51 protein-coding genes, 1 tRNA gene and 1 pseudogene (1 of these 53 running past the window's edge) are annotated in these 57,671 nt (G+C 66.5%); 39 read left to right on the plus strand and 14 right to left on the minus strand.

The genetic code is table 11. The features are described from left to right. Positions 1-232: 232 nt before the first annotated feature. The gene (gene eccE / locus ABZ827_RS25470) at positions 233-1,927 is read right to left on the minus strand and encodes a type VII secretion protein EccE (protein ID WP_357241456.1); all 1,695 of its coding nucleotides are present in this window, start codon (positions 1,925-1,927) and stop codon (positions 233-235) included. A 111-nt stretch (positions 1,928-2,038) separates the two neighbouring features. Here eccE and eccB point away from each other — a divergent pair, with 111 nt between their 5' ends. After that, complete coding sequence (gene eccB / locus ABZ827_RS25475; RefSeq protein ID WP_357241459.1) at positions 2,039-3,505, plus strand: type VII secretion protein EccB; 1,467 nt, start codon at positions 2,039-2,041, stop codon at positions 3,503-3,505. 100 nt (positions 3,506-3,605) lie between these two features. Here the strand turns inward: eccB and ABZ827_RS25480 are convergent, their stop codons facing one another. Both ABZ827_RS25480 and ABZ827_RS25485 read right to left on the minus strand, forming a co-directional pair. After that, complete coding sequence (locus ABZ827_RS25480; protein ID WP_357241462.1) at positions 3,606-4,181, minus strand: hypothetical protein; 576 nt, start codon at positions 4,179-4,181, stop codon at positions 3,606-3,608. Further along, entirely contained in the window at positions 4,178-4,576 is a 399-nt protein-coding gene (locus ABZ827_RS25485) for a hypothetical protein (RefSeq protein WP_357241465.1), read from the minus strand. Before ABZ827_RS25485 ends, ABZ827_RS25480 begins: the two co-directional genes overlap by 4 nt. 160 nt (positions 4,577-4,736) lie before the next feature. Between ABZ827_RS25485 and ABZ827_RS25490 the strand changes: the two genes are divergently transcribed. The 6 genes from ABZ827_RS25490 to ABZ827_RS25515 all read left to right on the plus strand — a co-directional run bounded on the left by ABZ827_RS25490 (position 4,737) and on the right by ABZ827_RS25515 (position 9,186). Continuing rightward, the gene (locus tag ABZ827_RS25490) at positions 4,737-5,627 is read left to right on the plus strand and encodes a helix-turn-helix transcriptional regulator (RefSeq protein WP_357241468.1); all 891 of its coding nucleotides are present in this window, start codon (positions 4,737-4,739) and stop codon (positions 5,625-5,627) included. Then, positions 5,624-5,830, plus strand: a complete 207-nt coding sequence (locus ABZ827_RS25495) for a DUF397 domain-containing protein (RefSeq protein ID WP_357241471.1) — start codon at positions 5,624-5,626, stop codon at positions 5,828-5,830. Before ABZ827_RS25490 ends, ABZ827_RS25495 begins: the two co-directional genes overlap by 4 nt. A 163-nt stretch (positions 5,831-5,993) precedes the next feature. Beyond that, positions 5,994-6,572: a DUF3558 domain-containing protein gene (locus ABZ827_RS25500; RefSeq protein ID WP_357241474.1), complete on the plus strand. Its 579-nt coding sequence runs from the start codon at positions 5,994-5,996 to the stop codon at positions 6,570-6,572. 63 nt (positions 6,573-6,635) lie between these two features. Then, positions 6,636-7,031, plus strand: coding sequence for a hypothetical protein (locus ABZ827_RS25505; RefSeq protein WP_357241477.1), 396 nt, complete (start codon positions 6,636-6,638; stop codon positions 7,029-7,031). Between the two features lie 2 nt (positions 7,032-7,033). Then, the gene (locus ABZ827_RS25510) at positions 7,034-8,266 is read left to right on the plus strand and encodes a hypothetical protein (RefSeq protein WP_357241480.1); all 1,233 of its coding nucleotides are present in this window, start codon (positions 7,034-7,036) and stop codon (positions 8,264-8,266) included. Further along, positions 8,263-9,186, plus strand: coding sequence for an ESX secretion-associated protein EspG (locus ABZ827_RS25515; RefSeq protein WP_357241483.1), 924 nt, complete (start codon positions 8,263-8,265; stop codon positions 9,184-9,186). Before ABZ827_RS25510 ends, ABZ827_RS25515 begins: the two co-directional genes overlap by 4 nt. An 18-nt stretch (positions 9,187-9,204) precedes the next feature. Here the strand turns inward: ABZ827_RS25515 and mycP are convergent, their stop codons facing one another. Together mycP and eccD are read right to left on the minus strand one after the other, a co-directional pair. Beyond that, the gene (gene mycP, locus ABZ827_RS25520; protein WP_357241486.1) at positions 9,205-10,611 is read right to left on the minus strand and encodes a type VII secretion-associated serine protease mycosin; all 1,407 of its coding nucleotides are present in this window, start codon (positions 10,609-10,611) and stop codon (positions 9,205-9,207) included. Continuing rightward, positions 10,608-12,074 (minus strand): type VII secretion integral membrane protein EccD, encoded by a 1,467-nt coding sequence (gene eccD / locus ABZ827_RS25525; protein WP_357241489.1) that lies wholly within the window; start codon positions 12,072-12,074, stop codon positions 10,608-10,610. The genes mycP and eccD overlap by 4 nt, the downstream gene beginning before the upstream one ends. A 173-nt stretch (positions 12,075-12,247) precedes the next feature. Between eccD and eccCa the strand changes: the two genes are divergently transcribed. The 4 genes from eccCa (at position 12,248) to ABZ827_RS25545 (ending at position 18,509) form a co-directional block, all read left to right on the plus strand. Continuing rightward, positions 12,248-16,279, plus strand: a complete 4,032-nt coding sequence (gene eccCa / locus ABZ827_RS25530; RefSeq protein WP_357241492.1) for a type VII secretion protein EccCa — start codon at positions 12,248-12,250, stop codon at positions 16,277-16,279. Further along, positions 16,261-17,712, plus strand: a complete 1,452-nt coding sequence (locus ABZ827_RS25535; RefSeq protein ID WP_357241495.1) for a type VII secretion-associated protein — start codon at positions 16,261-16,263, stop codon at positions 17,710-17,712. Before eccCa ends, ABZ827_RS25535 begins: the two co-directional genes overlap by 19 nt. 133 nt (positions 17,713-17,845) lie before the next feature. Then, entirely contained in the window at positions 17,846-18,178 is a 333-nt protein-coding gene (locus ABZ827_RS25540) for a WXG100 family type VII secretion target (protein WP_357241498.1), read from the plus strand. Between the two features lie 40 nt (positions 18,179-18,218). Then, on the plus strand, positions 18,219-18,509 hold the full coding sequence (locus ABZ827_RS25545) for a WXG100 family type VII secretion target (protein WP_357241501.1): 291 nt from the start codon (positions 18,219-18,221) through the stop codon (positions 18,507-18,509). 84 nt (positions 18,510-18,593) lie between these two features. Here the strand turns inward: ABZ827_RS25545 and ABZ827_RS25550 are convergent, their stop codons facing one another. Genes ABZ827_RS25550 through ABZ827_RS25565 form a run of 4 tightly spaced genes read right to left on the minus strand, consistent with a single transcriptional unit; the run spans position 18,594 to position 23,500 of the window. Then, positions 18,594-19,754, minus strand: coding sequence for a hypothetical protein (locus tag ABZ827_RS25550; RefSeq protein WP_357241505.1), 1,161 nt, complete (start codon positions 19,752-19,754; stop codon positions 18,594-18,596). A gap of 22 nt (positions 19,755-19,776) precedes the next feature. Further along, the gene (locus ABZ827_RS25555) at positions 19,777-21,345 is read right to left on the minus strand and encodes a serine/threonine-protein kinase (RefSeq protein WP_357241508.1); all 1,569 of its coding nucleotides are present in this window, start codon (positions 21,343-21,345) and stop codon (positions 19,777-19,779) included. Between the two features lie 19 nt (positions 21,346-21,364). Next, entirely contained in the window at positions 21,365-22,579 is a 1,215-nt protein-coding gene (locus ABZ827_RS25560; protein ID WP_357241511.1) for a hypothetical protein, read from the minus strand. Between the two features lie 9 nt (positions 22,580-22,588). Next, positions 22,589-23,500 carry a hypothetical protein gene (locus ABZ827_RS25565; RefSeq protein ID WP_357241514.1) on the minus strand — a complete coding sequence of 304 codons (912 nt, stop codon included), beginning with the start codon at positions 23,498-23,500 and terminating at the stop codon, positions 22,589-22,591. A 454-nt stretch (positions 23,501-23,954) separates the two neighbouring features. Here ABZ827_RS25565 and ABZ827_RS25570 point away from each other — a divergent pair, with 454 nt between their 5' ends. The 13 genes from ABZ827_RS25570 to ABZ827_RS25630 all read left to right on the plus strand — a co-directional run bounded on the left by ABZ827_RS25570 (position 23,955) and on the right by ABZ827_RS25630 (position 36,283). Further along, positions 23,955-24,689 carry a lytic murein transglycosylase gene (locus tag ABZ827_RS25570; RefSeq protein WP_357241517.1) on the plus strand — a complete coding sequence of 245 codons (735 nt, stop codon included), beginning with the start codon at positions 23,955-23,957 and terminating at the stop codon, positions 24,687-24,689. Positions 24,690-24,872: 183 nt separating this feature from the next. Further along, a complete protein-coding gene (eno, locus tag ABZ827_RS25575; RefSeq protein WP_357241520.1) occupies positions 24,873-26,156 on the plus strand; it encodes a phosphopyruvate hydratase in 1,284 nt (427 codons plus the stop codon). Between the two features lie 7 nt (positions 26,157-26,163). After that, positions 26,164-26,748, plus strand: a complete 585-nt coding sequence (locus tag ABZ827_RS25580) for a septum formation initiator family protein (RefSeq protein ID WP_357241523.1) — start codon at positions 26,164-26,166, stop codon at positions 26,746-26,748. Next, the gene (locus ABZ827_RS25585; RefSeq protein ID WP_357241526.1) at positions 26,745-27,266 is read left to right on the plus strand and encodes a DUF501 domain-containing protein; all 522 of its coding nucleotides are present in this window, start codon (positions 26,745-26,747) and stop codon (positions 27,264-27,266) included. The genes ABZ827_RS25580 and ABZ827_RS25585 overlap by 4 nt, the downstream gene beginning before the upstream one ends. Beyond that, positions 27,263-28,210: a Ppx/GppA phosphatase family protein gene (locus ABZ827_RS25590; protein WP_357241529.1), complete on the plus strand. Its 948-nt coding sequence runs from the start codon at positions 27,263-27,265 to the stop codon at positions 28,208-28,210. Before ABZ827_RS25585 ends, ABZ827_RS25590 begins: the two co-directional genes overlap by 4 nt. Before the next feature lie 91 nt (positions 28,211-28,301). Next, positions 28,302-29,762 carry a peptide MFS transporter gene (locus tag ABZ827_RS25595; RefSeq protein ID WP_357241531.1) on the plus strand — a complete coding sequence of 487 codons (1,461 nt, stop codon included), beginning with the start codon at positions 28,302-28,304 and terminating at the stop codon, positions 29,760-29,762. A 37-nt stretch (positions 29,763-29,799) separates the two neighbouring features. After that, positions 29,800-31,278: an amino acid permease gene (locus ABZ827_RS25600; protein WP_357241534.1), complete on the plus strand. Its 1,479-nt coding sequence runs from the start codon at positions 29,800-29,802 to the stop codon at positions 31,276-31,278. Then, complete coding sequence (locus ABZ827_RS25605; protein WP_357241537.1) at positions 31,278-31,838, plus strand: hypothetical protein; 561 nt, start codon at positions 31,278-31,280, stop codon at positions 31,836-31,838. Before ABZ827_RS25600 ends, ABZ827_RS25605 begins: the two co-directional genes overlap by 1 nt. Before the next feature lie 58 nt (positions 31,839-31,896). After that, positions 31,897-31,970, plus strand: a tRNA-Leu gene (locus tag ABZ827_RS25610). A gap of 409 nt (positions 31,971-32,379) precedes the next feature. Then, positions 32,380-33,621: an MFS transporter gene (locus ABZ827_RS25615; protein ID WP_357241540.1), complete on the plus strand. Its 1,242-nt coding sequence runs from the start codon at positions 32,380-32,382 to the stop codon at positions 33,619-33,621. 387 nt (positions 33,622-34,008) lie between these two features. Continuing rightward, positions 34,009-34,530 (plus strand): gluconokinase, encoded by a 522-nt coding sequence (locus tag ABZ827_RS25620; RefSeq protein ID WP_357241543.1) that lies wholly within the window; start codon positions 34,009-34,011, stop codon positions 34,528-34,530. Beyond that, positions 34,527-35,300, plus strand: coding sequence for a glucose 1-dehydrogenase (locus tag ABZ827_RS25625; RefSeq protein ID WP_357241546.1), 774 nt, complete (start codon positions 34,527-34,529; stop codon positions 35,298-35,300). Before ABZ827_RS25620 ends, ABZ827_RS25625 begins: the two co-directional genes overlap by 4 nt. A 56-nt stretch (positions 35,301-35,356) precedes the next feature. Then, a complete protein-coding gene (locus tag ABZ827_RS25630; RefSeq protein WP_357241548.1) occupies positions 35,357-36,283 on the plus strand; it encodes a D-isomer specific 2-hydroxyacid dehydrogenase family protein in 927 nt (308 codons plus the stop codon). Positions 36,284-36,314: 31 nt separating this feature from the next. Here ABZ827_RS25630 and nac read toward each other — a convergent pair whose 3' ends face one another. Next, positions 36,315-37,223 (minus strand): nitrogen assimilation transcriptional regulator NAC, encoded by a 909-nt coding sequence (nac, locus tag ABZ827_RS25635; RefSeq protein WP_357241787.1) that lies wholly within the window; start codon positions 37,221-37,223, stop codon positions 36,315-36,317. A gap of 273 nt (positions 37,224-37,496) precedes the next feature. Between nac and ABZ827_RS25640 the strand changes: the two genes are divergently transcribed. The 10 genes from ABZ827_RS25640 (at position 37,497) to ABZ827_RS25685 (ending at position 47,252) form a co-directional block, all read left to right on the plus strand. Then, on the plus strand, positions 37,497-38,303 hold the full coding sequence (locus ABZ827_RS25640) for a 5-oxoprolinase subunit PxpA (RefSeq protein ID WP_357241551.1): 807 nt from the start codon (positions 37,497-37,499) through the stop codon (positions 38,301-38,303). Beyond that, the gene (locus ABZ827_RS25645) at positions 38,291-38,995 is read left to right on the plus strand and encodes a carboxyltransferase domain-containing protein (RefSeq protein WP_357241554.1); all 705 of its coding nucleotides are present in this window, start codon (positions 38,291-38,293) and stop codon (positions 38,993-38,995) included. Before ABZ827_RS25640 ends, ABZ827_RS25645 begins: the two co-directional genes overlap by 13 nt. 10 nt (positions 38,996-39,005) lie before the next feature. Continuing rightward, positions 39,006-40,004 (plus strand): allophanate hydrolase, encoded by a 999-nt coding sequence (locus tag ABZ827_RS25650; protein WP_357241557.1) that lies wholly within the window; start codon positions 39,006-39,008, stop codon positions 40,002-40,004. A 39-nt stretch (positions 40,005-40,043) separates the two neighbouring features. Then, positions 40,044-41,408, plus strand: a complete 1,365-nt coding sequence (locus ABZ827_RS25655) for an MFS transporter (protein WP_357241560.1) — start codon at positions 40,044-40,046, stop codon at positions 41,406-41,408. A gap of 24 nt (positions 41,409-41,432) precedes the next feature. Continuing rightward, positions 41,433-42,188 (plus strand): SDR family oxidoreductase, encoded by a 756-nt coding sequence (locus tag ABZ827_RS25660; protein WP_357241563.1) that lies wholly within the window; start codon positions 41,433-41,435, stop codon positions 42,186-42,188. After that, complete coding sequence (locus tag ABZ827_RS25665; RefSeq protein WP_357241565.1) at positions 42,188-43,240, plus strand: L-idonate 5-dehydrogenase; 1,053 nt, start codon at positions 42,188-42,190, stop codon at positions 43,238-43,240. Before ABZ827_RS25660 ends, ABZ827_RS25665 begins: the two co-directional genes overlap by 1 nt. 34 nt (positions 43,241-43,274) lie before the next feature. Then, positions 43,275-44,483, plus strand: coding sequence for an aspartate transaminase (locus tag ABZ827_RS25670; protein ID WP_357241567.1), 1,209 nt, complete (start codon positions 43,275-43,277; stop codon positions 44,481-44,483). A gap of 26 nt (positions 44,484-44,509) precedes the next feature. After that, positions 44,510-45,181 carry a 4-carboxy-4-hydroxy-2-oxoadipate aldolase/oxaloacetate decarboxylase gene (locus tag ABZ827_RS25675; protein ID WP_357241570.1) on the plus strand — a complete coding sequence of 224 codons (672 nt, stop codon included), beginning with the start codon at positions 44,510-44,512 and terminating at the stop codon, positions 45,179-45,181. Between the two features lie 170 nt (positions 45,182-45,351). Then, positions 45,352-45,900 carry a DUF6069 family protein gene (locus ABZ827_RS25680; protein WP_357241573.1) on the plus strand — a complete coding sequence of 183 codons (549 nt, stop codon included), beginning with the start codon at positions 45,352-45,354 and terminating at the stop codon, positions 45,898-45,900. A 365-nt stretch (positions 45,901-46,265) separates the two neighbouring features. Continuing rightward, a complete protein-coding gene (locus ABZ827_RS25685) occupies positions 46,266-47,252 on the plus strand; it encodes a sulfite exporter TauE/SafE family protein (protein ID WP_357241576.1) in 987 nt (328 codons plus the stop codon). A 112-nt stretch (positions 47,253-47,364) separates the two neighbouring features. Here the strand turns inward: ABZ827_RS25685 and ABZ827_RS25690 are convergent, their stop codons facing one another. Both ABZ827_RS25690 and ABZ827_RS25695 read right to left on the minus strand, forming a co-directional pair. Continuing rightward, positions 47,365-47,727, minus strand: a complete 363-nt coding sequence (locus ABZ827_RS25690) for a VOC family protein (RefSeq protein ID WP_357241579.1) — start codon at positions 47,725-47,727, stop codon at positions 47,365-47,367. Positions 47,728-47,818: 91 nt separating this feature from the next. Next, positions 47,819-49,366, minus strand: a complete 1,548-nt coding sequence (locus ABZ827_RS25695) for an MFS transporter (protein ID WP_357241582.1) — start codon at positions 49,364-49,366, stop codon at positions 47,819-47,821. Between the two features lie 209 nt (positions 49,367-49,575). On the opposite strand from ABZ827_RS25695, the gene ABZ827_RS25700 reads away from it, so the two are divergent. After that, entirely contained in the window at positions 49,576-50,832 is a 1,257-nt protein-coding gene (locus ABZ827_RS25700; protein ID WP_357241585.1) for a serine hydrolase, read from the plus strand. Between the two features lie 193 nt (positions 50,833-51,025). On the opposite strand, the pseudogene ABZ827_RS25705 reads toward ABZ827_RS25700, so the two are convergent. Next, positions 51,026-52,003, minus strand: a pseudogene (locus ABZ827_RS25705) (SDR family NAD(P)-dependent oxidoreductase); the annotation flags it as partial. 169 nt (positions 52,004-52,172) lie between these two features. On the opposite strand from ABZ827_RS25705, the gene ABZ827_RS25710 reads away from it, so the two are divergent. From ABZ827_RS25710 to ABZ827_RS25725, 4 genes are read left to right on the plus strand one after another with little or no spacing between them, the layout of a single operon-like run. Beyond that, positions 52,173-52,625, plus strand: coding sequence for a hypothetical protein (locus tag ABZ827_RS25710; RefSeq protein ID WP_357241588.1), 453 nt, complete (start codon positions 52,173-52,175; stop codon positions 52,623-52,625). Positions 52,626-52,633: 8 nt separating this feature from the next. Further along, positions 52,634-55,975 carry an error-prone DNA polymerase gene (locus tag ABZ827_RS25715; RefSeq protein ID WP_357241591.1) on the plus strand — a complete coding sequence of 1,114 codons (3,342 nt, stop codon included), beginning with the start codon at positions 52,634-52,636 and terminating at the stop codon, positions 55,973-55,975. A gap of 47 nt (positions 55,976-56,022) precedes the next feature. Next, complete coding sequence (locus ABZ827_RS25720; protein ID WP_357241593.1) at positions 56,023-57,048, plus strand: DUF4349 domain-containing protein; 1,026 nt, start codon at positions 56,023-56,025, stop codon at positions 57,046-57,048. Between the two features lie 9 nt (positions 57,049-57,057). Continuing rightward, positions 57,058-57,285, plus strand: coding sequence for a DUF167 domain-containing protein (locus tag ABZ827_RS25725; protein ID WP_357241596.1), 228 nt, complete (start codon positions 57,058-57,060; stop codon positions 57,283-57,285). A gap of 59 nt (positions 57,286-57,344) precedes the next feature. Here ABZ827_RS25725 and ABZ827_RS25730 read toward each other — a convergent pair whose 3' ends face one another. Continuing rightward, positions 57,345-57,671 carry the 3' portion of a tRNA (cytidine(34)-2'-O)-methyltransferase gene (locus ABZ827_RS25730; RefSeq protein WP_357241599.1) on the minus strand. Its footprint extends 138 nt past the window's final position, so the window shows 327 of its 465 coding nt (coding positions 139-465); its start codon lies off the right edge, out of view — the gene reads right to left on this strand; the stop codon is at positions 57,345-57,347.

Here is a 57,671-nt window from a genome sequence, read left to right on the forward strand (position 1 = left end):
GCGACAGAGCGGGGGAGCGAAGCGGAGGAGCGGCGGAGTGAAGAACGAGACCAAGGGGGCCCCGAACCCCGCGACGCCGGAGGCGGCGCCAAAAACACAGAACCTTGGCGAATTGCCCGCCTTCTCACCTTCGCGAACCAGCCCGCAAAATCACAGCCCAACCATGGTCAGCGCACCATGACCCACGCAACCCGAGACAATGCCCCCGGCCCCCGGGCTCCCGAGACCCCAGCTACCGCCGCTGCCGGACCGGCTGAGGCTGCCGCGCCGGCGCGGGCCGACCCTGAGGGGCCGGTTGCCGAGTGCGGGGCTCCCCGATGTACGTGTGTTCCCGCGGAATCGACACCAGGTTGAGCGGTATCTGAGTAGTCGCCGTACGCAGCACCACCCGGTTGCCGATCGCCCCCGGCTGCTGGATCGACAGATCCGGTTTGGTGGCCGGCCACCCCATCGGGTCGCCGGTTACGTAGATCGTGGTGATACCCGCGTGCGGCGCCGGTGCCAGTACCCCGTCCACCACCGTCGCCGTGAACCCGGCATCCGACTGGTGGGTTTCCACCGCCAGCATCAGGCGTTCCGCGTTCCCGATCGTCTCGATCAGCTGGTACCAGGCCTGCGGCCGGTCCGTGCGCACCAGGATGCGCTCACCGACAGCCAGAGCCCGGAAAACCAGCTGCTGAGCCAGATACAGTTCGCCGGCCACATAGACCGCGGAGATACCGGCGCCGACGATGCGCAGCGCCACCCCGTTGCCCTCGTCGTCCGATCCGATCAACTGCCCGCAGCCCGACGACGGCAGCGCCAGCGCGTCCAGCACTTCGATCGGATATTCGGCCGTCGGCACCACATCCTCCCGGTCCGGGATACCGATCGGCAGGTGGGCCAGCAGGCTGTCGCGGTGCCGGCCGTTCACCGACACCATATTCTTCGTTTTCGTCTTCTCCGGTAGTTCCCGCAGCGTCGATCGCCAGGCCGCCCCGATGTGCACGGTTTCCGCGGTGGTTCCGGGACGCAGCCGGACCGCCACCGTGGTCCCCCGGGATTCCGCCACCCACAGCTGCGAGAGGATCTCCGACCCCAGCTGTTTCGGGTCGATCGCCGCCCCGATGTTGACGCTGTTGCCGAGTTCGGCGTACCGCCACCGATGGGTGAGTTCGCGCGCGTCGGCGCCGTGGATGACCTGGCGGACGGCCGAGCGGATCTCCGAGGCGGTCAGCACGCGGGAGAGGCAGCCCGCGTCCTCCAGCGTGCGCACGATCCGCTGGGTCGCGATGGTCACCGATCGCGCGGCTCCCTCGTCCCCGCCGCCGCGCCGGGCCGCCGCGCCGGGGCAGTTGACCATATCGAAGCCGATCGCCAGCCATACGGTGCGATGCGCCGTCGCCGGTAGCGGGCCCAGCAGTGATTCGTAGATGGCGCCGGCCGGTGTACCGGACCGGCTGCGGTGACCGTGGCTGATGATATCGATACCGCTGAGCAGGATGTCGTGCTGAGCGAGGCAGGTCGCCAGTTCGGCCATCGGCAGCAGATGCGAGGCGTGCACCGCGGTGGTGTCGATCCGGGTGAGCCCGCCGCGCGGCGGCAGCACCTCGACCACCGCGACGACCCGGCTCTCGTCCCAGTACAAACCGAGTGAGCGATCGTCGGGGCCGCGGAAATCGTCGCTGTCGCCGATCCGGTACGCGCGGTGCGCCCGGTAGTTCCACCAGGTGGCGATCCAGTCCAGCAGTACGCGCCGGCCGATCGGGATCAGCGGGATCAGCCCGACCACGATCGCGACTCCCAGCGCGATCAACGGATTCAGCCCGACGACCAGAACCACCGTCGCTGCGACGAGCGCGAGTACCTGTGCGATGAGCAGGTTGGGCATCGAGATACGCCCGAACAGCAGGTTCCGCCTGCTTCCCGTTGTGGCTGGAACGGCCATAATGAGTCCCCCAGGTACCCGGTGTCGGCCGATTATCAGCGGCCGAGCTGAACTACGTCCCCGGGAACTGTACTGTGTTCCGCGAGCCAGAGCACAGTTCGGGGGAATACGATGCCTTCAAAGCCCACTACCCGGTGGCAGATCAGCGGCTACAACTTTTTGGTCCGCCGTATGGAGCATGCGCTTGTGCGGCGGGACGTGCGGATGCTGCACGATCCCATGCGTTCCCAGGTGCGCGCGTATGTGGTCGGCCTGGTTCTCGCCATCGTCGTGCTGGCGGGCTGCGGTGTGCTTGCTCTGCTGCGTCCGCAGGACAAGGTCGGTGACAACAAGATCCTCATCGGCAAGGAATCCGGTTCTGTCTACGTGGTTCTCAACGATGTCGTGCATCCGGCGCTGAATCTGGCGTCGGCCCGGCTGGCCGCCGGTGACGCGCCGAAAGCGGCGATCGTCAAAGAGTCGGAGGTCGGCAAGAAGCCGCGCGGTCCGCTGATCGGTATTCCGGGGGCGCCCAGCGCGATCCATTACGACTCCGAGGGCACGGGGCGCCCGTGGACCGTCTGTGACGTGTTGAAGAACGACGGCAGCCAGGATCGGACGACTTCGGTACTGGCCGGCGGTCTCGAACTCGGCGTGAAGGCCTCGGCTGTCGCTCCCGGTAAGGCGCTGCTGGTGCAGGGGGAGAAGCACACCTACCTCGTCTACGACAACAAACGTGCCCGCGTCGATATGAGCGACCGGCCGGTCACCGACGCCCTGGGTATCACCGGCGCGACACCGCGGCCGGTGAGCGAGGGCCTGATCAACGCGATTCCCGAGGTGCTGCCGATCATCGCCCCGCCGATCGCCGATCCCGGCGGTGTCCCCGATTACGAGATCGGTGATCACCGGATCGGCGAGGTCGTGCAGGTGGGCACATCGCAGGAGTTCTACGCGGTGCTCGCCGACGGTCTGCAGCCGATCTCCCCGCTGACCGCGGATATCGTTCGCAACGCGAACCCGCAGACCTCCAGCGATTACACCATCGACCAGGCTCAGCGCAGCCGGGTGAACATGTCCTCGGCCCTCCAGGTGCAGACCTACCCGGTGGCAGCGCCGAGCGTCCTCGAAGCCATGGACCAGCCGGTGAGTTGCCTGTCGTGGAAACCGATCCCGGCGGCGGGCGAGAACACGGGCACTCGCGCCGAACTGCAGGTGATCACCGGAGTGAGCCTGCCGATGCCGGACAAGGCGAAACTCGTCCCGCTCGCCCAGGCCGACGGCTCGGGCCAGAACGTCGACTCGACCTATATCGCCCCGGGCACCGGCGCCTATGTGCAGACCACCGGTATCGAGCCGGACAGCAGACGCAAGGACAGCGTCTTCTATATCGCCGACACCGGCGTGCGTTTCGGAATCAAGAACGGTGACGCGGTGAAGGCGCTGGGGATGCCGGAGAAAGCCGAACCCGCACCGTGGCCGATCGTCGGACTCCTGGCTTCCGGGCCGACGCTGGGCCGGGAAGAGGCCATGGTCGCCCACGACGGTGTCGCACCGGACCCGTCGCCGGCGGATCAGCCGGTCGCTTCGCCGAAGTAGTTCGCGCCGCCCGAGCACAAGAGTAAGGACGGCTCGAATGGTTTCCGGCTGAGCCGGTTCGGCCCGGCTCGGGTAATCCGGTCCCCGGCGCGCGGCGGAGTCACATTTCGGGCTGCGCACTCCGCAGTCGAAGCAGGTGCGGGTGGTTCGTTTCGTCGAGCGCGAGTGCGGCGGTCCACAGGGAGGCGTCGAGCGTGCCGGGTAGCCGCCATCGGTCCGGCCGCACCGCGGGAATGTGGACGCGGACGGGGTCCAGTTCGGTGAGGTACCGGTCGGCGACGGCCCACCACTGCCGCCCGGCCGCGTCCATCACGACGGCGACGATCAGATCGTCCGCACCAGGCAGTTGCCGGGCCGCCACCCGGACCTGTTCTGGGATGTGCCGGTTCTCCGGCCGGTCGTCGAGCTGATCGGCGAACACCAGGAATACGAACCCGAATCCGAACATTCCGGGGCCGAGGGCGGTGCGCAGGTACGCGGCCCGCAGGTGGATCGGGTTGGGTTCGTATTCGCCGCGGTCACCGGCGAGGTCGACGGCAGCGCATTCGGCGTCGATAGCCTCGCCGTCGAACCGGAATCCGTACAGCATCGGCATCAGACTGGTGGGCGTGGACAGCAGATAGTGGGCGGTGATCTCGTCGATGGATTCGGGGTCGGGGTAGCGGATCGGGCTCATCGGATCGCGTCCTGCGACGCCTGCGCCCAGAACTGATGCCGGATCACATCCCATAGTCCGGACAGTTCCGGAAACCGTTCCCGCATATCGGCGAGATCGGGCGCGGTATCCGGGTCCGTGACCGCCAGCAATGTCCGGTCGCCGGAGATATGGCGTACCCGGATGATCCGGATCCGCTGCTGGTCCCGCCGCCAGACGGCGCGCCATTCACCCAGCACGGCGTCCCGTGTCCCGCCGGTCGGCCCGGCCGGGGAGTCGTGCTGGGTTCGACTCGGAGGAGCGCCTGTCGGGGACTTGATCCGGGCGGTGTCGGGTGGGGAGTGTTCCACCAGGGAACTGCCGCCGTGGAGCTGCCGTAGTCGCCTGGTCAGGGGGCTTCCGTGTGGTTCGGCCATATGGTTATGTTGCTCGCGGCAGGCCGTATTCGAACGGCTCAGCGGGACAGTCCGATTCAAATAGGCCGACACTCCAGAGACCGGAACGTTCCGCCCATCACGAAGGTACGAATCGGACCGGATCCTGGGCCGTTTCGTACCGATAGGGGAAGGGGATTTCGTGGCCAGAGACGATCAGCCCGGTTCAACGCTGCCGCGCCGGCAACTGGGTCGCGCGCTACGCGAAGCCCGGCAGGGTGTGGGGTTCACGCTGGAGCAAGCGGCACGGGAAATGGAGATGAGCAAAACCTCGGTCATCCGAATCGAGAAGGGGCACAACGATAAAGTCAAACTGCGAGACGTGGACGAGTTCGGGCGACTGTACGAACTCGACGACGAGCAGATCGATGATCTCAAAAACCTTGCGCAGCAATCCTCTACGAAATCGTGGTGGGCCGGTACACATCTGATCAAGGCGGGATTCGCTGCCTATCTGGAGCTCGAGTCTGCCGCCTCGGAACTGCACATCTACCACTCCTCGATCGTGCCCGGCCTGCTGCAGAGCCTGGAGTATGCGCGGCACGTGGTGCGGCCCTTCTTTCCGATCGATACTCCGGAAGACGTCGAACAACGGGTGGCTCTGCGGATGCGAAGGGCGGCAATTCTTACCAGGCAGCACCGCCCGATACACGCAGAGTTCCTGATACACGAGAGTGTCCTGCACATCCGAGTGGGATCGGCCGGAACCATGAGCCGCCAACTACGGCATATCGCCGATATGAGCACTCGCCCGAACATCAGCGTGCGCATACTGCCGTTCGCCGCAGGGATCCCCGGAACCTGGTGCCCGGTTCTGCCCTACATCATCCTCGACTTCCCCACCGGCAGCCGGGAGTTCGGCAACGAGCCGCCGGTGGTGCATACCGAAACGACGATGGGAACAATGTTCTTCGAGAGTGACGAGGACTTGAAGATCTACCGCGGCATCCATGAGTCCGTCCGGGAGGCCACACTGGGGGAGTGCCAATCGAGGGATCTGCTGAGGCAGGTAGCAAGGAGATACGAGCAATGACTGCTGGCCTGACCGACACCCGATGGTTCAAATCCTCTCGCAGCGATTCGACCGGAGAATGCGTTGAGGTGGCCTGGCTGAACGATACGAGCGTCGGCGTACGGGATTCGAAGAATCCAGCTGGTCCTGCTTTGACCTTCACTCTCACCGACTGGGCGGCGTTCACGGCCGGACTCCGGAACAGTGGGTCCGCTTCCGCCTGATTCCGCGGCCCATCTCTCAGGGCTCGAAAATCGTGTCCGCCGGGATCACGGGTGGGAGCCGGTGGCGAGTGCGCACCATCCCGTTGCCGTATCTGGCAGGATCGCGAGACTGTATCGTGAGGGCTGATTCGTGTGGATCGTTCACACGCAGGGCAGGAGGGGCATGCGCGCCGCGAGTAAAAAGTACGCAGGGGTCGTGGGGAAAGCCGTGGTCACGACGGCGGCAGTCGGGCTGGTGGCCGGATGTGGCCCAGCCGGTGAGGAACCGGCGGCGGAGGGGGCGAGTACCACCAGCCGGGAACAGCACGTCGAATGGAATCCGTGCTCGGAACTCCCGGATGAAGCCTTGAGAGCCACTGGAGCGGATCCGGCCAGTAAGGACACCGACTTCGATGCGCCCGGAGATAAAGCCGTGTGGCGCATGTGCGCTTGGGACTCAATTGATGGGCCCTACTACATCGGGGTCGGAGCAACCACCTACTCACAGGATGACGTCCGCCAGAACACCACGGTCGAGGGGTTCGAACCGGTTCAGATCAACGACCGCTCCGGTCTGACCTTCTATCCCAGCGGTCAGGCAGACCCTATCCGCCGCTGTTACGTCAGTCTCCCTATGGAAATGGGCATGCTGACCGTGTACGTCGATTGGCGTTACAGCCAGCGTGATTCGCTACCTGAATCGCCACCCTGCGGATTGGCTGTTGAGCACGCGCAGACACTGGCGCCGTTCCTGCCGAAGTGAGCTAGTCGGTGAGCTGGAAATCGAGTCGACTTCATAGGTGCGAAATCAGGGGGGATCTGGGCCATGAGTGAGAACGAACAGCCTGTCCCGCAGGCAACCATGCTGCAACAATGGCAGACATTCAAGACCCAGGCAGAGAATGGCGAGCTTCGTATGGAAGAAGGCATCGGTGGTCAGCTCGTCGCCCGCTGCGATACCTTTCTCGATCGGCTCGACGGTATGCTTCGACGGACCGACAGCCTGAGTTTCGTATCCGGTTTCGGCACACTTCGATCAGCAGAGGCCCTGCGCGGCAAGTTCGCCCGCAAGGCTGTTGAGGATCCAGACTCTGCCGCGAACCGTTTGCAGATGGCAATCGATATCGTGACCCTGATGAAGGAAACGTTCGAGCTGGCCTGCCGCAAGATAGAAGAAACAGATCAGTCGACGTCCAGCGCTTTGGGTAATGCGGGGGTTTGATCATGGTTTGGTGGCGATCCGATGAGGCGGAAAAGAACAAAGCAACCGACCAGCAGGTAATCAACGATCAACACACCAAATGGGAGCAGGATCGGCAGATTGTCGATGGAGAATGGGCGGGGCTGACCAGCGAATTCGGTGGGCAATTCGGACCACCTGCCATCCTGGAGGAAGACGGTTTCCCGGCCATGACGCACCAGCAGATCTGGGACGCGCTTCAAGGGGTGGATGCGGCCCTCATCAACGACAAGGCCGATGCATGGCGGGGTTTGACAACAGAAGCGCGCGAAGCCAACAAGGAATTTCTCGACGGTGTGAACGCAGATCTCGAGGCCGGGTGGAACGGGCAGTCCGGCGCCGCCGCTGTCAGTGGGGTTCGGGAGTTCAGTACCTCGTTCACCTCGCTGGCCGCGGGTTTCCAGATCGTCGCGCACGGCCTCGACCTGATCGAAGGGTATCTCGCCCAGGCCAAGGCGTCGGTGGGTAAACCGGACAATGAGACCTGGCAGGACAGTGTCACCAACTGGCTGCCCACCGATATGTTCAAGACCCCCGAGTACCGGGCCAACGAAGCTCAGGAAACCGCTCGCACGGTGATGACCCAGTATTACGTGCCCGGCGCCAGAGAAGTGGACCGCCAGACCCCGATCCTGCCCGAGCCGGTGAAACCCGTCGACGACGGCAGCAAACCCCCGGGCACCGACTATCCCAAGGGTCCGAACACCAACGGGACCGATACCGATAACGGCACCAGCACCGATACAGGTACGAACCCGGAAGACCCGGGTCAGCAGCCCACGGGTGAGACCCCCACCGAACCGCAGAGCACCAACCCGCAGTCGACAACACCACAGTCGACCACCCCGCAGTCGACCACGCCGACGACACCGTCCACCACCACGGGCACCCCGACCACACCCGGGACACCCCCTGGCACCCCGGCGGGTACACCCGCCGGTACCCCGCAGACCACCGCCCCGCTCATACCCGGGCAGACCGTGCCGGGCGGCCCCGGTAAACCGGCGGCCGGAACACCGGCCACCACCGCCGCCAGTACGAGTAACCGTGCCGGGCGCACCGGAATGCCCGGCATGATGTCGCCCGGCGCGCGCGGCGGCAGGGGTGACGACGATGACGAGCACGAGATCCCCGACTACCTGATCTACGACCGGGGCAGTGAACTGCTCGGCACCCAGCCACCGGCGCTACCACCGGGTGGGGTGATCGGCGGGTGAACGGCCTGCGGTGGCGCCTGGAGGGCGCGACATTCATTCAGGCCGTGGAATCTTTCGAACGCGACAGATTGCCGTATCCGATCCGGGTGTTGCCGCTGGGGCCCACCGAAACACCGCCGACCGCCGAGGAATACGAGCGGGTCCGGGCGGCGGCGGAACAGCGGCTCGAAGCGATCGCGGACGAGGGGCTGTACCTGGCGTTGCGCACCCTGCTGGAACCGCAGGTCCGGATCGAAGTGCACGGGTTCTACGACCGCGGTTTCGAACGCGTGGTGCGGATGCATGCCGGTATCGCCGGTGAGCACGCCACGCTCGCCTTCCAAAATCCCGGCCCCACAAAGGAATACGGCGCCGATATCGACCTGCAAACCCTTGCCCCGCAGGAACTGGCCGCCCGGATCGTCTCGTATCTTCCGCGATGCGCACCGGGCAGGTATCCGGCGGTCCGCGGCGCCCGCGCCGATATCGGAAAGGTCGAATACGCGCAGCATCCGACCAGGGTGTCCCGTACCGAGGCGATCAACCGGATCATGCGCCGCCCACGCTCCGGCGTAGGCGAGATCGGGATATTCGCCGGCCCCGCCATCGATTCCCGCCCCACCGGCAACCCGCACGGCTTCCACTGGATGGATCTGCTCCCGCAGGACGGGCGATACCTGCTGGTCAAACACGGCGGTGAAGAATTCACCCTCGCCCCCGGCACGCCGGACGAGATCGTCCGGCGCCTGCAGCACGGTATCGGCACGGTCCGCCGGGCCGCACCGAAGGCGGCGCCCCGCCCGGAAATACGCCCGTTGTCACCGGGGCCCCGGCAGCAGGCCTCCCCGCCGGCCACCGCCCGGCGCGAGATCTCCCAGGACGATATCGACGCGGACGATCTCTACTTCCAGCAACGCAACCAGCAGGGCTGGCTGAGCTGATCTTGTCCGGAGAACCCGTCAGGCGTCGTCTTCGCCGACTCCGAAGCGGCGCCGAGTGGGGAACGACGCCAGATAGCCGATGATCAGGCTGCCGCCGATGATCCCGCTGCCGATGAGCGCCACGTTGCGTGCGGTGTGGTCCGGTGGCGTGGGTGGCGCGGGTATCGCGAGCTGTTTGTTCACCGCCGGGTTCGGCTTCTTCGGACGCAGCTCGCCGGGAACCTCGTTGGTGAGCGCCGCGACCGGGTCGATCGCGCCGTATCCCACGTACGGATTCCAGCCTTCGGCCGGGGCGTGCGCGGTGGCCTGAATCCGTTTCATAACCTCCACGGCGGACAGTTCGGGGAAACGGGAGCGAACCAGCGCGACAACGCCGGAAACGTAGGGGGCGGCGAAACTGGTGCCGGCGATGGTCTGGTTGCCCTGGGCGCCGACCGTGCCGTTGATGACACCGGTGCCGACTGCGTCGAGCGAAACGATGTTCTCGCCGGGCGCCGCGACACTCAACCAGGGCCCGGGAACAGTGAACTCGGACGGCGCGCCTTCGGCGTTGATGGAGCCCACCGACAGCACGAGATCGTCGTACCGGGAAGGAGTGACATTGACGGTCGTTTTGCTCCACGGATCCGCGGCGGGATCGAGGGGATCCACGATGCTGGTGTTGCCCTTGCAATTGTCATTGTCGGTATTGCCGGCCGACGTGACGACCACAGCATTCTTCGTATGGACCGCGTAGTTCAGTGCCGCGCCGAGTGAGCCGTCCGAGATCGGGCTGGAACTACAGGCGACCTCGGAGATATTGATAACCGTCGCACCCATATCCGCGGCCCGGCGGATGGCCTGGGCCATGGTCGAGACATTGCCGTAGCCCTCTTTGGAGAGGTCCTCCGGCGATTTCGTGGCGTTGCTACCGGCCTTCACGTACTTATCGCTGGTCTGCCGGATCGAGAGAATGGTCGAGGCCGGCGCCACACCGGAAAAGCCCTGACCGGGAACCTGGGTGGCCCCGATGATGCCCGCCACCAGGGTGCCGTGCGCATCGCAATCCTCGGTGCCGTCACCACTGTTGGATACGTAATCCCCACCGGCCCGCAGGCCCGGCAGCCGCGGATGCCGGGCGACACCGGTATCGATCACCGCGACCACCTGGCCCGCGCCTTGGGAGAACTGCCAGGCATGCGGTAGATCCAGTGCCGCCTGCGCGCCGGGTACGGTCGGGCCCTCGCCGCCGGATACCGTGCTGTTGCAGGGGGTATTGGCTTTCCGCTCCGTAGGTTCGGTCGGTTTCGCCGAATCGCCGGACGGCAGCTGGCCCGGGTCGACGGCCGGTGGCCGGTCGGCGAAGGCAGCCGGATGGCCGAACCCCAGCGATGCGCTCATCCCCAGCACCGCGGCGACGGCCGCGGTGCGGATCCCCCGGTTCACAGTCCGCGGACGAGGGAGTAGAAATCCGCCACCCAGAACACGAGCGGCAGCACGGCGGCCACGAACGCGTATTCGATCAGTTCGGCCGCGCGCCGCATCGGCGGGGTCGCCGACTGGTTGGGCACGATGATGCCCAGGATCAGTGCCGCGATCACCATCACCAGGGCCGCCCCGAACGCAGCCAGCGGCAGATCGGACACCAATGCCATAGCCCCCAGCATGACCAGCAGAATCGACGCTCCGGCCACGATCAGGATGACGGCCTGTTCCGCGCCGGCGTAGGTCCGGCTGCGGAACATGAGCACCGCCGCGCAGACGAGCGCGAGGGCGATGCCCTGCCAGTAGACGCCGCCGTAGTCCGGATCGGTGGCCGCCAGCGCGCCGACCACCGTGACCAGCGCCGTCGCCGTGACCAGACCGCTCAGGTAGGTGCGTGCCCGCGCCGATTTCGCATGCAGCGCGTCCAGTGTCGGCAGCGCGCGGTGATCGTCCGGGTCGTCCTCGGTGGGGTCGATCGGGGTGCCGGGGGAGGGCACCGGTGGCAGCGGCAGTTTCGCCAGCATCATGGAGATCCGCGGGGCCAGCGACAGCGCGCCCAGCCCGACGGCTGCCACCACGGCACCGACGGCTTCGAGCCGCTGCGAGGTGAGCAGCCCGACCAGCGCCGAGGGCACCGCGAAAATGGCGACCGTACCGGCGCCGATGAACAGTCCGAGCCCGACGCCAGTCACCCGCCAGGCCAGAATCGCCGTGGCCCCGAACAATGTGGCCCCGAGCAGCAGATTCGGCCAGCCGTAGTGGTCCGGCACGATGAGCATGCCGCCGGTGAAGGAAAGCGGGAGCGCGCAGCCGCCGAGCACCAGCGCGGTCTTCGGATCCCCGTAGACGCGGCTGAGGATCATCGCCGCCACCACCAGCAGCACCGTCACGCCCAGCGCGATCGCCCCGGTGATCCAGCCCGGCAGCGCGTCCGGCGCGGTCAGCAATCCGGTGCAGCCGGCCACCATGGCGAAGGCGGCCAGGACCGATCCGGTGATCCGCGCGGTGTTCGGATTCCAGCCGCGGAAATGTTCGGCGTCGGCGACCGCGACGTTGTACATGATGTCGTCGAACAGCGGCGTGGGCGCCGTATTCGCCGAGTTCTCCAGCATCAGCAACTCACCGTCGCGGATGCCCTGGTCGCCCAGGCTCAGCGAGTTCGACAGCGGCGGCTGGCCGATCCGGGCCAATACCCAATCGGCCGGTTCGAACCGTTCGCCCTGATTGTCGAATTCATTGGTGCGGCTGTGGGCGGCGACCATATCGACGACGCTGGGAATGACCAGAGCCACCGGCACATCGACCGGTATGGCCATATCGACCTGGGTGTGTTTGGCCAGAATGGTGACCCTGGTGAGATCCGGTGCGCGGACTATACCCCGCGAGGAATCTTCCTCCATATGGTCGAGTCGCGCATGCGTCACGCTTCCCCCAAGTTGGTTCGCTACCCTGCTGTTTCCCACATTCCACCGGCCGATCGCGCGGGTTGCGTGCCCACCCCATGGCCAGCAGAATGCAGGTCGAACTGTACGACATGTTCGCGCCTGCCTCTACACTGAGCCCGAACATCGCATTGCCACAAGGGGGATCTCGCTCGATGACCACGGTTCGGTTTCAGCGGCGCGCGCGCCGGGAAGTCCCGCGGACTCCAGGCGGTGAGGTGACGCTGCAGCCGCCGCCCGAAATCCCCCGGGTAACCCCCGGAAATCTGCTGGGCAAGCTCATGCCGGTGGTGATGATCATCGGCATGGTCGGGATGATGGCGCTGATGTTCACCCAGGGTGGCGGTATCGCCTCCAACCCGATGTCGCTGATGTTCCCGATGATGATGATGGTCTCGATGGTCGGCATGTTCGCCGGTCAGGGCAACGGTAAAGGCGCCAAGGCGGCCGAAGCCAATGAGGACCGCAAAGACTACCTGCGCTACCTCGACCAGGTCCGCAAGGATGTCGACGTCACCGCCACCGAGCAGCGCGCCGCGGTCGAATGGAGCCACCCGGAACCGGGCCTGATCTGGATGCTGGCGGGCACCTCGCGGATGTGGGAGCGCCGGCCCAGCGATAAGGACTTCTGTCATGTGCGCATCGGGATCGGCGGCCAGCGCTTGGCCACCCGCCTGGTCGCGCCGGAAACCGGTCCGGTGGAGGAGCTGGAACCGATCGCCGCGGTATCGCTGCGCCGGTTCGTCCGGGCCCACTCCACGGTTCCGGATCTGCCCACCGCTGTCGCGGTGAAGGGTTTCGCCACCATCGCGCTCGACGGCGACCGCGCCGAAGCCCGCGATATGGTGCGCGCGATGCTGGTCCAGCTGGCCATGTTCCACGGCCCCGACCAGGTGCTCCTCGCGGTGGTCTGCGGCCCCGACACCAGCGCGGAGTGGGAGTGGACAAAATGGCTGCCGCATACCCAGCACCCGGACGCGCAGGACGGTGTCGGCACCCAGCGGATGTACTTCGGTTCGATCCGGGAGGCGATGGCCGGGCTCGCGCCCATCCTCGCCAACCGGGTCCGCTACTCCCGCAATCAGCCCACCAACTCCGCCATGGTGCATGTGGTGATCGTCGTCGACGGCGGCCTGCTCGAGGCCGAGGAGGATCAGCTGCGCGAATCCGGATACGAGGGCGTCACCGTTATCGACCTCTGCGGCTACGCGCCCCGGCTGGCGGTCTCCCGCGGTATCGCGCTGACCATCCGCAACGGCGAATGCCTGGGCCGGGGTGCCACCGGTAACCAGGAACGTTTCGCGCTGATCGACCGGCTCAGCCGGGAGCAGGCCCAGCAGGTGGCCCGCCGCCTCGCTCCGTACCGTGCCGCGACACAGCGCAGCAGCGATATCGAGGTGACCGAGGGCGAGACCATCAACACCTGGGCCCAGCTGATGGGGCTGGGCGATCTCGGCTCCTTCAACCCCGAGAGCGCGTGGCGGCCCCGCTACGGCCGCGAGCGTCTCCGGGTGCCGTTCGGTGTCGGCGCCGATGGTTTGCCGGTGGTTCTCGATATCAAGGAAGCCGCCGAATCCGGTATGGGTCCGCACGGTCTGTGCATCGGCGCCACCGGTTCCGGTAAATCGGAGTTCCTGCGCACCCTGGTGCTCAGCCTGCTCGCCACCCATTCGCCGGATCAGCTCAATCTGGTCCTGGTGGACTTCAAGGGCGGCGCGACCTTCCTCGGGCTCGACGGGGTACCGCACGTCGCGGCCGTTATCACCAACCTCGAGGAAGAAGCCGACCTCGTCGACCGTATGCGGGACGCGCTGGCCGGTGAGATGAACCGCCGCCAGGAGGTCCTGCGCCAGGCCGGTAACTTCGCCAATGTCTCCGAGTACGAGAAAGCGCGGGCCGCCGGCGCCGAGCTGGAGCCGTTGCCGGCACTGTTCGTGGTCCTGGACGAGTTCTCCGAGCTGCTCACCCAGCACCCCGATTTCGCGGAATTGTTCGTGATGATCGGCCGCCTGGGCCGCTCACTGCACGTGCATCTACTCCTCGCTTCACAGCGGCTGGAGGAAGGCAAACTCAAGGGCCTGGAATCGCACCTGTCGTACCGGATCGGCCTGAAAACCTTCTCCGCCAACGAATCACGGCAGGTTCTCGGCGTTCCCGACGCCTACAATCTGCCGGGCGTTCCCGGCGGCGGTTATCTGAAATCCGATTCGGGCGAAATCCAGCGCTTCCAGGCCTCCTATGTGTCGGGGCCGTATGTGGGCAGCGGGCCACAGCGCGATATCTCGGTAGCCACCAGCGCCGGTGAAATCGATATCACCGCACGGCCGTTCCTGGCCAAACACGTCGAATTCCGTGCCGCCGACCGGCTTCCGCTCGCCCCCGAGCCGATCGACGAGCCGGAACCCCTGGCCGAGGACGGCGAGCAGATCTCCAACCTGGGCATGATCGCCGCCCGGATCCGAGGGCACGGCCGTCCCGCCCACGCGATCTGGCTGCCGCCGCTGGATGCCGCCCCGCCGCTGGACGAACTCGTCCCGCGTTCGATCCTCACCGGCGAATACAGCGCGGTCGCCAGTCTGCGCGCACCGATCGGTATCGTCGACCGCCCCTACGACCAGCGGCGCGACCCGCTGGTGGTGGACCTGTCCGGCGCCCGCGGCAACGTCGCCGTGGTCGGTGGCCCGCAGTCGGGTAAATCGACCATGCTGCGCTCGCTGATCATGGCGATGTCGCTCACCCACACTGCCGAACAGGTGCAGTTCTACTGCCTGGACTTCGGCGGCGGTACCCTCGCCAGCCTCGAGGGTCTCCCGCATGTCGGCGCGGTGGCCGGCCGCTTGGACCAGGACAAGGTCCGCCGCACGATCGCGGAGATGACCTCCATCGTCCGCACCCGCGAACTGCGGTTCCGCCAGCTCGGCATCGAATCGATGACCGAATTCCGCCGGATGCGGGCCAGCGACCCGGCGAGCAGCCAGGCCGCCGCGGGAGCCCACGAGGACCCGTTCGGCGACGCCTTCCTGGTGATCGACGGTTTCGGCTCCATCCGCCAGGATTTCGAACCGCTCGAACAAGCGATCATGAACCTCGCGGTGCAGGGCCTCTCCTACGGTGTGCACGTGGTGATCGCCCTGTCCCGCTGGATGGAGGCCCGCCCCCAGCTCAAGGACCAGATCGGCACCCGCCTCGAACTGCGCCTCGGCGATCCGGCCGACTCCGAGTTCGGCCGCAAGGTCGCCGCTCTGGTGCCGCAGGGTCGCCCGGGTCGCGGTATGACACCGGAGAGCCTGCATATGCTCACCGCGCTGCCGCGGGTCGACGGCTCCTCCGACCCCGAGGACATCAGCCGCGGCGTCGCCGACGCTGTCGCCCGGCTCCAGCAGATGACCCCCGGCCGCCCGGCCCCGCAGGTCCGGATGCTGCCCGAACAACTCGACCGCGATCAGTTCATCCGCGCCATCGGCCCCTGGCAGGGCCCACCGGACCGCCGCAACGCGGCGATCCCGATCGGTATCAACGAATCCGAACTGGCCCCGGCCGTCCTCAATTTCGACGAGAACCCGCACTTCCTCATCTTCGGTGACACCGAATGCGGTAAGACGACGCTGCTGCGCAATATCGTCAGCGGCATCATCGAATCCAACGCCCAGAATCAGGCCGCTGTCATCCTGGTCGATTTCCGGCGCACCCTGCTCGGCGCGTTCCCCCAGGAGCGGCTGGCCGCCTACGCGACCGGCGCCGAGGGCCTCAAACAGAACATGCGTGATCTGGCCGCTCTGCTGCAGACCCGGTTGCCCGGCCCGAACGTGACCCCGCAGGAATTGCGTGACCGTTCCTGGTGGTCCGGCCCGGATCTGTACATCGTCGTCGACGACTACGATCTGGTCTCCAGCGGATCCACCGGTAATCCCATCGCGCAGATTCTGGATTACCTCGCCCACGCGAAGGATATCGGCCTGCACCTGATCATTTCGCGTCGTTCCGGCGGCGCGGGCCGGGCCATGTACGAGACGGTGATCTCGCGCATGCGTGATCTGGCCACTCCGGGTCTGGTCATGAGCGGTAGCCGGGACGAAGGCAATCTGCTGGGCAATATCCGGCCGAGCGCGATGCCACCCGGTCGCGGTACTCTCGTCGGCCGGTCGGGCGCGGAGCTCATCCAGACCTCGTGGATGCCGATTCAGTGATGTCCGCCGTCGAGATCGCGCTGACCGAAACACGACTCTGGGCATGGAGCGCCAACACCCATGCCGATCTCGTCCCCTCGGTGGTGCCGGGCAGCGACGGTCGCAGCCTGGTGGCGGGCGAGCCGCTGGCACCGCCGTCGATCGCGGTATCGCCGGTGCAGCTCATCACCGCCGATCGCATCGCCTACGACCCGGGCATGCCGAAACCGGTGGACGCCCTTGCCGCGGTGTTCGGACATACCCTGGCCCAGCTACGTATCCAACCACCGTGCGAGCGGCTCACGGTGGTGCATCCCAGCGAATGGGATCCGCACCGTCTCGCCGTCCTGCACTCCGCGGCCGCCCGGCACGCCGGTCAGGTGGGTGTACAGCCGATAGCTCTGCGCGCGGTCACCGCCACCCAGCGGGTTCGTGATGTGCGCAGTGTGGTGCTGGAGTTCGGTCCACTGTCCACCACGGCCTCGACGGTGGTGCCGAGCGACGGGGGACCACGCCTCGAATTCTGCGAGCACGAACCACTTCTCGCCGCTGCCGAGATCGGTGTGGACGAGCGGGGTATCGCCGCCTTCCGTGCGTTGTTCGAGCGTTTGATCCACGGCTGCCAGGTCGATTCGGTGATCGTGGTCGGCCGTACGGATGCCGATTTCCTCAATATCGTGGCATCGGTCGTGGCGGAACTGTGCCGCGCCGAGCTGCTCGTACTCGCCGGCGCGGATCTGGTCCGCGTCCGCCGGACCGATCCCGCCGAACACCGGCCCGGCCTCCCACCGGCGGCCGCCGAGGCCGAATGGCTACAGCCGCTACGGGAACGGGCCGCCGCCACGCAGCCGCCACGCTCGAAGACCCCGCTCTATGTCGGCGCCGCGGCGGTTCTCGCGCTCGCGGTTCTGGTCGCCGGAGGTGTTTTCATCGGTATGTCCACCGGGGGCGATTCGGAGGCGGTGGCTTCCGCTCCGACGACCACCACCGAACGCACGCAGACCGACTCGGACGAACCCGAATCCGGCTCCACGACTGTCGGCCCCGTGACGCTCACCGTCCCCGACGGCTGGCGGGTCGCCGATCCGGCCACGGCATCCACCGACCGCCTGGTTCTGGAGCCGGACGGGGGCCTCAAAGCCCGGATCACGGTCACCCAGGAGCAGCTGCTGGTCCCCGACGCCGGTTACGACCGGATCGCCGCCGATCTCGAAGCCAAGATCGCTACGAGCCCAGCGGGTTTGTACTCCCCGGTCCGCCGCGATGTGGTCTTCGGCGGCCGCTCGGGCCTGGCCTACACCGAACATCCGGACGGCGGTTCCACCGTTGACTGGCATGTTATCGTCGAGCACAGTATCCAGATCAGTATCGGATGCCAGTATCAGACAGGGGGGCACGACTCGATTACACCTATCTGTGAAGACCTCGCATCCTCGCTGAATGTCACCTCGTGACTTCCGCCGGGATTTTTTCCGAAATCCGATGGAACCGATTGGCCGGGTGCTCCGTCCAATCATCATGAAGGAATAGTTCGGACCGTTTGCGGACGCAGGGGGTCCGGATCCGAACTCTCTAGAAGGAGGACCCATGGCGGGCAACGTCACTACCGACCTCGCGGCTATGGAGGTCGCTGCCAAGCATGTCGAAACCGTCAACGGGCAGCTGCAGGGTGAGCTCACCAATGTCCGCAATATTGTGGCGGGCTCGCAGGGACAGTGGAAGGGCACTGCCGCCGCCACCTTCGTCAAGGTGATGACGGACTACGACGATCAGTCGAAGAAACTTCACAACGTGCTGGCGGAGATCGCGACGCTGATCCGTGAGAACGGTAAGGGCTACACGGAGGCCGAGCAGGCGAACGAGGAAGCCTTCCACAACTCCGGTCTGTCGTCGGAGTTGGGTTCGAGCCTGAACATCTGACGTCCCACCTTTCACCGCAAGCCTCATAGGAGTAGATGACATGTCGGAAGTACAGTATTCCGAAGGCCGGTTGATGGCCATGGCCGGGGAAATCCGGACCGCGAAGGGCCGGCTGACCGAAACTCAGACCGAGCTCGAGAACTACGTCAATCAGCTGGCCGCATCCTGGGAAACCAGTGAGGCGAAGGACGCGTACCGCGCCAAGCAGCTGCGCTGGGACGATGCCCACAACCAGCTCATGGACATCATGGAGCGGATCGCGAAGGTCGTCGAGGACGGCGCGGTCAACATGACCTCCACGGATAAGAGCAACGCCGCACGCTGGCTCTGACGCATCCGCCGGCTTTCGAAACGGTGGTCGCCAGGAAGTATGTCCCGAACGAATTATGTTCGGGACATACTTTTTCGACGGCCGCTACTCGGCGTGCTGCAGAAGGAGATACTGCGCCGATACCTGTTGATGCAGGTCTTGGAGCTGCTGTCCTTCGAGAGTCACGGTATAGCGGCCACTGGTGAAAATGCATTCGAGCCAACTCGTGAAGCTGGAATTCTGAACACAATTCGCCGTGGGGAATCCGGGGGGTGGATCCACCGGGTGGTATTCCGGATCGACCTGCGAGACGAAATGAGCCTGCAGTCGGGTGGCGGCCGCTGAGTCGGCCGTCCGATAGATCGTGGGCCCGCCACGCACGACCAGGTCGACTCGCGCATCCTCGAATGCGCGCCGGGCAAGATCTGGCCGGTCCACCATTTGCCGTGCTACCTGAGCTGTGACAACCGATTCCGGGATGACGTCGTCCGTAGGCGGCAAGGCATACGTCAGCAAACCGTCGATATCGACCGGCAACTCGGCGACTCTGTCCAGCGGAGTGGGCCGGAACCCGGCCAGATTCTCAACTTGCTTATCCAGCAGCCGTTTCGTGAGGTCGATGAGTGGACGGTGATCCGGGGGGATGTCCACGCCCATGCCCACATAGGTGTAGGTCATGAACTCGCCGTGTGGAACCCATGACATCACGCTGTCGAACTTCGATACGGCCGCGCGCGCCGCAGGGTACCCGGGTATCTCGACAGGTCCCTTCAGATCGTCCCGAGCTTCCGCCGCCAGAAGATCCGCGGCATGCGCAGCCTGGGATGCGTTGGCGAACCGGAGAAGTTTGATGGTCGCGTTTCGCCCCAGCGGCGAACTTTCCCTCCGCTGACCACTGGCCGCCGCGCCCGCGATCAAACCCGGAACCGCGACAGCGAAATCCTTGGCGCCGACTCCCTCGTCGTACTCCGTCGGTGGATGCTGCGGGGTATACATCGCCTTGGCCGAAGACAGATGGGCGAAAACAAGTTTCGGGTCGATGTCGTATATCTCCGGCAGGATGCTCTTCAGCCGGACCGACTCCAATATCTCGATATTGATCGGCCGGCGAATTTCCTCTGCTGTACGTGGTGCCGTCCGGTAGTTACCCGGCCGCAGCCGGCTCGGATCGATTTCGGGCGCAGGTCCCGCGTCCGATCCGCTCGTTCCACAACCTGCCGTAAGGGCCACGACCAGGACGCAGGCCGTATATCCGATCAGTTTCACAACCTGCATGTTCAACCCCCGGTCAGCTCAGTATCTCGGATATCTCCGGCACCATCTTCTCGGCCAGAATCTCCGGTGATTGCGGTGTCCAGACCTGGAAGGCCTGTACGGCGGAGATATCGTCGATCACCACGATTTTCGTCGACGTCCTGAGGAACGCGGGTGGCAGCCCGCCCAGACCGCCGTTGCCCGCATCGCTGTCGGATCGCAGCACGATCAGGACATCGTGCTGGCCGTTGAGATCGAAGCTGGTGGTCGAAAGTTCACGGGGCGACTTCTCGTTGGCATCCGCAGGGATGTACTCGTCGCTGTAGCGGAAACCGATATCGTGCAGAAAATCGGTCTGTGGTGAGCCATCGAGGGCCACCGAGAACAATGAGTTCCCGTAATTGAAAGCGGCGACGGTTTTGCCGGCGAATTCAGGATGGTCGGAGCGGACCTGTGCCAGATCAGCGCCTCCCGGAGAGCCCGAGCCACCATCCGACCGCACGAGAAAAGCTGCCGCGACAGCAATCACGACGACCACTGCCGCCGCCGTGGCTACGAGGACTCGTCGCAGCATGTTCTTCTTCGCGGCCTTCGGAAACGCAGCCTCGAAGTTGTCACGTGGCAGGGTGGCGATGAACTCTTCGCCCCGCCGCGCCCGGTCGCGGACGGTGGCCGAATCAGCGGGGAAGGCCGGTTGCGAAGGATATCTCCCGGAATCCACTGGATCGAGTCGGCCGACAGGGGTTTGTGCCGGAGGTTGCCCCGAGAGGGCCGCGGCAGCGTCCGCGACGAACTCGCGGCAGGTGTTGTATCGATCCTGTGGATCTTTCGCGAGGACCTTGGCGAAGACACGGTCGAGCGCGGGCGGCAGATCGCGGCGGACACCGGAGATATTCGGTGGGGCCTCGTTGAGGTGGCCCATCATCACCACTGCCGGCACTGTCGACGGGTACGGATTCTGCCCGGTGAGCAGGCGGAACATCGAGCAGCCCAGGCTGTAGATATCGGATCTGTGGTCGAGATGCTGACCGAGTAATTGTTCCGGAGACGCATAGGCGACCGTGGCCATGAACTTCCCGGTGGCCGTGAGGTCCTGCCCGTCTTCGACCGACTTCGCGACACCGAAATCGGTGAGCAGCACGCGCTCTTCGTCATCGTCCGGGGAATTGGAGAGCAGGAAGTTCGCCGGCTTGATATCGCGATGGAGGAGCCGGCGCCGGTGTGCGTAGTCGAGGCCTTTGCCGACTTCGGAGATGATGCGCAGGACTCGCTGCGGAGTCATCGACCCCGGATTCTGTTGCGCCTCCTGCGAAGCATCGGTACCGGGAACGTATTGCATGGCGATCCAGAGCCGGCCGTGTTCCTCGCCGCGGTTGAACACCGACACGATATTGGGGTGGTCCAGGCCGGCGGCAAGATTCGCTTCGCGCTGGAACCGGGCCCGGAATTCGGGATCGCTGGACAGCTGTTCGTTGAGGATCTTGATGGCGTCCTGGCGCGGCAGGCTCGGATGCCGGCCCAGGTAGACCGCTCCCATACCGCCGCTACCGAGGACTCGCTCCAAGCGGTAACCGCCGACTACGGCACCTGGCGGCAAAGCCATTCCTTCCTCCTTTTCTGACTCATCGGCTGTTCGCCAGTAGCGTGTACTGGGCGGCAGCCCGCTGATAGAGCTCCGGGTCGGCAAGGGTGCTCATGCCGGAGCCGCCGATAACAGCGACGTAGCGGTCGTAAACGAGCACGCAGACGTGACTGTCGAACATCGTCGTCGTCGTATCGCGCATAACGCACTGGGCATCGGCGATGCCCGGCGGTTGCGCGATCTTCTCGTCGTACTTTCCGGGGCGGGAAAGTACGGTCTGCAAGGCGAATGCCTGGCTCAGGCTTCCCGTCCGGTAGACGATGGTTTCGTGGCGGGCCACCGAGTCCACGCCGAATCGGGAGTAATCCGGAAGGGCCTCCGCGTCGTACTCGAAATGTATATGGCCGGCCGCGGGATATACCCCGACGAGGCCTCCGTGAGCCGCGGGTGGTGGACTTTCGCTCTGCAATGTTTTCCGCATCAAGCCGCCCGGGTCGAGCGGTTGGTCGAGAATATCGTCCGGTGGCGTGGGGGTCAGGTCCGAAATAGCGGAGGATTGGAGGTCCAGGAACGCGGTCATAAGCGGTTCGAGTTGCGCTGACCGGTCGGGTGGTGTGGCAATAAGCCCGATCACTACGTAACTACCCATTGCGACGAATACCTGGGCGCGGTCACGGCTGCTCGTAATTGCTGCGTGTGCATCGTTGTGGCCGGTCAGCTGAACGGGGAGACGCCCAGGTGAGATGGTGTCCGCGGTCGCGCCGAATTGTTCGGCGGCCGCACGCGCATACTCCTCGTTTCCGAACCGCATCAGCCCGGTGATCATCTGCCGGCCTTCGCGTGGCCTGTTGTTGCCGCGCGCAGTGATCACGCCGCTGACCAAATAGTTCTTTTCCAGGATCGGACCGAACTCCGCCGGTAGCAGGGCCCCGGCGTTCCCGCCTGCCACCATGAGTTCGCTTTTATCCAAGTACTTGAAATCCGGGTCGACCTGATGTGGCGATACCAAATACTCGAACATCCGACGGGATTCCAGTGAGTAAACATCCCAGTGCGTGCTGATATTCAATTCGAACTTTTTCGGTTCGGTAGCAAGTAGGCCGACATCGAGTCCGTCCAGTGCGACCGGAGTCATCCCCGGCGTCGGAGCGCCCGTGACGGTGGCACCGCAGGCGGCGGTCAGAATCATCGACGCGGTAGCGATGAGAACAGGCAAAGCCCTGCCGGCGACCCAGGGCCGCGTCCGGATCGTCACTGTTTCGTCCTATCTACTCGCCAACAGGACGTACTGTGCGGACGTCTTCTGATGTAGATCCTGTATCTGGGAGCCCTCCACCTGTGCCACATATCGTCCGGTCTGCAACGCGCAAAAATTCGACTGGCTCGCGCCCGGCGGCATAGCTCTGGCAAAGCAGATCACTTTGCCTCCGATCCCTTCAGGTGATTCGATGACGCGACCTTCGGCGGGATTGTCGGCAGGTGGCCGGATGATCTCCCACAGCGCTTCCGCGCCGACCGCGGACTCACTTTCCATGACCACCGTCTCGGCCAGGGCTATACCGGTCACCCGGCCCGTGTCCAAGAATCGCAAGTCTTCGAATCCGCTCAGTGCGTGGAGGGCGCCGCGTCCGCGGAAGAATCCCGACGGTCCGGTGAGAGCGGTCAGCTCCTCGGATTTCGGATAGGCGAGGGCGAGTAGTCCGTCGGGATCCAGTTGTATATTTTCGAGCTGGTCCGCAGGGGTGGGTTCGAATTCATCCAACAATGGAATTTGCGCGTCCAGCAAAGCCTGGGTTGTCCGCACCATCGACGGTAGATCGCGTTTGTCGGAGAAGTCGGTGTACTTGGCAAAAACCACGTAGCGATCGTGGCTTGTCCAACTTCCGAGGGAGGAGACGCCGGGCCGCCAATGCGCCTTCGAATGCGAATATTCCGGAATTTCGACCGGGCGGTTTTCGGCGTTATAGGTGAAATCGTCGTGCTCGAGTCGGGTAGCGGCTGATCCTGCGGCTTCGGCATCCGGGAACATGAGCACGGCAATGCTCAACTCCCGGGTGTCGGGATATGCGCCTTCGGTCGCCCAGGTGTGCACCCAGCCTGTCACGAGGTCGCTTGCGACCTCGTCGAATGTGTCGTTGACGACGAGCCCCGACATATCCCTGCGGTCGAGCACCACCGCGTCGTTCCCGCCGACGCGGTGGATGAATGCGGGATCGAATTCGAACGGGATAACCGCATAGTCGCCCAGCCGGTGCCCTTCGCGGATACGGGCCGCTTTCCTGTCCCCGGCGGTTCCCCATTCCGTCGGTTCCGTGCGGTAGTTCCCCACATCCACTGCCGACAGGTCCGGTGGGACCCGGACTGCCTGCCCCGGAACTACGGAACTACACCCCGCACCTGTCGTCGTCGCCATCCCCGCCACCAGCACGGCGCATATTCCGCGCAGCACAACGTATCCCGTTCGGTGCATGGCGGCCCCCCTCACGATTGCGATCGAGCGGAATCGTACTGCAGGTTATGTGGGGTGAGAGCGGTAAGTTTCGGCAAACCGATGCTGATCCGGCCTATAGCCGGCCCGGCCGGGTGGGACACCGGACACAGTCCGGGCCGGTCACCAGCTGATCTGGATTATGGATGGTGTGCGTCTCCGCAGGTACGGCATTGCCGCCGCTTCGATCGTCGCGTTACTCCTCGCCGGGTGTGGGGCGGGGGAGGAGCTCGTGCCCATTCCCGACGGCATCCCGCCCGGGCCGGGGGCGCCGGTCCCGGTGATAGATCTCGACGCTCCCGGGCGGACCGCGGCCTTGCTGAACGGGTGGGCGGTGGATCGGGCCGATGTATTGGAGATACCGGTGGCGGCGCTGGAGGCGTACGGGTATGCGGCGGCGGTGCTGGGGAGGTCGCGGCCGGAATGTGGGATCGGGTGGACCACGCTCGCGGGGATCGGGAGTGTGGAGAGTGATCACGGGCGGCACCGAGGGGCCGAGGTGAGGGACGACGGGCTGGTGGAGCCGGGGATCATCGGGATCGCGCTGGACGGGTCGCCGGGGGTGGCGGAGATCCGGGATACCGATGGCGGGCAGCTCGACGGTGACCCGGTGTTCGATCGGGCGGTCGGGCCGATGCAGTTCATACCGCAGACCTGGCGTAAATGGGGGGTGGATGCCAATGGGGACGGTATTGCCGACCCGCACAGTATCGACGACGCGGCACTGACCGCCGGCGTTTATCTCTGTGCCAGCGGCGGAACACTGCAGACCGCCGAGGGCTGGAGCCGGGCGCTGTTCACCTACAACAGGTCGGAGAGCTATATGAAGGACGTTCGCGACCGGGCCGCCGCTTACAGCGTGGGCCGGCGGGTCTGAGGACGCCTGTCCGGCGAGGATCGACCGTCGTAATGCTCCGGCACGGAAGCATCGCCTATCGGTAGAGGTCGGGCGGGCTGCGGGGCGGCAGATGGACTGAGTGCGAGCGGGCCTATTAGGCTCGCAACCGCACGGCTCTTCCCTGATCATCACCGTGCCGACAGCCGAAGGAGTGTTGTTTTCGTGGCCATCATCGAACAGGTCGGAGCTCGCGAGATCCTGGATTCGCGTGGTAACCCCACCGTCGAAGTCGAGATCGCCCTCGACGACGGCACCCTGACCCGGGCCGCGGTGCCGTCGGGTGCGTCCACCGGTGAGCACGAGGCCGTGGAACTGCGGGACGGCGGGGAGCGCTATGGCGGCAAGGGGGTGCAGAAGGCCGTCGAGGGTGTGCTCGACGAGATCGCGCCGGCCGTGATCGGCCTGGACGCCGTCGAACAGCGGACCGTCGACCAGGCGCTGCTCGATCTGGACGGCACCCCGGACAAGTCCCGGCTCGGCGCGAACGCGCTGCTGGGTGTGTCGCTGGCGGTGGCGCGGGCGGCGGCGGAGTCGTCGGGGCTGGAACTGTTCCGTTATCTCGGTGGACCGAACGCGCATGTGCTGCCGGTGCCGATGATGAACATCCTCAACGGCGGCGCGCACGCCGACACCGGAGTGGATGTGCAGGAGTTCATGGTGGCGCCGATCGGCGCGCCGACCTTCAAGGAATCGCTGCGCTGGGGCGCGGAGGTCTATCACGCGCTCAAGGCGGTGCTGAAGGAGAAGGGTCTGGCCACCGGCCTGGGCGACGAGGGCGGGTTCGCTCCGGACGTCGCGGGCACCCGGGAGGCGCTGGATCTGATCAGCGTGGCGGTCGGTAAGACCGGGCTTAAATTGGGCCGGGATGTGGCGCTGGCGCTGGACGTCGCCGCTACCGAGTTCTACTCCAACGGCGCGTACCAGTTCGAGGGTTCGGCGCGGTCGGCCACCGAAATGGCCAAGTTCTACACCGAGTTGCGGGCCGCGTATCCGCTGGTTTCCATCGAGGATCCGCTGTCGGAGGACGACTGGGACGGCTGGGTCGGGCTCACCGACGAGATCGGTGACAAGGTGCAGCTGGTCGGCGACGATCTGTTCGTCACCAATCCCGAACGCCTCGAGGACGGTATCGCCAAGGGGGCCGCGAACGCGCTGCTGGTGAAGGTCAACCAGATCGGCACGCTCACCGAGACCCTGGACGCCGTCGAACTGGCACATCGCAACGGGTACAAGACGATGATGTCGCACCGGTCGGGGGAAACCGAGGACACCACCATCGCGGATCTGGCCGTCGCGGTCGGCAGCGGGCAGATCAAGACCGGTGCGCCGGCGCGTAGCGAGCGGGTGGCGAAGTACAACCAGCTGCTGCGGATCGAGGACGCGCTCGGCGATTCGGCCCGCTACGCGGGTGATGTGGCCTTCCCGCGGTTCACCTTCGAGGACTGAGCAGTAGATGGCGGAGCGGCGTGCGCGCGGGACCAGCCCGGCCGGGCGGGGCCGGATGTCGCGCGCGCCGTCCCGCCGGCCGGCCGCCGAAGTACACGGTGGCGCGGAACGGGTGCGGCGCAGTACCCGGCGCACCAAGAGTGGAACAACCGGCGCCCGGGATTGGTCCGAACGCACGATTCTCGGGCTTTCCGCCGGTAAGGCGATCATCCTGGCGATGGTGGTGTGCGCGCTGGCGATGACGCTGGCCGTCCCGATGCGCACCTTTTTCACGCAGCGCGCCGAAGCGGCCCAGCTGGCGGCCGAGCGGCGGGTTCTCGCCGACGATATCGCCCGGCTGAAAGACCGCCGCGCACAACAGCAGGACCCGGCCTATATCCGGTCCGAGGCCCGCGACAGGTTGCGTCTGGTCATGCCGGGCGAGACCCCCTACATCGTGCAGGTCCCGGGTATGGAAGTGCCGGCCATCCCGGACCCGCAGGCGCCGAAGGATGTACCCGATCCCTGGTACACCGATCTGTGGCGCAGTATTTCCGAACCACCACCCGCGGACCCCGAAGTACCCGCGCCGCAGCCGGAAGGACCGAGGTGAGCACACCCGACGACCGAGATCTACAGATCGTCGCCGAACAATTGGGCCGCGCCCCGCGCGGGGTACTCGCCATCGCCTACCGGACACCGGACGGTGTGCCCGCGGTGGTGAAGACCGCACCGAAACTTCCTGACGGAACCCCGTTTCCGACGCTGTACTACCTCACCGATCCACGGCTCACCGCCGAGGCCAGCCGGTTGGAGTCGGCGGGGGTTATGAAGGGGATGACCGAACGGCTGAGCCGGGACGCCGAATTGGCGGCCGGCTACCGGGCCGCCCACGAGAGCTATCTGGCCGAGCGGGACGAAATCGAATCCCTGGGTACCGATTTCACCGGCGGCGGTATGCCGGACCGGGTGAAATGCCTGCACGTGCTGATCGCGCACGCGCTGGCCAAGGGGCCCGGGATCAATCCACTGGGTGACGAAGCGGTGGCGCTGGCAGCCGATAACGGGTTGCGCGGGACCGCGATCCCGGCGGACTGGCCGCACTACGTGCCGACAGAAGAGGACCTATGAGCAACCGGGTTGCCGCCGTGGACTGCGGCACCAATTCGATACGTCTGCTGATCGCCGATATCGGCGCGGACGCAAAACTCACCGATGTACACCGGGAAATGCGGATCGTGCGCCTCGGTAAGGGAGTCGACGCGACCGGGCGGCTCGATCCGGCGGCGATCGAACGCACCCGAGTCGCGCTGGCCGACTATGTGACGCTGATGGCCGAGCACGAGGTGCGGCGGGTGCGGATGGTCGCGACCTCAGCGACCCGCGACGCGTCGAACCGCGAGGATTTCTTCGCGATGACCCGCGCCGAGCTCGGCCGGGTGGTGCCGGGCGCCGAAGCCGAGGTGATCACCGGTGACGAGGAGGCGCGGCTGTCGTTCGCGGGCGCGGTGGGGGAACTGCGCCCGGCGGACGGGCCGTTCGTGGTGGTCGATCTCGGCGGTGGTTCCACCGAACTCGTGGTCGGCGACGCCGACGGTGTGCGGGCGGCGTTCTCGGCCGATATCGGCTGTGTCCGGGTCACCGAACGGTGCCTGCACGGTAATCCGCCCGAGGCCGCCCAAGTGGTGGCGGCGCGCGAATTCGCGACCGAACGGCTGCGCGAAGCGTTCACCCATGTGCCGGTCGACGGCGCGCACACCTGGGTCGGGGTGGCGGGCACGATGACCACGCTCGCCGCGGTCGCGCTGGATCTGCCCGAATACGATTCGGCGAAAATACATCTGGCGCGGATCGGGCTGCCGGAGCTGAACGCGGTCTGTGACCGGCTGATCGGGATGGATCACGACGAGCGGGCCGCTCTCGGCCCCATGCATCCCGGCCGGGTCGACGTTATCGGCGGCGGCGCGGTGATCACCGAGGTACTGGCGGCGGAACTGGCCGAACGGGCCGGTATCGGGGAACTGGTCGTCAGCGAACACGACATCCTGGACGGTATCGCCCAGTCGATCGCCTGAACCGCGTGCGCCGACCGGCGCATATGAACGTGCTGTATCGGTTCGGTGCGGTATGCCACGCACCGGGGCCCGTTCGTGGCACAGTCGGAGAATGTCGGAAGCACCATCGACGGCGGTCGGCGGCCGGACTTTCTTCGGGCACCCGATCGGGCTGGTCAACCTGTTCGGTGTGGAGTTGTGGGAGCGGTTCTCGTTCTACGGGATGCTCACGATTCTCGGTTACTACCTGTACTACTCCACGACCGAGGGTGGGCTGGGGCTCGACCAGGACGCCGCGGTCGGTCTGGTCGGCGCCTACGGCGGTCTCGTCTATCTGTGCACGGTTCTCGGCGGATGGGTATCCGACCGGCTGATCGGGATGGAACGCACCGTCTTCTACGGCGGGGTCGTGGTGATGGCCGGGCATATCGCGCTCGCGCTGATCCCCGGCCTGACGGGGGTGGGCATCGGTCTGGTGCTCGTCGCGCTGGGTAGTGGGGCGCTGAAATCGAACGCGTCCGCGTTGCTCGGCACCCTCTATCCGAAGGGCGACGCGCGCGTCGACGGCGGATTCACGCTGTTCTATCTGGGAATCAACCTGGGCGCTTTCGTCGGGCCGCTGCTCACCGGGTTGCTGCAGCGCGAGTGGGGATTCCACGCGGGCTTCGGGGCGGCTGCGGTGGGGATGGCGCTCGGACTGATCCAGTACGTGGTGTTCCGGCGCAACCTCGGCACCGCCGGGCGGGACGTACCCGACCCGCTGCCACGCCGGGCCGTGGGCCCGGCGCTGGGGGTGTTGTTCGCCGCGATCCTGGTGATCGTGCTCGTGCTGGTGACCGGGCTGGTGACCATCGACAACCTGCCCGATGTCACGACGGGGCTCATCGTCGTGGCGGCGCTCGGGTACTTCGCTGTTCTACTCACGCACCGGCGGGTCACCCAGCTCGAACGAAGCCGGGTGTGGGCTTTCGTTCCGCTGTTCCTCGCGAATGTCGTGTTCTGGTCGCTGTTCCAGCAGATTTTCACGGTCCTCGCGGTGTACTCCGACGAACGGATGGACTGGAATATTTTCGGCTGGACCGCGCCGTCGAGCTGGATCGGTTCGGTGGAACCGGTATGGATCATCACGCTCTCGCCGCTGTTCGCGCTGCTGTGGACGAAACTGGGCGACCGGGCGCCCACCACGCCACGTAAGTTCGCCTTGGGCGTGGTGGGGATGGGGGTGGCCTTCCTGCTGTTCGTGCCGATGGCGGGAACCGAGGGTAAGGCGGTGCCGGCCTTGGTGGTGCTGTTCATCATGGCGGTGTTCGCGGTCTCGGAGCTGCTGATCTCCCCGATCGGGCTGGCCGTCTCGACTCAACTGGCGCCCGAACACTTCCGGGCTCAGATGATGGCGCTCTATTTCCTGTCGGTGGCCTTGGGCACCACCTTGTCAGGGGTGCTGGCCCGGTTCTACTCGCCGGACGACGAATTCGCCTACTTCGGGATCACCGGTCTGGTGGCGATCGCGGCCGGGGCCGTGATTGCCGCGCTGTCGTCGTGGATAACCCGATATATGTCGGGAGTGCACTAGCGTTCCCGGTACGCGCCAGAAAGACGAGGAGGCCGCCGTGACGACCCCGACCAGCCGCAATTCTCTGTTCCGCACCAAATCGGTGGAGCAGTCGATCCGCGACACCGACGAACCCGGCGCGAAACTCCGCAAGGAACTCACCGCCTGGGATCTCGCGATCTTCGGTGTCGCCGTCGTGATCGGCGCCGGTATCTTCACCCTCACCGCCCGGACGGCGGGTAACGTCGCCGGCCCCTCGGTCTCGCTGTCGTTCGTCTTCGCCGCCATCGCCTGCGCGCTGACCGCGCTCTGCTACGCGGAATTCGCCTCCACCGTGCCGGTGGCCGGTAGCGCCTACACGTTCTCCTACGCCACCTTCGGGGAGCTCGCCGCCTGGATCATCGGCTGGGACCTGCTGCTCGAGTTCGCGCTCGCCGCGGCCGTGGTGTCCAAGGGCTGGTCGCAGTATCTCGGTCAGGTATTCGATCAGGGTGCCGCGGTGGTGGAGTTCGGCGGAATCACCTTCGACTGGGGCGCGGTCCTGCTGATCGCCGTACTCACCACTCTGCTGGCGCTGGGGACGAAATTGTCCTCGAGGGTTTCGGCCGTGGCCGTGGCGATCAAGGTCGGCGTGATCCTGCTGGTGATCATTGTCGGGCTCACCTTCTTCGACGCCTCCAACCTGACGCCGTTCATTCCCGAAACAGTGCCGCAGGAGGAAGCGCACGGGCTGACACAGTCGCTGTTCTCCCTGGTGACCGGCGGCGGTAACAGCAGCTTCGGCTGGTACGGCCTGCTCGCCGCGGCCAGCCTCGTCTTCTTCGCGTTCATCGGGTTCGATGTGGTCGCGACCGCGGCCGAGGAGACCAAGAACCCGCAGCGCGATCTGCCGCGGGGCATTCTCGGATCGCTGATCGTGGTGACCATCCTGTACGTCGCGGTATCGATTGTGCTCACCGGTATGGTGCCCTACACCGAACTCTCCGGCGACGACGCCACCCTGGCGACCGCCTTCGCGCTCAACGGTGCCGACTGGGCGAAGAACATCATCTCCATCGGCGCCCTGGCCGGCCTGACGACAGTGGTCATGGTGATGCTGCTCGGCCAGACCCGCGTGCTGTTCGCCATGTCCCGCGACGGCCTGACTCCGCGCTGGCTGGCCAAAACCGGCAGCCGTGGTACTCCGGTGCGGATCACCGTGATCGTCGGTGTGGTGTGCGCGCTGCTGGCCGGTTTCGTGGAGTTCGGGACGCTCGAGGAAATGGTGAACATCGGCACCCTGTTCGCCTTCCTGCTGGTCTCCATCGGCGTGGTGGTCCTGCGCCGCACCCGCCCCGATCTGCCGCGCGGGTTCCGGGTTCCGCTCGTGCCCTATGTGCCGATTCTGGCGGTCGTGGCCTGCCTGTGGCTGATGATCAATCTTTCCGTAGAGACCTGGCTGCGTTTCGTAGTCTGGATGCTGCTCGGTTTGGTGATGTACTTCGCATACGGCCGACGGCATGCGCTGCTCGGCAGGTCCGCTTCCGAACAGGAGTGATGGCGATGCGTCTACCGTGGCGGTGGTTCCGGCGCCGGGAAGAACCGTTGGCGCGCCAACCGCGAACGGCCGATGCTTCCGGCACGGAACAGATCGTGGACTGGATCGACGCGGTCACCACCGGGCTGGCAACGGCCCCACCCGGGCCGCCCGAAGCGGCACCGGCCCGGGTGTGCGACGGAATGTTCACGGCGGCGACGATCGTCGCGGTCCTCATCGACAAGATCGCCGACCGCACCGAGTACCGGGTCGCGAACAACCGGTGCATGGCCTCGGCGGTGGACTTCATGAAGGTCCTCGGCGAGGACACGCTGCGCCGCTACCGCATCGACGGTGTGCAGCCGGTGGGCTGGGAGAACCTGGGCCCGGAAATGGACGAGACGCTGATCGCCCGCCGGCTCGGCCAGCTGGGTGAGGCCCTGCAATTGGCCCTGCTGGCGGTGACCACGGACTACGACCTGGCCGACGAGGTCCGCGAGGCGGCGGAGGAATCAGGTCTGCTGGCCGCGGATGTGCTGGTGGAGGCATGCCAGGCGATTCAGACAGACACCACGATGTGACTCCCAGCCGCTGGGTATTCCGGTACGGGTGTACGAGTCGGTAGTGTGTCCTCCGCACGCCCCCATAGCCCAATTGGCAGAGGCAGCGGACTTAAAATCCGCCCAGTGTCGGTTCGAGTCCGACTGGGGGCACTGCTGAGGCGCAGGTAGGACACTATGTCCGAGGCCGGCCGGGGGTCCCGGGGGGCACTCGATCCGCAACGAATCCGCAGCTGAATTGCCTCGCCGATCGGGTCGGTGGGTCGCAACGGTCGCGACCCACCAGGGCGTGTCGGGCTCCGGTGTGTCGAGAGGGGTATCGCCGCCAGGTGCTCGAACATGTGCTGGACAGTGATCGACGCCGCCAGTGCGGGTGACCGCGGTGAAGACGATTTCCGGTCGGTGTTCTTGTGTCAGCGCCTCGAACTCCCAGGGAGAGGACGACTTCCGCAGCCCTCGAATCCGAGGCGCACAAGATGCTCGAGTTCGGCACCGATCGCGATCCTCGCTATAGGGTCCGAATGGGCGTCATCGCGGGGCGCGTAGTGCGGAGGGGGATCGGATGGCCGGCCTGCTGTCGGAGAACAACAACTATCGACTCTTTTATCTCGCAAGGCTTTCGTCGATAGCGGGGTCCCAGATCACTTACGTCGCTGTGCCGGTGTTGACGCTACGTATGTACGAAAGTGCGGTTGCCGCAGCTGTCGTTACGTCCAGCCAATACGTTGCGACTTTGCTGCTCGGTCCACTGGCGGGAGCCTGGTCGGACCGGCACGATCTCCGTCGGAGTCTGATCGTCGCGGATGCCGTCCGTTCGGTGTTGTTCGCTGTTGTCGCCGCACTCATCGGTCTGACGAATCACGTTCCGGTTGCCGTTTTCTGCCTCATAATTATGGCGAACTCGGCATTCGCGGCCCTGTTCGACAGCTCCTCCATGCCGTTCTTCGCGGCGCTTGTCCGGAAAGAAGATTATTCGAGGGCGGTTTCACAGTCGGACGCTCGCGATTATTCCATAGCGATGATCGGCCCGGTAATAGGTGCGGCGCTGTTCACGATAAATAATTGGCTCCCGTTCGCCCTCGATGCGGTGAGCTATCTTATTTCGCTGGTATTGATTCTTCGAATCGACACCGCCAAGACTCGCGGCGTGGAAAGGGCGCCGTCGGAGGGGTCCATCCTGACCTCGGCCAAGGATGGCGCGCGATTCGTCCTGACGCACAGAATACTTTCTCCGGCCGTTGTTCTGAACGCTGTTCAGAGTCTGGTGCTCTCGGCAGTTGTCTTCCTGTTGCTTGCGAAGGCGGCCGGCGGAGATTCTGTGCTGCCGGGTTTGTTGCTGAGTATGCAGGCACTGGGCGGATTGATCGGTTCGCTGCTGATAATGCGGCTGTTCGGAATCCTCGGCGGATTCAAGCTCCTGATTCTCCAGAACTTCGTATGGGCCTCGACTCTGCTGTTGGGGGCGATCCTTATGCACTTCTTCGGAGTAGTGGCAGGTCTCTTCGTTCTCCTCCTTGTTTGGATACCGGTGCCCAGTGCCCGGTTTGCCTTCGGGAATTACGTCAACTTTTCGGTGACAGGCAGCATGCGGGGCCGCACGGCGGCCGTTTCGCAGGTTGTGGCCTCGATATTCGCGCTTGTCGGGCCTGTTCTCGGTGGACTCATCGCCGATGGCCGACATTATGTGGGCGGCTTACTCGGTCTGGGCGCGGTCACGTTACTTGCTGGAATCGTGAACTGGAATCGGCTCTGGCGGGTCAGCGATTCGGATGCCGAGATACCTGATGAGAGGGTCGCGAAATGATCGGATTCAGAACGAACCTTGCTGAAAATGCCACTGTCCGAAGGGGTTCAGAATGTCAGCGCGGACCAGGGGATCGTGATCGGAAACGGATGGTTGATCGAGATCGCGCCCGTCGGTGGGGGACCAGGCGCCGGCCAGAATGTAGCTGTCGCCGTCGAATGGTCGTCACAAGTGCGGAGGGTCCCGCCGGCTTCGGGCAGTGGTTCCTCGCCGACTGTGGCGCTCGGGAGGTCTGTGCGTGGCGGGCGGCGCGGTCGCTCCGGACCGGGCAGCCCTCGGATTTCGCTATGACGTCCTTTCGAACCGGTATCGCCTGGTCATTGCCTCGACGTGGCCGTTTCGGGCAAGGTCGAAGGGATATTGTCGGTACCGGCGGGCAGGAAGATCATGTGTAGCGAGCGGCGACCCCACATCGTGGTGATGGGTGTGGCGGGCTGCGGGAAGAGCACCATCGCGCGCCGGGTCGCCGCGCTGACCGGCGCGGAATTCCTGGACGCCGATGATCTGCATCCCGGGGCGAATATCGAGAAGATGACCGCCGGTATTCCGCTCACCGATGAGGACCGTGGGCCGTGGCTCGCCGCTGTCGCCGCGCGGCTGACAGCGCGAGATACCCGGTATGTCGTGGCTTGTTCCGCGCTGCGCAGGCAGCATCGTGAGGTGCTGCGGTCCGGCCCGGAGCCCGTGATATTCGCGCATCTCACCGGCCCGGCCGCCACCATCCGGGCGCGGATGGCGCGGCGTAGCGGACATTTCATGCTGCCCGGCATGCTCGACTCGCAGCTGGCGTTGCTGGAACCGCTCGAACCCGACGAAACGGGAATCGTGCTGGACATCGCGTCGCCGCCCGATGTGATCGCGCGCGCGGCGGCCGAATTCTCGAAGGAAAGCTGGAAGGTGACACCGTGAGCCCACATCGCAGTTTCGATATCGCCGGCAAGGTGGCGCTGGTCACCGGGTCGAGCCGGGGGATCGGCTACGCGCTGGCGACCGGGCTCGCCGAGGCCGGGGCCGTGGTGGTGCTCAACGGGCGTGATCCCGAGACGCTCGAGCGCAGCCGCGCCGAGATCGCCGACCGTACCGGTGCCGTCGTGCACGTGCGCGCCTTCGACGCGACGGACTCCGCGCAGGTGGCCGCGGCGGCCGCGGATATCGAGGCCGAGATCGGGGCCGTCGATATCGTGGTCAACAACACGGGGGTCCAGCATCGCAGCCCGCTGCTGGAATTCTCCGATGAGGATTTCCACCGAGTACTCGATACGAATCTGTTCAGCGCTTTCTGCGTGGGCCGGGAGTTCGCCCGGGCGATGGTCGAACGCGGGCGGGGCAAGATCGTCAATATCTGCTCGGTGCAGAGCGAGCTGGGGCGGGCCGGGATCGCGCCGTACGCGGCGAGCAAGGGTGGTCTGAAGATGCTCACCCGGGGGATGTGCGCCGATTGGGCGCCGCGGGGGCTACAGGTCAACGCGATCGCGCCCGGATACTTCGATACGGTGCTCACCGAGGCACTCGTCCAGGACCAGGACTTCAGTGCGTGGCTGGCCAAACGCACCCCGGCCGGCCGGTGGGGACGCACCGAGGAACTCGTAGGCGCGCTGCTGTTCCTCGCGTCCCCGGCGGCCGATTTCGTCAACGGCCAGATCCTGTACGTCGACGGCGGTCTGACCGCGGTGGTGTGACCGCGGCTCCACCTACGCCGACCCCGGAAGATCCACCTCGACCCCGAAAGCGAACCGTGCCGAACACCTCAGCTCCCCGCATCCATCTCGGCCCCGATCACGACACCGCCCTGGCCGGCGGAATCGAGCGGGCCGGCGGCGACCTCGTCCCGCTCGCCGAGGCCGAGGCGGTGGTGTGGGCGAAGGGGCCCGATACGTTCCCCGAACGGCTGCCGGACACTGTCCGCTGGGTGCAGTTGCCCGCCGCCGGGATCGAACCGTGGCTGGCCGCCGGCCGCATCGACGATCGGCGCACCTGGACCTCGGCGGCCGGCGCGTACGCCGGTAATGTCGCCGAGCACGCGATGCTGCTCTTGCTCGCGGGGATACGCGGACTCACCGAACAGGCCCGGGCGGTGTCGTGGCGCAAGCAGGAATTCGACCCCCGCGTCGGCACATTGCGGGGTGCGACGGTGGCGATCGTCGGCTGTGGCGGTATCGGTCGCGCGATGATCCCGCTGCTCACCGCATTCGGTGCCGATGTGCTGGCGGTGAATCGCTCGGGAACTCCGGTGCCCGGTGCGGCCGAAACTCTGGATGCCACCCGGACCGGCGAAATATGGTCGCGCGCGGATCATTTCGTTATCGCGGCGCCGGCGACCGCGGAGACCGCGCACCTCGTGGACGCGGCAACCCTGGCTCGGATGAAGCCGTCGGCGTGGATCGTCAATGTCGCCCGCGGGACGCTGATCGATACCGATGCGCTGGTGAATGCCCTGCGTGACAATACGATCGGCGGCGCCGCGCTCGACGTCACGGCGCCGGAACCGCTACCCGACGGTCACCCGCTGTGGACCCTGCCCAACGCGCTCATCACTCCGCATATCGCCAACCCGGCAACGGGTCTCCCCAGGGCGCTGGCGGATCATGTGGCAGCCAATATCGAACGTTTCGCCGCGGGACAGCCGTTGCTCGCGGTGATCGATACCGCGCGCGGTTACTGAACCGGCTGGGCGCGCACCGAATCTCCGGTTATTACGCCTGACCGCCGGAACTGCTCTTGATGTAGTCGGCGACCACCGCCCGCAGGATCTCGCGGACCGCCTCGGCCGGTTTGGACAGTGGCTGGTTGGCCGGGAAGCCCAGCGAGACCTGCACCGTGATCGTGGGTTCGATACGGCGCAGTTCGACGTTTCCGGCGGTCATGATGCGCCGGGCGACCGACAGCGGCAGCACGGTGGAACCCAGACCGTTGCGCACGGCCTGCGCCATCAGCGTCACCGATTCCACTTCGCCGACGATCAGAGCTTTTTCCAGGGCGCGGTCGTAGGCCTGTGTCACCACTTTCCGGATCGTGTGGGTAGGCCCCGGCAGTAGCAGCGGCAGCCCCACCAACCGGCTGATCGGCACCGCGTCACCCGTCTCACCGGGTAGTCCGGTGCCGGGCGGGGCGACGAACATCAGTTCCTCGGTGAGCAGCGGTTCGAAGGTCACGCCCCGGATGGGGCCGGTGTCGTAGAGCAGGGCCATATCCATCCGGCCGGTCATCATCGCCTCACTGAGGACGCCGCCGAAATTCTCGTTGATATGCAGGAGGATGCTCGGATACCGTTCGCGCACCGCCATGAGCAGCGGCAGGGCGATCGCGTTCACCGTGCTGTAGGGGGCGAGTCCCACCGAGACCCCGCCCGCCAGCTCCCGGCCGACCACACTCACCTCGGCCTGGGCGCTCTCGACCTGCCGCAGGATTATCTGCGCGTGCCGGTACAGCGCGCGTCCGGCTTCGGTGGGCTCTACGCCCTGTTTGTGCCGGATCAGCAGTTGCTGGCCGAAATGAGCTTCCAGCGCTGTCATCTGCTGGCTCAGCGCGGGTTGCGCGATATGCAGAATATCGGCCGCCCGTGTGATGCTGCCGGCGTCGACGATCCGCACGAACGAGAACAAACGTCGGGTATCCACCTCGGTTCACCTTCCCGGAAAGCGACGTTGTCGCACGTCGTGATTTCCACCTTGTTGCCCGGCGGGTACGCCGCCGTATCGATACTGTGCCGCCAGTCCGTGTCGCTTCGGATAGTCGCTGTTCAGAGGCCATAAAAGTTCGCTATCGCCTCACCGGAAACCGGTATTACCCGGCTCCGGGTGTTTCTGCGTAACGTCCGATGAATACCCGGAGTTCACCGGACCGGTACTCGTAGTTTCCTCATCCGCGGAGGCATCATGGCACCCACAATCGATCTTGTCGCCGATATCGGTGAGAGCTTCGGTGCGTGGACCATGGGCGATGACGACGCGCTGCTCGAGGTTCTCACCTCCGCCAATATTGCCTGTGGTTTCCACGCGGGCGATCCGCGGACCATGGATCGCACGGTCCGGCAGTGCGTCGCCCGTGGGATCGGGATCGGCGCCCATCCCAGCTTCCCCGATCTGGTCGGTTTCGGCCGCCGGGCGATGGACCTGTCGGCCGAGGAGGTGCGCACCGATGTGCTGTACCAGCTCGGTGCCCTGCATGCGTTCGCGGTCGCCCACGGCACCACGCTGTCGCATCTGGCGCCGCACGGCCGGCTGGGAAATCTGGTCGCCACCCGTCCGGACTACGCGGCCGCGGTCGTTGCCGCGGTGCGGGCCTTCGACCAGGACCTGATCGTGCTGGCGCAGGACGGCGAACTCGCCGACCACGCTCGTGAGCAGGGGCTCCGGGTCGGCATCGTCGGCATCGTGGATCGTGCCTACCGTGCCGACGGCACCCTGGTACCACGATCCGAACCCGGCGCGGTGATCCACGATACGGCGGTACTGGTCCGGCGCGCGGTGCGTGTGGTGACCGAGGGGTTCATCGACACCGTCGAGGGCACGGAGATCCCGATCGAGGCCGATACGCTGCTGCTGCACGGCGATAATGCCGACGCGGTGCGGCACGCGCAGGCGATCCGGGCCGCCCTCACCGAAGCCGGTGTGGAGATCGCGCCGCTGCACCGGGTGCTCGCGGCCCGGGACGGCCGGGGGAGTACCTCGTGCCGGGCGTGAACGGGCCCGGGTACGTCGTCACCGATTGCGGGGATTCCGCGGTCCGGATCGATGCCCGCGGTGCCGGCCGGGAGGAATGCTGGCGGGTCGCGCATACCGTCGCCGCCGCCCTCGACCCGTATCTCGAGCAGTACGCCATCACCGGGATAATCCCGGCATACGACACGCTTCTCATCGAATTCGATTGTGCGGTAACGGATCACCAGAACATCAGGGATCTGCTGGAGCGGCTGGATCTCGCTCCCGAGCCCGCGGCGGCACCGCGCCGGTTCGATATCCCGGTGGTCTACGGCGGCGACTACGGGCCCGACCTCGAACAGGTCGCCGACCACCTCGAGCTGTCCCCGGCGGAGGTGATCCGCCTGCACGGTTCCACCCCGCTGACGATGCGCTGTTACGGGTCGCCGGGTGGTGCGCCGATGCTGGACGGTCCCGCCTTTCCCGCGCCGGTTCCCCGGCGGGCCGTACCACGTCCGCACGTACCGGCAGGAGCCGTGGCGGTGGCCGGCCGCCAAGCCGTGGTCTCGGCGCGGCCCGCACCGGGCGGCTGGCCGGTGATCGGCCGCACCCCGCTGACACTGGTGGACCCGGCCGCCGACCCGATCTCGGAATTCCGGCCGGGCGATACATTCCGGTTCCACGCCATCGCCGCCGCGGAATGGTCCCGATACGCGGGGGCGAACCTTGGCTGAATGCATCACGGTGACCACTCCCGGGAACACGGCGATCCAGGATCTGGGCCGGCGCCGGGCCTCGCGGGTCGGGCAGCTGACCGGCGGCGCGCTCGACCAATACAGTGCCGAGGTCGCCAATACGCTCGTAGCCAGTGCGCCGGCCGCGCCGCTGCTGGAACTGCTCGCCGCGGATTTCGGGGCGGTCGCGAGCACTGATCTGCTCATCGCCGTCACCGGTGCGCCCGCGGAGGTCCGGGTCGGCGGTATCCGGTACCCGCAGTGGGAGCCGTTCGTCTGGCGGGCGGGTGCCGAACTGACCGTCCGGGGCATCCACGAAGGACTCCGGGTCTATATCGCCGTGCACGGGTCGATCGCGGCGGACCGGCTGCTCGGGAGTTGCGCGCCGGATTCGGTCCTGGGATTCGGGCGCCACCTCACGGCCGGTGCGAATATCGCCGTCGAGGTCGACGGGCCGGTGATCGATCATCCGCATTTCCGGCTACCGGTGCTGCGGTTCGGTGCCGCGGCGGCACCGTTTCCGGGCAGCTGGACCATCGATGTCACCGACGGACCAGACGCAGCGGACTTCGGCGATACCGTCGAGCGCCTGTACGAAACGGCGTTCGTGGTCGGGGTGGACAGTAACCACATCGGGTTGCGACTGGCACCGGCCGATTCGTCCGGAACCCTTCCACGCCGGATCACCAACGGCGAAGTGCTTTCCCGCGGGGTACCGATCGGGGCGGTCGAGGTCCCGGCCGGTGACCAACTTCTCATCCTGCACCGCGGCCGCGGGGTAACCGCCGGCTATCCGGTGCCGGCCGTGGTCACCGCGGTCGGTCTGTCCCGGCTCGGCCAGGTCAGGCCGGGTCAGCGCGTGCTGTTCCGGCATGTCACCATTGCCGACGCGGTACGTCGCTACCGGGCGCAGCAAACCGTGATCGATCGGCTGCGCACCCGGGTGGCGGCGGCTTACGCGGAGCTACGCATCCCCGTGCACACCACCCCACCAACTTCTGGCCCGTAGCCCGGCCCCGCAAAACCCGCACAGTCACCTGGAGTACGTATGACCGACACGATCTTGCCGACCGGCTCCGCCGGCCCCGTGTCCCGATCCGAGATATCCGAGCCCGCGAAGCCCGCTTCGCTGCGCCGCGTGGTGCTCGCGGGATGCGTGGGCATCTTCGTCGAGCTCTACGACAACGGCATCTTCGCCTTCATGGCGACCGCACTGGCGATCGTGTTCTTCGACGTCTCGAAGTCCAGTGACGCCCTGATGCTGGTCTTCGCCGGTTACGCGATCTCGTTCTTCGTCCGCCCGCTGGGCGCGGTGGTGTGCGGGATTCTCGGCGACAAGATAGGTCGCCAGCGAATGCTCGTCTTCGTCATCATGCTGATCAGCGTCGCGACCGCGGGTATCGGCATCCTGCCCACCTACGCGGCCATCGGGGTCGCGGCGCCCGCGCTGCTGATCGCCCTGCGGTTCGCGCAGGGTTTCTCCGTCGGCGGCGAGGCGGCCGGCGCGATGACCTTCCTGGCCGAGCACTCGCCCGAAGGCAAACGTGGACTGATCACCAGCTACGCCCAGATCGCCTCGTTCCTCGCGCTGCTCACCGGCACACTCGTCGCGTTCGCCATGTCCCCGTGGCTGACCAGCGAAGCCATCAACGGCGGCGGTTTCGGCAGCTGGGCCTGGCGTATCCCGTTCCTGATCGCGATCCCGATGGGCGTGATCGGCTGGTACATCCGCCGCGCGATCAGCGATACCCCCAACTTCGAGAACCTCAAGGAGTCCGGGGGCCTTTCCCGCAACCCGCTGAAGGAAGCGTTCGCCTCCCCGGAACACCGCCGGGCGATGCTGCTGGCCCTGTTCATCCCGCTCATGAACGGCTCCGGCTACTACGTCCTGTTCTCCTATATGCCGACCTTCCTCAAAGGCGACGAGATCGGCTTCTCCACCGGTACCGCGCTGGTGGTCACCGCCGCCAGCCTGATCGCGATCTCGGTGGCCATCCCGTTCATGGGCGCGCTGTCGGACAAACTCGGCCGCAAGAAAGTGATCGCCGGCTCCGCCCTGGCCATGGCGGTCGGCGCCATCCCCTGCTACGCCCTCATCGCGACCGGTAATTTCGCGCTCGCGGTGATCGGCGCCTGCATCATGGCCGTGATCTTCGCCGGGCACAGCGCGGTGATCCATATCCTTATCGTCGAACTGTTCCCGACCCGGGTCCGCTATTCGGCCTACGGCGTCGGCTACAACATCTCCTCGGCCGTTTTCGGTGGTACCGCACCACTGCTGATGACCTGGCTGATCCCGCAGTTCGGTATCTATGTCCCGGCCGTCTACGCCGTCGTCACGGCGCTCGGCACCTTCCTCGCCGTCAGCACCGTCACCGACCGCGCCCATCTGCCGTTGCGCGACACGCTCTGACGGCCCCGAGCAGAAAGTAACGTCATGCCAGTACAGGATTACCGAACCGCCCTCGTCACCGGAGCCAATACCGGTATGGGCGCCGCGGTCACCGAAATGCTCACCAAACGGGGGCTCACCGTCTACGGGGTCGCGCGCGACGCCGCCCGGCTGGACGAGGTGGCCGCCCGGACCGGGATGACCCCGCTCGCGGTCGACGTCAGCGATACCGCCGCGCTCACCGAAGCGGTCGCCGGACTGGAGATCGACGTACTGGTCAACAACGCGGGTGTCTCGGCCACGGGGAACATCCTCGATGCCACACCCGAGTCGGTCGACGCGATGGTCGATGTCAACCTGCGCGCTGTCCTGCACCTGTGCCGGCTGCTGGTGCCCGGGATGGTCGCCCGCGATCTCGGCCATATCGTGAATATCAGCTCGATCGCCGGGCACTACAACTTCTACGGTCACACCGGCTACCACGCCACGAAGGCCGCGGTGCACCAGCTGTCCCGGCAGCTGCGCAACGATGTGATCGGCAAACGTATCCGGGTCACCGAGATCTGCCCGGGACGGGTGGAAACCGAGATCTTCGGCCGTAACCTCGGCGGCACCCCCGAAGCGATGCGCGAAGCCTGGGATACCTATTACGAAGGCTTCGAATCGATCACCACCAAGGACATCGCCGACACCATCGAGTTCGCGATCGACGCGCCGCGGCATATGAACCTGGGCCTGATCGAGATCACCCCGACCTTCCAGGTGCCCGGCGGTCTCGAATTCGTGCGACGGAACGACTGATGCCGCCGACCGCTATCGAGCTTCCGGCCGACTCACCCGCGGTCGTGGCCCACGCCGCCGGTGACCTGCGCGTCGAGACCCGGCCCGTACCGCGTCCCGGCCCCGGCGACGCGGTGATCGAGATCGCCTACGGCGGTATCTGCGGGTCCGATCTGCACTACTGGACCCATGGCGCGGCCGGCGAATCCATCCTGCGGGCGCCGCTGCAACTCGGCCATGAGGTCGCCGGAACGGTGATCCGGCCGGCCGCGGACGGTTCGGGACCAGCCGCCGGGACCCGGGTCGCGGTACATCCCGCCACCCCCGGTGGCACCACTGCGCGCTATCCGAGCGACAGCCCCAACCTGTCACCCGGCTGCACCTACCTGGGCAGCGCGGCGCAGTTCCCGCATACCCAGGGCGCCTTCACCCGGTACGCGGTACTGCCCGGCCGTATGCTGCGCGCACTGCCCGAGGGCCTGTCGCTGCGGACGGCGGCAGTGGCCGAACCGGCCGCCGTGGCCTGGCATGCGGTAGCGCGGGCGGGCGAGGTGGCCGGGCGTACCGCGCTGGTCGTCGGTTGCGGGCCGATCGGCGCGCTGGTGGTGTCGGTGCTGCGCCGGGCCGGTGCCAGTGCCGTCACCGCGGTGGATCTGCACGACTACCCGCTGAGTATCGCCCGGGAGCTGGGTGCGACGGCGACCCTGAAAGCCGACGACGCGGACGGTATCGCCGCCGTCGACGCGGATATCGTCATCGAATGCTCCGGCACCCGGTTCGGTGTCGAATCGGCGGTGCGCGGCTGCACCCGGGGCGGCCGAGTGGTGCTGCTCGGGCTCCTGCCGTCCGGGCTGCAACCGGCACCGCTGTCGCTGGTCATCACGCGGGAACTCACTGTCCTCGGCTCGTTCCGGTTCAACGACGAAATCGACGCCGTACTCGTGGCCCTGGCCGACGGAAGTCTGGTCGTCGAACCGGTGATCAGCCACGAATTCGAGGTCTCCGACGCCCTAAAAGCCTTCGCCGTAGCCAAGGATTCGGCGGTCTCGGCCAAAGTGCTGCTCGCCTTCTGAACCCGCCCCACCACCGAAACCACCTGGAGGAACCATGTCCCCGATCGCCCTCGCGGATCGCGTCGAGCGTATGCGCGAATCCCCGAGCGTCGCCGCCGCGCAGCGGGTTCGCGAATTGCGTGCGGCGGGAAGGGAGATTCTCGATCTGACCATCGGTGAACCGGATTTCGACACCCCTGATCACGTGAAGTCCGCCGCCGTCGCGGCAATGGACGCGGGTCTGACGAAATACACTGCCGTGAACGGTATTCCGGTGCTCCGGGAAGCGATCCTGTCTCGGATGGCCGAACGTACCGGCCTGACTTTCACCGACAGTGAGATCACCATCGGTGGTGGTGCCAAACAGCTCATCTTCCTCGCGCTGATGGCGACGGTCGACGCCGGTGACGAGGTGATCGTTCCGGCTCCGTATTGGGTGTCCTACCCCGATATGGTCGTCGTGCACGGTGGCACGCCGGTGGTCGTCGACTGCGGCGAATCCGATCGTTTCCTGCTCACCCCCGAGAAACTGGAAGCGGCCATCACACCCGCCACGAAATGGGTGATCCTGAACAGCCCGGCCAATCCGACCGGCGCGGTGTACAGCGCGGCGGAACTGGCGGCGCTGGCCGAGGTACTGGCCCGCCATCCGCACGTGAACGTGCTGTGCGACGAAATCTACGACGAGATCGTTTTCGACGAGGCGCCGTGCCCGGCGTTGTTGTCGGTGGCGCCCGAGCTGCGCGATCGGCTCTACGTGGTGAACGGCGTGTCCAAGTCCTATGCGATGACCGGCTGGCGACTCGGTTACGGCATCGGGCATCCCCGGCTCGCCGCCGCGATCAACAAACTGCAATCGCAGAGTTCGTCGTGCCCTTCGTCGATCAGCCAGGCCGCCGCCGCGGTCGCGCTGAGTGGTGACCAGGAGTTCGTGGCGGAGTCCGTCGCGAGCTACCGCGCACGCCGCGGGATCGTATTCGACCTGCTTTCCGAGGTGGACGGTCTGACACCGGCGCTTCCGCAGGGCACCTTCTATATGTTCGTCGGCTGCGCCGGACTGCTCGGGAAGCGGACACCGGCCGGGGACATCCTGAAAACCGACCAGGACGTCGTCCTGTACCTGCTCGACCATGCCGCGGTCGCGACGATCGCCGGCTCCGCGTACGGGGCCCCGTCCTACCTGCGCATTTCGTTCGCCACCTCCGAAGAGGTCCTCCGCGCCGCCGCAGCCGGTATCGCGAAGGCCGTCGCCGCGCTGGCCTGACCGCATCAACCCATCACGGAGTCACCATGGTTCACGTCACCACAAAAATCGATCGCGCCGACAAGGCGCTGATCGACGAACTCGGCACGTTCTCGGCAGCCACCATCCACGAGGCGCAGGGCCGCAAGGGCGCGCTCGACTCGGGTATCAAACCCATCGACCGCGATATGTCGTTCTGCGGATCCGCGTTCACGGTGGTCTGCCATCCGCGCGACAACCTCATGCTCCAGGTCGCGATCAGCTACGCCCAGCCCGGGGATGTGCTGGTGGTCTCCTCCGGTGACCAGCCGGCCGGGCAGTTCGGCGATGTCCTCGCCAACGCCTGCGTCGCCCGCGGTATCACGGCACTTGTCACCGACGGCGGAATCCGTGACTCCCGGGAGATCCGTGAACTCGGTTTCCCGGTGTTCTCGAAGCATGTGTGTATGGAGGGCACGGTCAAGGAGACGCTCGGCCCGATCAACCAGCCGCTGGTGATCGGCGGTCAGCTCATCCGGCCCGGCGATGTGATCAAGGGCGACTGCGACGGGGTCGTGCTGGTGGCGCGTGACGAGGTCGCCGGTGCGATCGCCGCCTCCCGGGCCAGGGACGCCGCCGAGGCCGGTTATATCGAACGCTACAAGAACGGTGAGACGCCGATCCAGGTGTCGGGATTGGCGTCGATTCTCGAAGCCAAAGGTTTGACGGTGGACGAATAGAACTTTCGTCGCGGCGATTTTCGCCGCGATCGCGCGACGACCCGGATCAGTGGCGTTCACGGTGGTCGCGGCGCTATCGGGACCATTCCCGATTGTGCGGGCGTATTCTCCGGCGACATGCCTACCCGATTCGGGTGGGTAGGCAGGCCCATGCGGGGTACTTTCTGCCTATGACGGAACCGTCGTACAACTATGGACGGCAGGACCCCTACCAACAGGGGTACCAGCAACAACCGGGCTACCCGCAGCAGCCGGGGTATCCGGATCCGGGCTACCAGGAGCAGCCGGCCGAGCCGAGAATCAACCTCGGGCGGCTGTGGGCGGGCGGGCTCGGTACCGCCGTGGTGGTCGCCCTGGTGATCGTGGTGGCGATCATGCTGGTGCGCGGCATCCTGAACATCGCGGTTCTCGCACCCGAAGGCGCAGGCGCCTACGGCACGGTATCGACCACCTCGTACGCGATAGCCGGCGCCGCCGCCGCGATCGCGGCCACCGGGCTGCTGAACCTGCTCCTGGCGCTGATGCCCAACCCGCTCCAGTTCTTCTACTGGATCACGGGCCTGATCACGGCGCTGGCGGTGCTGCTGCCGTTCACGCTCGTGGCCGGGCTCGATGCCAAGATCGCCACGGCCGTGATCAACCTGATCGCCGGGTTGTGCATCATCACGCTGCTGGGGTCGATCGGCGCGGGCGCGATCGATCGCCGTTCGCAGTACTGAGACCGGGCGGCGCGCCGCCGGACGCTGCTCCGCGGGCGTGCCTCCGGTCCAGTGCGGACAACGGACCCGATCCGGTGGCGGGCCGCGCCTACTCCAGCCTGGGCCCGGTCTGCTCGGTGAATGTGGTGGCGGGTGATACCGGCGACAGACCGGTCCCGGAGGATTATCCGGCGGAAGGTTCGGGCAGGCACGGTCCAGCCTTACCAAGGGTGGGCGAGGTCGCTGGACGAATTTCGGTGATATGCCCATGACCTGCGGTTACTCCGGGACGGGAGTATTGCGTTCACGGTGATCGCAACCCGTGTGCCGGCGGCCGGCCCGTCGTACCCTCGGATGTCCGGTCCAGGGTTCGGGAGCACACCGTCATGATCAAGTTACTTGTTTTCACCCTTGTGGGTATCGGCGCGCAGATCGTCGACGGCACGCTCGGGATGGCCTTCGGCGTCACCGCGACGACGCTGCTCGTGCTCACCGGAACGGGAGCCGCGCACGCGAGCGCGGCGGTCCATTTCGCGGAGGTCGCGACCACGCTGGCATCGGGCATCTCGCATTGGCGTTTCGGCAATGTCGACTGGAAAGTGGTGTTGCGACTGGGGGTGCCCGGCGGTATCGGCGCCTTCCTCGGCGCGACCGTGCTGTCCAGGATCTCCACCGAGGCCGCCGAACCGGTAACCGCCGGTATCCTGCTGGCGATCGGTATCTTCCTGATCGCCAGGTTCTCCTCGCGGCCTCCGCTGGAACTCGCCGCCTCCGAGAAGTCCGCGCATTCCGCCAAGTTCCTGACCCCGCTCGGCCTGTTCGGCGGATTCATCGACGCCAGCGGCGGCGGTGGCTGGGGGCCGGTCACCACCAGCACGCTGCTGACCACCGGGCGGGCAGAACCCCGCAGGGTTATCGGCACGGTGAGTGCCTCGGAGTTCATCGTCTCGGCGGCTGCCAGCGTGGGCTTCCTGCTCGGACTGGGCTCGGATTTCTTCGACAACCTGCTGATCATCGCCGGCCTGGCGCTGGGCGGCGTGCTGGCCGCACCGCTCGCGGCGTGGCTGGTGAGCCGGGTGGCTCCGGCAGTGCTCGGTACCGGTGTCGGCGGTGTGCTGGTGCTGACGAACGCACGCACGCTGTTCAAGGCCTTCGATATCGAGGGCGCGCCGCGGACGATCTCCTATGTGGTCATCGCCGTGGTGGCGATCGCATTGACTGTGTACGCGTGGCAGAAATCGCGGGCGGCGAAGGCCGGGGAGCCGGTGGCGGTCGCGGAGAAGCCGGTGGATGCCACCGAACCGGCGCAGTCCGAGCCGGGCTCGCAAGGAACTGACGAGATCGACGCATCGGCGGAGGTGCCCGTCAGGTAGGGCTGCTTCCGGCGTCGCCCCGTCAGGGGATGACCGGAGGGGTGAGGGGTACGGCGCCCGCTTCTGGATCGACGGTCCGGAGGCGGGCGCCGGCTTGTGTGTGCGGCGTGGCTCAGTCGACCGGGGCGACGCGGATCAGGTTGCCGTCGGGGTCGGCGACCACGAAGGTACGGCCGAATACGGCGTCGTGCGGTTCCTGGACGACCTTCACGCCCTGCGCGACCCATTGTTCGAACTTCTCGTCGATCACCTCGGGCCCGCCGGGCAGGTTCAGGCACACTTCGCTGGTCCGGGGTACCGGCCGTTCCTGATCGGCGTGACCGCTCCACAACGCGAGATCGTTACCGCCGCCCAGGTCGAACGTGATGAAGCGCGGGGATACGAATTTCGCCGACATATCGAACAGGTCGGAGTAGAACCGGGCCGAGGCGGGTGCGTCGGTGACGTAGACGATGAACATGTTCGGTGTCGGCATGGCGGGCCTTTCGCGTCGAGCGGACCCGTTGAGAATGCCGGATGGGTCCGGCAAACGAGGGGAGGTCGTATGCGCCGTCGAGTCGGCCCGCTTACCGGTTCGCCAGCACAGGATCGTCGGCGACCGCGGGGGTGCCGCCGGTGACCCGGCCCGGCGCCCACGCACCCAGCACGAATGCCATCACGACCGTCAGGATTCCGAGTGCCAGCGAGGCCTGCTGGGCTCCGTGCACGAAGGCTTCCTTGGCGAAATCGGCCAGCGGGGCCGCGGCCGGCCCGGCCTGTTCGGTGACCTTCAGTGCGCCCGCGAGCGAATCACCGACTGGCTCGCGGGCCGCTTCGGGGAGGCTGGGCAGGGCGGGAGCGATCCGGTCGCTGTATCCGACGGCCAGGATGCTGCCGGAGACCGCGATCCCGATGGCCGCACCGACCTCCCGGGACGCATCGTTGACCGCGGACGCCACTCCGTGCTTCTCCGGGGGCGTGCCGTTGATGATGGCGGCGGTCGCGGGCGCGGTGCACAGTCCGAGCCCGGTGCTCAGGATCAGCAGCGGCCACAGGACATCGATATAGGTGCTGTCCACGGTGGTCCGCGAGACCAGGATCAACGCGGTGCCGACGCACAGCAGGCCGATCAGCGTCGGTAGCCGCAGTCCGAAACGCTCGGCCAGCCGCGGGGCGAAGATCGAGATACCGATGAGGGGCGCGATCATGGGTGCCATGGCCACGGCCGACATGAGCGGCGAATAGCCGAAGATCAACTGCATGTACTGGACGAAAAGCAGGAAATAGCCGAACGCCACCAGGAACTGCACACCGACGCTCACCGCGCCGCTGCCGAATCCGCGATCGGCGAACAGCCGGACATCCAGCAGCGGATGCGGCACCCGCAGTTCGACCGTCGCGAATCCCACCGCCGCGAGCACTCCGGCGCCGAACAGGCCGAGCACCAGCAGATCGGACCACCCGCGCACCGGCGCCTCGATCGCCCCGATCACCACGGCGCCGACCGCGATCGAGGCGGTGATCCCGCCCCAGAAATCCAGCGGCGGCCGCAGTTCGTCGACCGATTCGGGGACGGTGCAGCCCGCGACCGCCAGGACCGCGCCGGCCACCGTCATCGACAGGAAGATCGCCTGCCAGGACCAGGCTTCCAGCAGTAAACCGGAACCGAGAATGCCCAGGACCGCGCCGCCGCTGACGACGCCCGCCCACAGCCCTACCGCGACACCGCGCTTCTCGGCCGGGAACCCACCGGTCAGCAGCGACAAGGTGGACGGCATGACCAGCGCCGCGCCCACCCCCGCGACCGCGCGGGAAGCGATGATCCAATGCGGCGCGTCCAGGGCCAGCGGTATCGCGGACGCGATCGCGAAGACCACCAGTCCGAGCACCATCATGATCCGGCGGCCGAACCGGTCGCCGAGGGCGCCGGAGAACAGCACGAGGCAGGCGAGCGCGAGGGTGTAGCCGTCGACCACCCAGGTGAGCTGTTGCTGGGTGGCACCGGTATCCGCGGCGATCTCCGGGAGTGCCGTGTAGAGCGCGGCCATCGCGGCGATCACCAGTGCGACAGCCATGGAAGACAAGGTCAGCAGCCAGATATGTGCCCGGGACAGGCGCGTACTCGCGGACGTCATGGTCACCTCTCGACGGCAGGAACAAGCGTTTGCTTCTCGAATGATCAGAGCACAATTCTCGCGGGGCGCAGTCGGTGATCTCTGTCACGGTATCGTTCGGGCAGGTCGCGGCGGTAATCGACGGGTGCTGGGGCGGAACATCCGCGGGGATATTCCCGGCGCGAATTCGGTGCCCGCCCGTCCCGGCGCGCGTGGCTACCCTGGGGCAGGTGAAGGCAGATACCGCACTCCTGGTCCCGGTCGCCGCCGAACTCGACGAGATCACCAGCGTCGGTCCGGAAGTGGATCCGGCCGACGCCGGATTGTCCGGCGCGGATATCGCGGCGATCTGGGAGTCGGTACGCGCCTGGTACCGGGTGGGTAGTACCCCGGCAATCCAGGTCTGCCTGCGCCGCAACGGGAAGGTCGTACTGAACCGGGCGATCGGCCACGGCTGGGGGAACGCCCCGGGGGAGGGACCGGAGGTCGAGCGCGTCCCGGTGACCACGGAGTCGCCGTTCTGCGGATTCTCCACCGCGAAAGGGGTTTCCGCGGCGGTGGTGTTCATGCTGATCGAACAGGGCGCCTTCGGCTTCGACGACCGGGTCAGCGAGTACATCCCCGAATTCGCGGCGAACGGTAAAGCCGCGATCACCATCGGTCAGGTGCTCACTCATTCGGCCGGAGTGCCGTTCGTGACCCCGCCGTACCGGGGGCACGAAATGGTTTTCGACGAAGAGCTGTGCCTGCGCGGCCTGGCCGATCTGAAACCCAGTTATCCGCCGGGCAAGTTCCGCGTCTACCACGCGCTCACCAGTGGGTTGATCCAGCGGTTGCTGGTGCAGCGGGCCACCGGGAAACGTATCCGGGACCATCTGGCCGAACAGGTACTGGACCCGTTGGGTTTCCGGTGGACCAACCTGGGGGTGCGCCCCGAGGATGCCGACGCGGTGGTGCCGAGCGTGAAAACCGGGCCGCCGCCGTCGCGGATCGCCTCGTTCGTCGCGGGTAAGGCGCTCGGCGGCGGTTTCGCCGCGGACGTGGTGAACAAGGATTCCCATCGCGCGTTCCTCACCGCCGAACTGCCCTCGGGCAATCTGGTGACGACCGCGGCCGAACTCGCGCGTTTCTACGAGATCCTGGCGCGCGGCGGCGAACTCGACGGTGTCCGGATCATGCGCCCGGAAACCGTGCGCGAGGCATTGCGGCCCGCATCCCGGGTTCCCGGTGTCGCCGGGCGGGTGAGCCGCGCCGGATACGAATTGGGCGGTCGCCGATCGAAATTCGGCCGCGATACGACCGCGCATTTCGGGCGCAGCGGTTTCACCACCCAGTACGGCTGGGCCGATCCCGCACGGGGGCTCGCCGGAGCGATCCTCACCAGCGGTAAATCCTCGCTGGACGGTAACCGGCCGTGGAAACTCGTCGCGCAGATCTCGGCCGCGTGCCCGCAGACGCCGCCGGCGCAGCGGGTCTTCGACCTCTGAGCGCCCCGGCCCGGTGAGGGCAGACGACGATCGTCGAGATTTGGTGCCGGAGTACCCGATCCGTCACCCAGCGCGGGGTCGTTCGGCCCACGCTACGGGGGCGATCAACTCCGGGTCCGTATCCAGCACGGCTTCCTGCTCGTCACCGGCGGTCGGTATTGCTGTTCCAGGCTGTCCGGAGCCGTCTCTGGAATCACCAGTGCGTCCCCGGGACCCAGCGGGCGGCCCGGCGAAGGGCCGCCCCCGTGCCGCGTACCGCTCGTGCCCGGGTGCGGGGCAGCGGGCCGGCCCGGCGCGGGGTCCTGGGTTCGGGGAGTTCGTCGCTTTCGGTGGCCTCCGCGGTGTCGGGGACCATGGTGAGCTGCGGCTGGGGGAGGGGTTCGGCTTGTTCGCCACGAGCGGCCGGTGAGTCGGGGATCATCCGGTAGTAGCGGTGCAGGACCAAATCGCGGATACGCGGGGCGAACAGCGCACCGTATTCCCCGAGGGTGCCGACGGGGACATCGATCCGCCGGGGGCGTTCGGTGAGTGCCCGCACGATGGTCGCGGCCGCCCATTCCGGTGATTCGGCCCGTCCCTGATCGCCGGTGGGCGCGATCATCGGGGTACGGACGAGCGGCAGATGAATGGTGGTGAAGCCGACCCCGTCGGCCATCGTCTCCACCGCCGCTACCTCGGCGAATTTGTCCAGAGCGGCTTTACTGGCCAGGTATGCGGAGTACCGGGGGACGGCCACCTGCACGCCCGCGCTGCTGATATTGACGATATGGCCGAATTTCCGCTCCCGCATCTGCGGGAGCAGGGCCAGGGTGAGGCGCAGCGCCCCGAAATAGTTGACCGCCATCGTGCGCTCGTAATCGTGCAGCCGATCGGTGGAGCGATGGATGGCCCGGCGGATGGAGCGGCCGGCGTTGTTCACGAGCATATCCACCCAGCCGTGTTCGGCCAGCAGCTTGTCCAGCGTCGCCTCGACCGAGGCGGAGTCGGTGATATCGCAGGGGTAGCCGTGGGCGGCGCCGCCGCCGGCACGGATCTCGTCCACCACCGCGGTGAGCTCGTCCGCGCGCCGGGCGAGCAGGAGAACCACCGCGCCCTTCTCCGCGACCGCCACCGCCGCCGCCCGCCCGATCCCGGAGGAGGCGCCGGTGATGAGGACGTGCCGCCCGGTGAGGTCGCGTTTGTTGCGGTGGGTTCCGTTTCCGCTCATGAAATGCCCCTCTGTCCAGGTCGTTCCCGGCCGAACTTACTCCAAAGTAAGAAAGCGCGCCAGGGTCGAATGTATTCGAAAACAAGTTCGATCGACTGCCTCGAGATTCGAACATATGTGCGATACTCGACCCATGACGGACGATCGGATGGCGGATATATATGCCGCGGTGCGGCTCGGCGGCGCGAATCGGGAGGCGGCGCGGCAAGCGCTGCAACTGCTATGGGATCAGCTCGGTACGGACGGTGACCCGCTGTACCGGAGCGTGGTCGCCCACCACTTGGCGGATGTCCAGGACACGGCCGAGGGGGCGCTGCTCTGGGACACCCGGGCGCTCGACTCGGCATTCGTGCCCGGTACTCCGCTCGGCGAAGGTCTACTCGGCTTCCTGCCGTCGCTGTACCTGAGCCTGGCCGACAGTCACCGGCTGGTCGGCGATTTCGACGCGGCGCGGATGCAACTGGCCCTGGCCAAGGGGCATGCGAACGTACTCGCCGACGATGCCTACGGGCGAGTGATCCGGGCCGGGGTGGATCATGTCGCGATCCTGCTGGATGCCGAATCCACCGAACGAGTGGCCTGCTGAGGCGGCATATGGGATGGAGTAACGGCCCACCCAGCTGGGCGGAGATGGAGCGGGTCCTGTCCGGCCGGGCGAAACCCGGACAGGCCCCTGGCGACGGCGGCGACGCCCCGGCATGGAGTAACAGCCGCGGGGAGTACCGCGCCGAACCGGTGGCCCCGCCGTCCGGCCCGGTGGTTCCCTACGCGGAACTGCACGCACATTCGGCGTTCAGTTTTCTCGACGGTGCCTCACCGCCGGAGGAAATGGTCGCCGAGGCCGCGCGGCTCGGGTTGTCGGCGATCGCGCTCACCGACCACAACGGGTACTACGGAGTGGTGCGGTTCGCCGAAGCCGCGGCCGAATACGGGATGCCCACGGTCTACGGGGCGGAACTCACCCTCGTGGAAACCGTTTCCCCGCAGACCGATTCGGCGCACCGCACCGGTGTGGATTCGGCGCCCCGCACCGGTGCCCCCGACCCCGGCGGGGAACATCTGCTGGTACTGGCGCGCGGGAAGGAGGGCTACCGGCGGCTGTCCCGGCAGCTCGCGGCCGCGCATATGGCGGCCGGGGAGAAAGGGATCCTGCGCTACGACCTCGACACGCTCACCGCGGCCGCCGGCGGGCACTGGCAGATACTCACCGGCTGCCGCAAGGGCCGGGTACGGCGGGCGCTGGAACAGGATCTGGCCGCGGGTGGGCCGCCGGTGCGCGCCGAGGCGGCCCTGCGCGACCTGTGCGAGCGTTTCGGTGCCGACCGGGTCGCGGTGGAACTCACCCGGTACGGCCTGCCGGTCGACGACGAGTACAACAGTGCGCTGGCTGCTGTAGCGCAGCGGGCCGGGGTACCCGTGGTGGCGACCACCGGCGCCCATTTCGCGACTCCGCAGCGCGGTCGCCGGGCTGCCGCGCTGGCCGCCATCCGGGCCCGGCGCAGCCTCGACGATATCGCCGGCTGGCTCGCCCCCACCGGCGGCACCCATCTGCGTTCGGGTGCGGAGATGGCGCGATCGTTCGCGGAATTCCCGGCAGCCGTATCGAATTCGGTGCTGATCGCGCGGGAATGCGCGTTCGATCTGCGGTTGATCGCGCCGCGGCTACCGCCGTTCGATGTGCCCGCCGGCCACGACGAGAACTCCTGGCTGCGCGAACTCACAATGCGCGGCGCCGCGGACCGATACGGGCCGCCGAGCCGGAAGCCGGCCGCGTACCGGCAGCTCGAACACGAACTCGCGATCATCGCCCGGCTGGGTTTCCCCGGCTATTTCCTGGTGGTGCACGATATCGTGCGGTTCTGCCACGAACACGACATTCTGTGCCAGGGAAGGGGTTCGGCCGCCAATTCCGCGGTCTGCTTCGCCATCGGGATCACCAATGTGGACCCGGTCGCCAACAAATTGCTGTTCGAACGCTTCCTCTCCCCGGAACGGGACGGGCCACCCGATATCGATATAGATATCGAATCGGATCGCCGTGAAGAGGCTATCCAGTACGTGTACCGCAGATACGGCCGGGAGAACGCGGCGCAGGTGGCGAATGTGATCACCTATCGCGGGAAATCCGCGGTGCGCGATGCCGCCCGCGCACTCGGTTTCGCCCCCGGCCAGCAGGACGCCTGGAGCCGGCAGGTGAGCCGGTGGACCGGTGTCGGCGCGGAAACCGGCACCGATATACCCGAACCGGTGCTGGCGCTGGCCGCCGATATCGAAGGCCTGCCCCGGCATCTGGGTATCCATTCCGGCGGGATGGTGATCTGCGATCGGCCCATCGCCGATGTATGCCCGGTGGAATGGGCGCGGATGCCCGGACGCAGCGTACTGCAATGGGACAAAGATGATTGCGCCACAGCGGGATTGGTGAAATTCGACCTTCTGGGCCTGGGTATGCTTTCAGCCCTGCACTACATGATCGACCTGGTGCGTGAACATATCGGGGTGACGGTCGAACTGCACACCCTGGACCTCACCGAACCCGCCGTGTACGAAATGCTTTCCCGGGCGGATTCGGTCGGGGTCTTCCAGGTGGAATCACGTGCGCAGATGGCGACCCTGCCCCGGCTGAAACCGGAGAAGTTCTTCGATCTGGTGGTCGAGGTCGCGCTGATCCGGCCCGGCCCCATTCAGGGCGGTTCGGTACATCCGTTCATCCGCCGCAAGAACAAGGTGGAGAAGGTCACCTTCGACCACGAAGCGCTGCGGAACTCGCTCGAACGCACGCTCGGCGTACCGCTGTTCCAGGAACAGCTGATGCAGATGGCGGTCGATGTCGCGGGATTCACTCCGGCCGAAGCCGACCAGTTGCGCCGGGCCATGGGGTCGAAACGGTCCCCGGAGAAGATGCACCGGCTACGCGGCCGGCTGTACCAGGGAATGCGCGATCTGCACGGGATAACCGGCGAGCTCGCCGACCGTATCTACGAGAAACTGCTCGCCTTCGCGAATTTCGGTTTCCCGGAAAGTCATTCACAGAGTTTCGCGGCCCTGGTGTTCTATTCCGCGTGGTTCAAACTGCACTATCCCGCGGCGTTCTGTGCCGGATTGCTGCGGGCGCAGCCGATGGGTTTCTACTCACCGCAATCACTGGTCGCCGATGCGCGTCGGCACGGGGTGGCGGTGCACGGCCCGGATATCAATGCCAGCGCGGCCGAAGCCACGCTGGAAAACCAGGGCACCGAGGTACGGCTGGGGCTGGCGGCGGTGCGTGCCATCGGATCGGAACTCGCGGAAAAGATTGTGGTGGCGCGCGCGGAAAGTGGCCCCTATACCTCTTTTCTCGATCTCACCGGCCGGGTGGAAATGACTGTCCCGCAAGCGGAATCGCTGGCCACGGCAGGTGCTCTGCGCGGATTGGGATATTCCCGGCGGGAAGCGCTGTGGGCGGCCGGAGCGGCCGCGGGGGAACGCTCCGACCGGCTCCCCGGGACAGGGGCCTCGACCAGCACTCCCGCCTTACCGGGGATGAGCGAACTCGAACATGCCGCCGCGGATGTCTGGGCGACAGGGGTCTCGCCGAACAGCTATCCCACCCAGTTCCTGCGGCCACGCCTGGACGCGCTCGGGGTGATCCCGGCGGCCGGTCTGCTCGCGGTGCCGGACGGGACCCGGGTACTGGTCGGCGGGGCGGTCACGCACCGGCAGCGCCCGGCCACGGCCGGCGGGGTCACCTTCCTGAACCTGGAGGACGAAACGGGCATGGTGAATGTGGTGTGCTCGGCGGGCTTGTGGACTCGTTACCGCCGGACAGCCCAGGGGGCTTCGGCTCTGCTGATCCGGGGACGGGTGCAGAATGCGGAAGGCGCGGTGAGTATCTATGCCGAATATCTGCGCAGACTGGATATGCGCGTAGGTTCGCGCTCCCGGGACTTTCGCTGAATCGCGCTTTCTCCCTGAATACCGCATGCCGGCACTACGCTGCGAGCATGCGAAAGCTCGGGGTGTTGTTCGTGGTTCTGTGTGCAGCGGTGCTGCCGGTCGGCTGCGGTAGTGATTCCGAATCCCTCTCGAAGGATTCAACGGCCGTCGAAGGAGGTGCGCCGGCCGCGACTCCGGGATTCCGCACCCAGCAGGCGCCGAGCCGGGAACAGGCGCCCGCACCGGACAACGGAGAGCAGGTCACCGAGCGTAAGGAGGTTGTGACGGGGACGGTGGAGCTCACCGCCGACAACCCGATCGCCGCCGCGCAGACCCTCACCGACCGGGTGGCCGAGCTGGACGGGCGTATCGATCAACGCACCGAGAACCCGGGCACCGACGACACCGACCCGCACGCCAACCTGGTGATCCGGATCCCGGCCGGTGAAACCGAGGCGTTCATCAACGGTCTCGGCGAGGTCGGGGAGGTCACCGAGGTCAGCACGAACCGCGACGATGTAACTCTGCGGTGGCAGGATCTCGATGCCCGGATGACCGCCCTGCGCGCCTCCGTCGACCGGCTCCGCGACCTGATGGCGCGTGCCGCCAACACCGCCGACCTCATCGCCGCCGAGGAAGCGCTGGCGGACCGGCAGGCCGAACTCGACAGCCTCACCGGGCAGCGGCGTTACCTCGACGACCAGATCACCCTGTCCACGCTGACCATCGATATCGGCACCACCGCCGAGAAGAAAGGTGACACCGGGCCCTCGAACTTCTGGGACGGTGTGGTCGACGGCTGGAACTCGCTGGTCGACTGGCTGAAGGACGCCGTGGTGTTCGTCGGGCAGGCAGTGCCGTGGCTGGCGTTCATCGCCGTGGCCGCCGGGATCGTCGCGGCGATCGTCCGGCTCTTCCGGGGCCGGGCTGCCGGTCGCCGCGCGAGCGCCGGGCCGGCCGGTCCCGCGGCTACTTCCGCCGATACCGGCACCGGGGCGGTGAAAACCAGCACCGACACCGGGGGTGTGCAGACCACCGAGCCCGGGACCGCTCCCGAGCTGTCGGACAAGCCCGGCGAATCGGCCGGGGAATAGCGGCGTCGCGTGCCGGTCACAGTCCACGCGGTGATCAAGCCGAACAGCCGTAAGGGTCCGCTGGTGGAAGAGCTCCCCGACGGCACCCTGCAGCTCTGGGTCCGGGCGCCGGCGGTGGAAGGTCAAGCGAACAAGGCCGCCGTCGAACTGCTCGCGACGCATTTCGGGGTACCGAAGAGCGCGGTGCGGCTCACGGCCGGCGCGACAGCACGGCATAAGCGGTTCGAGATCGACTGATTCCGAGGGCGGGTGCCGGTCGGCTCCGGGCCCGCCGCCGCCTCCGCCGTCCGGGCGGACTAGACCGCGCCCGGGAATCCGTGCTGGCGCCACGCCTCGTATACCGCCACCGCCGCCGCGTTGGCCAGGTTCATCGAGCGCCGTCCCGGCAGCATCGGGATCCGCACCTCTGCGGTGATGTGTTCGTCCGCGAGGACCTCGCCCGGTAGACCGGTGGGTTCCGCGCCGAACAGCAGCACGTCACCGGGCCGGTAGGCGATGGCGGTATACGCGGTGCCGGCCCTGGTCGTGAACGCGAAAACCCGTTCGGGGCGCAGCCGCGCCCAGGCGGTGGCGAGATCGGGGTGCACGGTCACCGAGGCCAGATCGTGGTAGTCCAGCCCCGC

Origin of the sequence: Nocardia sp. NPDC019395, assembly GCF_040632335.1 — a bacterium.
Classification (GTDB): Bacteria; Actinomycetota; Actinomycetes; order Mycobacteriales; family Mycobacteriaceae; genus Nocardia.

Bases quoted from the DNA above. Each gene is read 5' to 3' on its own strand.
- ABZ827_RS25670 (WP_357241567.1), top strand. From the start codon at position 43,275: ATGTCCCCGATCGCCCTCGCGGATCGCGTCGAGCGTATGCGCGAATCC.
- ABZ827_RS25510 (WP_357241480.1), top strand. From the start codon at position 7,034: ATGGTTTGGTGGCGATCCGATGAGGCGGAAAAGAACAAAGCAACCGAC.
- eccE (WP_357241456.1), bottom strand. From the start codon at position 1,927: ATGGCCGTTCCAGCCACAACGGGAAGCAGGCGGAACCTGCTGTTCGGG.
- ABZ827_RS25500 (WP_357241474.1), top strand. From the start codon at position 5,994: ATGCGCGCCGCGAGTAAAAAGTACGCAGGGGTCGTGGGGAAAGCCGTG.
- eccB (WP_357241459.1), top strand. From the start codon at position 2,039: ATGCCTTCAAAGCCCACTACCCGGTGGCAGATCAGCGGCTACAACTTT.
- ABZ827_RS25505 (WP_357241477.1), top strand. From the start codon at position 6,636: ATGAGTGAGAACGAACAGCCTGTCCCGCAGGCAACCATGCTGCAACAA.
- ABZ827_RS25580 (WP_357241523.1), top strand. From the start codon at position 26,164: ATGGCGGAGCGGCGTGCGCGCGGGACCAGCCCGGCCGGGCGGGGCCGG.
- ABZ827_RS25545 (WP_357241501.1), top strand. From the start codon at position 18,219: ATGTCGGAAGTACAGTATTCCGAAGGCCGGTTGATGGCCATGGCCGGG.
- ABZ827_RS25715 (WP_357241591.1), top strand. From the start codon at position 52,634: ATGGGATGGAGTAACGGCCCACCCAGCTGGGCGGAGATGGAGCGGGTC.
- ABZ827_RS25605 (WP_357241537.1), top strand. From the start codon at position 31,278: ATGGCGATGCGTCTACCGTGGCGGTGGTTCCGGCGCCGGGAAGAACCG.
- ABZ827_RS25555 (WP_357241508.1), bottom strand. From the start codon at position 21,345: ATGGCTTTGCCGCCAGGTGCCGTAGTCGGCGGTTACCGCTTGGAGCGA.
- ABZ827_RS25685 (WP_357241576.1), top strand. From the start codon at position 46,266: ATGATCAAGTTACTTGTTTTCACCCTTGTGGGTATCGGCGCGCAGATC.
- eccCa (WP_357241492.1), top strand. From the start codon at position 12,248: ATGACCACGGTTCGGTTTCAGCGGCGCGCGCGCCGGGAAGTCCCGCGG.
- ABZ827_RS25660 (WP_357241563.1), top strand. From the start codon at position 41,433: ATGCCAGTACAGGATTACCGAACCGCCCTCGTCACCGGAGCCAATACC.
- ABZ827_RS25690 (WP_357241579.1), bottom strand. From the start codon at position 47,727: ATGCCGACACCGAACATGTTCATCGTCTACGTCACCGACGCACCCGCC.
- ABZ827_RS25485 (WP_357241465.1), bottom strand. From the start codon at position 4,576: ATGGCCGAACCACACGGAAGCCCCCTGACCAGGCGACTACGGCAGCTC.
- ABZ827_RS25655 (WP_357241560.1), top strand. From the start codon at position 40,044: ATGACCGACACGATCTTGCCGACCGGCTCCGCCGGCCCCGTGTCCCGA.
- ABZ827_RS25675 (WP_357241570.1), top strand. From the start codon at position 44,510: ATGGTTCACGTCACCACAAAAATCGATCGCGCCGACAAGGCGCTGATC.
- ABZ827_RS25665 (WP_357241565.1), top strand. From the start codon at position 42,188: ATGCCGCCGACCGCTATCGAGCTTCCGGCCGACTCACCCGCGGTCGTG.
- ABZ827_RS25620 (WP_357241543.1), top strand. From the start codon at position 34,009: ATGTGTAGCGAGCGGCGACCCCACATCGTGGTGATGGGTGTGGCGGGC.
- ABZ827_RS25540 (WP_357241498.1), top strand. From the start codon at position 17,846: ATGGCGGGCAACGTCACTACCGACCTCGCGGCTATGGAGGTCGCTGCC.
- ABZ827_RS25595 (WP_357241531.1), top strand. From the start codon at position 28,302: ATGTCGGAAGCACCATCGACGGCGGTCGGCGGCCGGACTTTCTTCGGG.
- ABZ827_RS25680 (WP_357241573.1), top strand. From the start codon at position 45,352: ATGACGGAACCGTCGTACAACTATGGACGGCAGGACCCCTACCAACAG.
- ABZ827_RS25590 (WP_357241529.1), top strand. From the start codon at position 27,263: ATGAGCAACCGGGTTGCCGCCGTGGACTGCGGCACCAATTCGATACGT.
- ABZ827_RS25480 (WP_357241462.1), bottom strand. From the start codon at position 4,181: ATGAGCCCGATCCGCTACCCCGACCCCGAATCCATCGACGAGATCACC.
- ABZ827_RS25570 (WP_357241517.1), top strand. From the start codon at position 23,955: ATGGATGGTGTGCGTCTCCGCAGGTACGGCATTGCCGCCGCTTCGATC.
- ABZ827_RS25720 (WP_357241593.1), top strand. From the start codon at position 56,023: ATGCGAAAGCTCGGGGTGTTGTTCGTGGTTCTGTGTGCAGCGGTGCTG.
- ABZ827_RS25695 (WP_357241582.1), bottom strand. From the start codon at position 49,366: ATGACGTCCGCGAGTACGCGCCTGTCCCGGGCACATATCTGGCTGCTG.
- ABZ827_RS25640 (WP_357241551.1), top strand. From the start codon at position 37,497: ATGGCACCCACAATCGATCTTGTCGCCGATATCGGTGAGAGCTTCGGT.
- ABZ827_RS25710 (WP_357241588.1), top strand. From the start codon at position 52,173: ATGACGGACGATCGGATGGCGGATATATATGCCGCGGTGCGGCTCGGC.
- ABZ827_RS25495 (WP_357241471.1), top strand. From the start codon at position 5,624: ATGACTGCTGGCCTGACCGACACCCGATGGTTCAAATCCTCTCGCAGC.
- ABZ827_RS25615 (WP_357241540.1), top strand. From the start codon at position 32,380: ATGGCCGGCCTGCTGTCGGAGAACAACAACTATCGACTCTTTTATCTC.